Genomic DNA, 55,828 nt, shown 5'->3' with positions numbered 1-55,828 from the left:
GCTTGCCTCGAGGCTCAATACGTGCGCACTCTCGGTTCGAACGGCTCGGCGGTCAGCGGCTTGAGGTGTACGGGCTTGTACTCCAGGCGACAGCCCTCCTTGAACCACAACGTGTGCTTCAGCCACTGCCTGTCGTCGCGGCCGTTCGGGAACTCGGGCCTATCCGGGCAATCGGCGCGGTCGTGTGCGCCGCGGCTTTCCTTGCGTGCCTCGGCCGACACCAGCGAGGCCACCGCCACCTCGACCAGATTGTCCAGTTCGAGCGCTTCGACCCGTGCCGTGTTGAACACCCTGCTCCTGTCCTGGATCGCGCTGCGCTGCGCGCGGCGCTCCACCTCCTTGATCTTGCGCACGCCCTCGGCGAGCAGGTCGGGAAAACGGAACACTCCGCAGTGCGCCTGCATCGTGCGGCGCAGCTCGGCCGCGATCTCGGGCACTCTCTCTCCATCCTTCTGGCTGTCCAGCCGCGCCAGCCGTGCCAGCGTGCGGTCGGCAGCATCCCTGGGCAAGTCCTTGTGCAGCGGGTTCTCGCGCAGGAACCGGATCATCGAGTCTCCCGCCGCGCGCCCGAACACCAGCAGATCGGTGAGCGAGTTGGTTCCCAGGCGATTGGCACCGTGCACCGAAGCACAGGCGCATTCACCCGCCGCGTAGAAGCCCGGCACGACGCTCTCCGGGTTGCCATTGGCCGGCACGACGACTTCTCCGCGATAGTTGGTCGGGATGCCGCCCATCATGTAGTGGCAGGTCGGCACCACGGGAATGGGCTCCTTGACCGGATCGACGTTGGCGAACTTGCGCGCGATCTCGCGGATACCGGGCAGGCGGCTGTCGATAACTTGCGGCCCCAGATGATCGAGTTTGAGCAGGAGGTAGTCGCCGTCGGGGCCGCAGCCACGGCCTTCCTTGATCTCGGTGGCCATGGCGCGCGAGACCACGTCGCGCGACGCAAGGTCCTTCATGGTCGGGGCGTAGCGCTCCATGAAGCGCTCGCCCTTGCTGTTGAGCAAATAACCGCCCTCGCCGCGCACCCCTTCGGTGATCAGCACGCCGGCGCCGGCCACCCCGGTTGGATGAAACTGCCAGAACTCCATGTCCTCGAGCGGGATGCCGGCGCGGGCGGCCATGCCCAGGCCATCGCCGGTGTTGATGAACGCGTTGGTACTGGAAGCGAACACACGCCCGGCGCCGCCGGTGGCGAACAGCACCGCTCGCCCGCGCAGGATGTAGACCTCGCCGGTCTCCATTTCCAGCGCCGTCACGCCCAGCACCTGTCCGGACGCCTCGCGGATGAGGTCGAGCGCCATCCACTCCACCAGAAACAGGGTGTTCGCCCGCAGGTTGCGCTGATACAGCGTGTGCAGCATCGCGTGCCCGGTCCGGTCCGCGGCGCAGCAACTGCGCTGCACCGGGCGCTCGCCGAAGTTGCGCGAATGCCCGCCGAAGGGCCGCTGATACACCGTGCCGTCCGGATTGCGATCAAACGGCATGCCGAAGTGCTCCAGCTCGATCACGACCTGGGGCGCTTCGCGGCACATGAATTCGATCGCGTCCTGGTCGCCGAGGTAATCGGATCCCTTGACCGTGTCGTACATGTGCCAGAGCCAGTTGTCCTCGCCCATGTTGCCGAGCGCCGCCCCGATACCGCCCTGCGCCGCTACCGTGTGCGAACGCGTGGGAAACACCTTAGACAGCACCGCCACCTTGAATCCCGCCTCCGCGAGCTGCAGCGAGGCGCGCATCCCCGCGCCACCGGCGCCGACGATCACCGCATCGAACGACTTGACCGGAAGTGCCATTCAGATGCTCCAGAGGATCTGGATCGCCCATCCCGCATAGGCAACCAGGAGCAGCAGCACCAGGACATGGCACGCGAGCCGAAGCCCGGCGGGCTTGATGTAATCCATGAAGATGTCGCGCATGCCGATCCAGGCGTGCCAGAACAAGCTCAGCAGGAAGACCAGGCTGGCGAGCCGCATCCACTGCCAAGAAAAGATCGCGTGCCAGTCTTCATAGCCGGCCGGAGCACAGATTGCGAGCGTGGCCACGAACAGAATCGAGTAAACCGCCATGACCACAGCCGTCACGCGCTGCGCGAGCCAGTCGCGCAGCCCGTAGTGAGCGCCGACGACGAGCCGCTTCACCACAGCGCCACTCCGATCGCAGCGGTGAGCAGGAGGCTCAGCGCCAGCACCGCCCAGCTCGACGCGCGCGCCGATGCGAGCCCGACTCCCACGTGCAGATCCAGAAGCAGGAAGCGAACGCCGGCGAAGAAATGATGCAGGAAAGCCCACAGCAGGCTGGTCGCAAGCAGTTTTACGAGCCAGTGATCGAGCAGCGACACGACGCGATCAAAGCCCGCGGGCGACTGCAACAGCGTCTGCAGCGCCCACGGCAATGCCCAGGCGAAAAGGAACAGCAGCGCGCCGCTCACCCGGTGCAGAATCGACACCACGGCGGGCACCGGCTGGCGGATCTCGAACAGATTCAGGTATTTCGGTCTTGGCGCGGCGGTCATTGTCTTGTTGATCCTCGGGGCAGCGCCCCGCGGCGATCAGGCGGCTCTTACACGATGCGGTTGCGGTAGTGATGCTCCCGCGTATCGCAGTAGCTGCGCCGCAGCTCGGCCGGTTTGTCGGCGTAAGTATAGGCAACGCGGTCGATCAAGAGCAGCGGCGCTCCCGGCTCCACGTTCAAGCGGGCAGCCACCTCCCCTTCTGCCGACACGGCCTTGAGCTGCTCGTCGACGTGCAGGATACGCACCTGAAACGCCGACTCGTACATGCTGTAGAGCATGCAGTGGTACAGATCGATGGTTTCGGCGCTCAGCCCGTCGAACATCGCGGCGGGTAGCCGAATTTCTTCATAGACGACGCTGCTGCCTGCCGGAGCGAGCAGGCGTCTGACAAGATAGGCGCTGGCCGACTCCCTGGTTCCAAGCTTGCGGGCCGACTCCGCATCCAGTTTGATGCGCCAAAAATCGATCAGGCTGGCCGAGACCGATTCCAGCCTTCCCCGGTCGGGCGTTATCCTGAGAAACGGGAAGCTCTTGCGCTCTTCCGAGTGGGAGGCCACGAATGTTCCCCGGCCCTGCTGGCGGATGAGCAGTTTCTGCTCCGCCAGTTCGCTGATCGCCTTGCGCACCGTGCCCTGGCTCACGCTGTAGCGCTGCGCGAGTTCGATCTCGCTGGGGATGGGCTGACCGGGCTTCCACTCGCCGGACACTAGAGACTCGGTGATCAAGTGCTTGATCTGCCGGTAAAGCGGCTGATACGCCGGCGGGCTGGAAGCAGGCGACTTCATGTCGAAAACGATTCTAAGCCCAAAGAATGCGTGCCGTCCAACTCAGACCTGTGTCTTATATAAGATATCCGAGTTCGTTGACACCGCAATCCCCGGATCGCTAACATTCCGTGCGAAAAAAAGCGGGCACTCAAACTCCGTCGCGCGAATTCACGTTCCCACCCACTGCGCTGACCCCCACACGCAGCCAGGACTACTCCAAGGAACTCCGCATGAAGGCCCCCGTTCGTGTCGCAGTCACCGGCGCCGCCGGCCAGATCGGCTACAGCCTGCTGTTTCGCATCGCCAGCGGCGAGATGCTCGGGAAGGACCAGCCGGTCATCCTGCAACTGCTGGAGATCACACCGGCGTTGACGGCCCTGCGAGGGGTCGTCATGGAGCTGGAGGACTGCGCCTTCCCGCTGCTGGCGGGTCTGGTCGTCACCGATGACCCCAAGGTCGCTTTCAGGGACTGCGACATCGCGCTGCTTGTAGGCGCCCGGCCGCGCACCAAGGGCATGGAACGCAAGGACCTGCTGGAAGCCAACGGCGCGATCTTCACGGTCCAGGGCAAGGCGCTGGAGGAAGTCGCCAAGCGCACCGTGAAGGTGCTGGTGGTCGGCAACCCCGCCAACACCAATGCCTACATCGCCATGAAGAGCGCGCCGGGCCTGGCGCGCGAAAACTTCACGGCGATGCTGCGGTTGGATCACAATCGGGCCCTCTCCCAGCTCGCCGCGAAAAGCGGCAAGCCCGTGCAGTCGATCGAGCGGATGATCGTCTGGGGGAATCATTCACCGACCATGTACCCGGACTATCGCTTCTGCACCATCGACGGACGGCCGGCACCCAGTGTGATCGGCGACGAAAGGTGGTATCGGGAAGTGTTCATTCCCACCGTGGCCAAACGCGGTGCTGCGATCATCGAGGCACGCGGCCTGTCTTCCGCGGCCTCAGCCGCCAGTGCCGCCATCGACCATGTGCACGACTGGGTGCTAGGTACCCGCGGCAAGTGGACTACCATGGGTGTCCCGTCCGATGGTTCGTATGCGATCCCGCAAGACCTCATCTTCGGCTATCCGGTGATCTGCGGCGACGGCGGCTACCAGATCGTCCAGGGCCTGGAGATCGACGCCTTCAGCCGCGAGAAGATGGAGGCCACGCTCAGGGAGCTGGAAGAAGAACGCAATGCAATCGAGCACCTGCTGGACTGAGTGCGCTCGCCGAAGCCTTAGTTCACCCCAGCGCCGCCAAGCAATGAGACCCCACCGCGCCGATCCCCGCTTGCGGTTCGCGCCCCGCGGGCTCGTCGCAGCAGAACGGGCCTCGGGTAGCCCTTGATCCCTGCGGCTCGAACAGGAGGATGCATCCGCAATGATCGAAGCGACTCCAGGCAAGAGATTCCGCGATGCGCTCGCGGCTGAAAGACCGCTGCAGGTCATCGGCGCGATCAATGCCTACCATGCGCGTCTGGCGCAGCGGGTCGGATACCGTGCGATCTACCTGTCGGGCGGTGGGGTGGCAGCCGGATCGCTCGGCCTGCCCGACTTGGGGATATCGACGCTGGACGACGTGCTGACCGATGTGCGCCGCATTACCGACGCGTGCACGCTGCCGCTGCTGGTCGACGTGGACACCGGTTTCGGCGCGAGCGCCTTCAACGTCGCGCGCACGGTGAAGTCCCTGATCAAGTTCGGCGCCGCCGCCATGCATATCGAAGACCAGGTGGGTGCCAAGCGCTGCGGCCATCGGCCGGGCAAGGAAATCGTCTCCGCAGATGAAATGTGCGACCGGCTCAAGGCCGCGGTCGACGCGCGTACCGATCCGTCCTTCGTGGTGATGGCGCGCACCGACGCGCTCGCGGCCGAGGGTCTCGAGCGCGCCATCGAGCGCGCCGCGCGTTACGTGGAGGCCGGTGCCGACATGATTTTTCCCGAGGCGGTCACGGAACTCGCCATGTACCGCAAGTTCGCCGGTGCGGTGAAGGTACCGATATTGGCCAACATCACAGAGTTCGGGAAAACGCCGCTGTTCACCGTGGAGGAACTGCGTTCGGCCGACGTCGCCCTCGCGCTCTACCCGCTCTCCGCGTTTCGCGCCATGAACAAGGCGGCGTTGCGGGTCTACGAGACGGTACGCCGCGAAGGCACGCAGAGGGGCGTGCTGGACACCATGCAGACCCGCGACGAGCTCTACGACTATCTGGACTATCACCAGTACGAACGCAAGCTCGACGAACTTTTCGCCAGGCGCAGGTGAGCGCGAGGCGCTTGGCGTCTGGACTGAGCAACGACAGGAGGAGATCATGAGCGACGACGTGGCGGCGGGCGTACTGAAACCCAAGAAGTCGGTGGCGCTCTCGGGTGTGACCGCCGGCAATACGGCGCTGTGCACCGTCGGACGCACGGGGAACGACCTGCATTATCGGGGCTATGACATTCTGGATTTCGCCGACCAGGCGCAATTCGAGGAAATCGCCTATCTGCTGGTGCACGAGAAGCTGCCGACCCGGACCGAACTCGCCGCTTACAAGAGCCGCCTGAAATCCCTGCGCGGCATCCCGGCCAACGTCAAGGCCGTGCTCGAGTGGCTACCCGCCTCGGCCCACCCGATGGACGTGCTGCGCACGGCCTGTTCCGCGCTCGGCGCGGTGCTGCCCGAGAGCCATGACCACAACGCGCCGGGCGCGCGCGCCATCGCCGACCGGCTGATGGCCTCCTTCGGCTCCATGCTGCTCTACTGGTACCACTGGAGCCACAACGGCCGGCGCATCGAGACCGAGACCGACGACGATTCGATCGGCGCGCATTTCCTGCACTTGCTGCACGGCAAGCCGCCGCCGGAGAGCTGGGAGCGCGCCATGCACACCTCGCTCATTCTCTACGCCGAGCACGAATTCAATGCGTCGACGTTTGCCGCGAGAGTCGTGGCTGGTACCTCCTCGGATTTCTATTCCTGCATCGCCGCCGCCATCGGGGCGCTGCGCGGACCCAAGCACGGGGGCGCAAACGAGGTCGCCTTCGAGACCCAGAACCGCTACCCCACTGCAGACGAGGCCGAAGAGGACATCAAGCGGCGCATCGCCGCCAAGGAGATCATCATCGGCTTCGGCCATCCGGTCTACACCGTCTCCGATCCCCGCAACAAGGTCATCAAGGAGGTCGCGCGGCGGCTCTCCGAGGAGGCCGGCGACAAGCGGCTGTTCGCGATCGCCGAGCGCATCGAAAGCGTCATGTGGCGCGAGAAGAAGATGTTCGCCAACCTCGACTGGTTCTCGGCCGTTAGCTACCACATGATGCGCATTCCCACCGCGCTGTTCACGCCGATCTTCGTGATCAGCCGCACCTCCGGCTGGTCGGCGCATGTCATCGAGCAACGCATCGACGGCAAGATCATCCGGCCGGGCGCCAACTATGTCGGCCCGGAGAATCTGAAGTGGATTCCGATCGAAAAGCGCAGCTAAAGGCGAACATTGAAGCGCCGACTTCACTCCGTGTTCCGGAGAAACGACATCATGCCCAGACCGATTCTTGCCGAACAACGGATGCTCATCACGCGGCTTGCCGTGCTGGCCGCGCTCGCCTACGCAACCCTTGCCCGCCCGCCGGCCTATCTGCCGGAATTCCTGGAGCTTGCCTCTGAGCTGGCTGGTTACGTCCTTCTGGTGATCGCCACGCTTGGGCGAGTGTGGTGCTTGATCTTCATCGGGGGTAACAAGAACAAGGAGCTGGTTACCACGGGCCCTTATTCCGTGGTTCGCAACCCTCTGTATGTTTTCAACTTCGTGGGATTGATCGGTCTGGGACTCGCCGTCGAGCAGCCCACGCTGGCCGCTGTGCTCGCTGTGATGTTCTGGATCCATTACCCAGCCGTGGTCGCTCGCGAGGAAGCCGAGCTTCTGCGCCGATTCGGGCCCGCGTACGCCATCTACCGGGAAAAGACTCCGCGCTGGATGCCGCGATTTGCCCAGTACCACGAGCCTCCGGAAGTATCCGTCAGTCCCTTGCGTGTGCGCCGTGGGATCTTCGGGGCGATGTGGCTGCTGTGGGCCTTCCTGCTCTGGGAAGTCGTCGAACGCCTTCACTACTGGCATGTAATCCCGCAGCTGTTCTGATGTTCATAAACTTGATCGATCGAGCCAACAGATGACTTCGGCTATCTCGAGTATCCGCCCCAAACCGGACAAGGTCCTGGTCGACATCGCCGATTACGTCATCGGCTACGAAATCACCCGCAAGGAGGCCTACGACACGGCGCGCTACTGCCTGATGGACACGCTGGGCTGCGGGCTCCAGGCGCTGGAATATCCCGCCTGCACCAAACTGCTCGGGCCAATCGTGCCCGGCACGATCGTGCCCAACGGCGCAAAGGTGCCAGGCACCCAGTTTCAGCTCGACCCGGTGCAGGCCGCGTTCAACATCGGCACGATGATCCGCTGGCTGGATTTCAACGACACCTGGCTCGCGGCCGAATGGGGACATCCCTCGGACAACCTGGGCGGCATTCTGGCCACCGCCGATTGGCTCTCGCGCGTCGCGGTCGCGGGCGGCAAGAAGCCGCTCACGATGCAGGAGGTGCTCACCGCCATGATCAAGGCGCACGAGATCCAGGGCTGCATCGCGCTGGAGAACAGTTTCAACAAGGTCGGGCTCGATCACGTGGTGCTGGTCAAGGTGGCGTCCACGGCCGTGGTGGCGTGGCTGCTGGGGCTGACCAGGGAAGAGATCATCAACGCGCTATCGCAGGCCTGGGTCGACGGGCAAAGCCTTCGCACCTACCGCCACGCGCCCAACACCGGCTCGCGCAAGAGCTGGGCGGCCGGCGATGCCACCAGCCGGGCGGTTCGCCTGGCACTCATCGCCCGCACCGGGGAGATGGGCTATCCCTCGGTGCTCACGGCCAAGACCTGGGGTTTCTACGACGTACTGTTCAAAGGCAAGGAATTCAAGTTCCAGCGCCCTTATGGCAGCTACGTGATGGAGAACGTGCTCTTCAAGATCTCGTTCCCTGCAGAATTCCATGCCCAGACCGCGGTCGAATGCGCCATGGACATCCATGCGCAGATGAAGAAGAGCGGGCGCAAGCCGGAAGACATCCGCAGGATCACGATCCGGACCCACGAGGCGGCGATCCGTATCATCGACAAGAAGGGGCCGCTCGACAATCCGGCCGACCGCGATCACTGCATCCAGTACATGGTGGCGGTTCCCATTCTCTTCGGGCGATTGACCGCGGAGGACTACGAGGACGACGTGGCTTCAGACCCGCGGATCGACGCGCTGCGCGAGAAGATCGTCTGCGTGGAAGACCCGCAGTTCACCAAGGACTATCACGATCCCGAGAAGCGCTCGATCGCCAATGCGCTCACCGTGGAGTTCAACGACGGCACGCGGCTGGGCGAGTTCGTCTGCGAGTATCCGATCGGCCACAAGCGCCGGCGCCAGGAAGGCATGCCGATCCTGGTCGAGAAGTTCAAGACCAACCTCGCGCGGCGCTTTCCGCCCAAGCAGCAGCAGCGCATTCTCGATCTGTGCATGGACGCCCGGCGGCTGGGGTCCACGCCAGTCAACGAGTTCGTCGATCTCTTCGTCATTTGAGAGGAGTCCAGGGATGACTTTTTCGATCCTGCGTCTGCTGATTGCCGCGGTTTGCGCGCTGTTCGCCGTTGCGGCCCGAGGCGACGAACCGCCGCGCCGCGCCAGCGGCCTGTGGGAGATCAAGATCACGGTGAGCGGCCAGCCCACAGCGAGCGTGGCTCAGTACTGCATTGATTCGCAGGCCGACGATCTGGCCGTGACCGCCGGCGGCGGCGTTGCGCAAAAGGACTGCTCCGAGGCTGTGGCGCAGCACGCTGCCGACGGTTTCTCGATCCAGTCCGTCTGCAAGCTCGGCGCCTCGACGGTGACGACCCACGGTGTGTTCAAGGGGGATCTGCAGTCAGCCTACTCGGGCGAGGTGCAGGCGAAGTACTCGCCGCCGCTGTACGGCCGGCGCGAAGTGAAGTCACTCATCGACGCGCGGATGATCGGACCCTGCGCCCGATAGTCCTGCGAAGGACCAACCGCAAGCACCCCGGTGAATGCCATGCCGCACAATCTGCACGACACCCTGCAAGACTTCGCCATCACCCCCGGCAGGAAAGGCAAGCTCTACTCGTTGCCGGAGCTGGAACGATCCGGCGTCGGACCGATTTCGCGTCTGCCGGTGTCGATCCGCCTCGTGCTCGAATCGGTTCTTCGCAACTGCGACGGCCAGAAGGTGACCGAGGCGCACGTTCGCCAGTTGGCCAACTGGAAACCGAACGCGCCGCGCACCGAGGAGATCCCCTTCGTCGTCGCCCGCATCGTGCTGCAGGACTTCACCGGCGTGCCGCTGCTGGCCGATCTGGCGGCGATGCGCGGCGTCGCCCGGGCGATGGGCAAGAATCCCAAGCTGATCGAACCGCTGGTACCGGTCGATCTGGTGGTCGACCACTCGGTGATGATCGACCACTACGGCGGCAAGGACGCGCTCGACCTGAACATGAAGCTGGAGTTTCAACGCAACCGCGAGCGCTACGAGTTCATGAAGTGGGGCATGCAGGCGTTCGACGCGTTCGGTGTCGTGCCGCCCGGTTTCGGCATCGTGCACCAGGTCAACCTCGAGTACCTGGCACGCGGCGTGCACAGGAAGGACGGCGTGTACTACCCGGACACGCTGGTCGGCACCGACAGCCATACCACGATGATCAACGGCATCGGCGTGGTCGGCTGGGGCGTGGGCGGCATCGAGGCCGAGGCCGGCATGCTCGGCCAACCGGTGTACTTCCTGACACCGGACGTGGTCGGCTTCGAGCTGAAAGGCAAACTGCGCGACGGCGTGACCGCCACCGACCTCGTGCTGACCGTCACCGAGATCCTGCGCAAGGAAAAGGTGGTGGGCAAGTTCGTCGAGTTCTTCGGCCCCGGCACCGAGTCGCTGTCGGTGCCGGATCGCGCCACCATCGCCAACATGGCGCCGGAGTACGGCGCCACGATGGGCTTCTTCCCGGTCGACGGCAAAACGATCGAATACTTCCGCGGCACCGGCCGCACGGCCGACGAGATCGCCGCGTTCGAGGCGTATTTCAAGGCGCAGAAGCTGTTTGGCATCCCGAAGCAGGGGGAGATCGACTACAGCCACGTGGTCTCGCTCGACCTCGGCACGGTGGCGCCGTCGCTGGCGGGGCCGAAGCGGCCGCAGGACCGGATCGAAATCGGCAACGTCAAGAAGACGTTCACGCGTCTGTTCAGCAATCCGGTCACCGCGCCCGGCGCGGAAAGCGGGTTCGGACAGCCTGCCGAACGCCTGACCGAGCGTTTCCCGATCGGTCCGGCCACAACGCCGGCGCAGGACGAACCCGAGGTCGAACCCGGCGCGCCGGTGGACGTCGTCGAAATGGTCAACAACCGCGCCACGCTTGCCGCCGCCCACCCCGCGGTCAAACATGTGCCGGCGCGCGAGCGGCTGACGATCGGCCACGGCGACGTGTTGATCGCCGCGATCACCTCGTGCACGAACACGTCCAACCCCGGCGTGCTGCTGGCGGCCGGTCTGTTGGCGAAAAAGGCGGTCGAGCGCGGCCTGACGGTGAAAAGACACATCAAGACCTCGCTCGCCCCCGGTTCGCGCGTCGTCACCGATTACCTGCAGAAGACCGGCCTGCTGCCGTATCTGGAGCAGCTCGGCTTTGCGGTGGCCGCGTACGGCTGCACCACTTGTATCGGCAACGCCGGCGACTTGGCGCCCGAGATCAACGATGCGATCGTCAAACACGACCTCGTGTGCGCGGCGGTGCTGTCGGGCAACCGCAACTTCGAGGCGCGCATCCACCCGAATCTGAAGGCAAACTTCCTCGCCTCGCCGCCGCTGGTCGTCGCTTACGCGATCGCCGGCACCATGCTGAAGGACCTGATGACCGAGCCGATCGGCCGCGGCAAGGACGGGCGCGACGTATGGATCGGCGACATCTGGCCGTCTTCGGATGAGATCTATGCGCTGCTGAAGAAGGCCATGGACCCGAAGGTCTACGCCGCCAACTACGGCCGCGTGAAGACCGATCCGGGTGAGCTGTGGAAGGGGATCAAAGGCGCGAGCGGCGACGTCTACACGTGGCCGAAGTCGACCTATATCGCCGAGCCGCCGTTCTTCAAGGACTTCACGATGCAGCCGGCGCCGCTGGCGCCGATCCGCGGCGCGCGCGCGCTCGGCATCTTCGGCGACTCGATCACCACCGATCACATCTCGCCGGCCGGTTCGATCAAGGAGACCTCGCCGGCCGGCAAGTGGCTGCTCGAGCACGGCGTGACGAAGGCGGACTTCAACTCGTATGGCGCACGGCGCGGCAACCACGAGGTGATGATGCGCGGCACGTTCGCCAATGTGCGCATCAAGAACCTGATGATCCCGCCCAAGCCCGACGGCTCGCGCGTCGAGGGCGGCCTCACGATCCACCAGCCGTCGGGCGAACAGATGTTCATCTATGACGCCGCGATGCGCTACATCCGGGAAGGCGTGCCGACGGTGGTCTTCGGCGGCGAGGAATACGGCACCGGTTCGTCGCGCGACTGGGCCGCCAAAGGCACACAGCTCCTGGGTATCAGAGCCGTGATCGCGCGCAGCTTCGAGCGCATCCATCGCAGCAACCTGGTCGGCATGGGCGTGCTGCCGTTGCAGTTCAAGGGCGACGACAGTGCGGCATCGCTCGGCATCAGCGGCGAGGAGACGTTCGACATCGTCGGTGTCGACGGCGACCTCAAGCCGCAGCAGGACTGCACGCTGGTGATCCGGCGCAAGGACGGCTCCACGCGCGAGGTGTCGCTGAAGGTACGAATCGACACGCCGATCGAGGTCGACTACTACCGGCACGGAGGCATCCTGCCGTACGTGCTGCGGGAAATACTGGCTGCTGCCTGAAGCTTCGCGGGCCGGCTGGCGCTAGACGATGGTGAATCCTCCGTCCACCAGGAGCGTATGGCCGGTGACGAACCGCCCGGCTTCGCTGGCGAGATAGACCACTGCCGCCGCGACTTCCTCCGGCTCCGCCGGCCGGCCGAGCGGGATGCGTTCGAAGTTCCTCTTGAATTCGGCATTCTGCGCGCCTCTTTCCAGCATCTCGGTACGGGTGAACGTGGGCGAGACGCCGACCACGCGAATGCCGTACGGCGCCCATTCCGCGGCCAGCGAGCGCGTGAGGGAATTCAGGCCTCCCTTGGCCGCGGCGTAGGCCGCACGCAGCGGTCCGCCGACATGGCCGACTTGGGAGCTGATGTTCACGATCGTGCCCTTGAGGCCGCGTTCGATCATGCTCCGGGCCACCGCCACCGAAGCAAAGAACGGCGCTCTGAGATTGACGCTGGAGATCGAGTCGAACTCCTCCTCCGACAGCTCCAGCGCCGGCTTGACGATCGTCAGGCCTACATTGTTCACCAGCGCGTCGATCTTCCCGTAGGCGCCGAGCGCCGCATCGACGAACCGCCGGATGCTGGCCGTGCTGGCGACGTCCAGCGGCCAGGCACTGGCCCGCACGCCCGATGTCCGGCATTGCGCGGCGACGCGCTCGCACTCCTCGACGTGACGACTGCCCACGCCGAGATCCGCGCCGGCCTGCGCGCAGGCCAGCGCGATCGCGCGCCCGATACCGCGCCCCGCGCCGGTGACGAGCACCACTTTGCCCTCGAGATCGAATCCCAGCGGCTCAGGCACTTGACTCCTCCTTCATGGCGGCGCGTTCACCCATGCGACGGCCGCTTCGATCGGCGCACGTTCCGTACGATAGGCGTGAATCGGATGCGCCGCATCCGCGTAGCCGAACGAGATCCCGCACACGAGCTTGCGCTGCGCGGGCAAGCTCAGCTCCCTTCTGATCAGTTCAGGATACGAAGCGAGCGCTGCCTGGGCGATGCAGTCCACGCCGTAGTTCCTTGCCGCCAGCAGGAAGGTCGCCACGTACAGCCCGCAGTCGATCGCGCCGTAGACGCCGAGGTCCTCCTCGGTGGTGATGAGTGCCAGATGCGGCGCGCCGAACAGGCGAAAGTTCTCCAGCGACTGCCTGTGCGCCGCCTCGCCGTCATCGCGCCCGATACCCAGCGAGCGATAGAGCTGCAGCGCGCACACTTTGCGCCGCTCTCGGTAGACTCCCGTGTAGCGCCGGGGGAAGGCAAAATCCGGCGCGGGCGGATTGCCGGATGCGGCATGGGCATACAGCGTCTGGCGCAAGCGCTCGAGCGGCGCTCCGCTCAGCAGCACGACTTGCCAGGGCTGGCAGTTGCACCAGGACGGCGTGTGCTGGGCCAGATCGAGGATGTTCTCGATCGTGGACCTCGGCACGAGCCGATCCAGGAATCGCCTGCAGCTGTAACGGCTGCGCACTACCGATTCGAACTCCATCCCCTGTCCCTCGCCCGCCTCCTTGCAGGTACAAACTCGATGGAGCCTTCGGCGGCTAGGCCCTGCGCGCAGACCGACGGCTCATCCGCTTCGATGAGGCTTTTCGCCGCGGCGCCTTCCACGCAGCCGTCTTCGCCGTTGACTTGAAGACCTCGTCCACTTCTACCTGGAAGCCGTTGGCGAGGCGGTTGCCCGCGTTGGCGAGTGCCACGATCTCGTTCAGCTCGGCGAGCAGGGCGTCGCTCATGCCTTTTCTGCGCGCCGCCGCGATGTGCGAGTTGATGCAGTATTCGCAGTTGTTGGTGATGCTCACGGCAAGGTAGATCAGTTCCTTGGTCAGCGGGTCGAGCAGCGAAGGTCGCACCATGACTTCCTTCAATTGCCCCCAGAAGCGCTGGAGCAACGGGGGATGCACCGCCAGCGCCCGCCAGATGTTGTTCACATAGTCCGTGCCGCGCGTCGCCATGATGTCGTCGAACACCGCACGCGCCGCCGGCGGCGCTTCGGCGTAGTTCACGAGCCTGACCTGTGCCATCTTCTCTCCTTCCAACGGTGATCGAACGCCCCGCATCTTAACATCGGCTCCGAAAGGGCCTGGTTGGACGCTCGCGGAGTCTGCCTGCATAATGCGCGCTTGCCATCGGTCCGGATCATGAAATTCCTGTTCGACATCTTTCCCGTCATCGTCTTCTTCGTGGCGTTCAAGCTCTACGGGATCTACGCAGCGACTGCGGTCGCCATCGCCGCCACCTTTGCCCAGGTAGCCTGGTCCTGGACGCGGCACCGCAAAGTCGACAACATGCTGTGGGCGTCGCTGGCGATCATCGTGGTGTTCGGCGGCGCCACGCTGCTGTTGCACGACGAGACCTTCATCAAGTGGAAGCCCACCGTGCTCTACTGGCTGTTCGGTGCCGTTCTTTTCGGTTCGGAGGTCGTTTTCGGGAAGAACCTGATGCGCGCGATGATGGGCAAACAAATCGCTCTGCCCGAGCCCGTGTGGCGCAAAGTGAACCTGAGCTGGGTCGGCTTTTTCATCGTCATGGGTACCCTGAACCTGTTTGTCGCCTATCGGTTCGCCACCGAGGTCTGGGTCAATTTCAAGCTCTTCGGCGGAATCGGCCTGCTGCTGATCTTCGCCTTCGCGCAAGCGCTGCTGCTGTCGCGCCACATCCACCACGAGGAGAAACGCTAGCGGTGTTCTACGCCATCATCGGCGAGGACGTTGCGGACAGCCTGTCCAGGCGCATGGCGGTTCGCGCGGCGCATTTGAAACGGATCGAGGCGCTGGTGCAAGCGGGCCGATTGCTGCTGGCGGGCTCTTTCCCCGCGATCGACAGCCCCGAACCGGGGCCGGCCGGAATGTCCGGCAGTCTGATCGTCGCGGAGTTCGATTCACTGGAGGCCGCCCGCGCCTGGATCGAGGCCGATCCCTACGTGACCGAAGGCGTGTTCGCCGCCGTGGTCGTAAAGCCCTTCTGCAGGATCTTTCCGGAGTGAGCGTCGAGCAAACCATCCGGGCACGCCTCTCGGCGCTGCAGCCGCTATTCCTCGAGGTCCTCGACGAGAGCCACCGGCACGCCGGCCACGCCGGCGCCAAGGAATCCGGTGGCGGTCATTTCGAGATCGTCGTGGTTTCGGCAAAATTCGAGGGACAGCAACCGCTGGCGCGGCACCGCATGGTCTATGACGCTCTGGCCGGCCTCATGCCCAACCCGATCCATGCGCTGTCGATTCGGGCTTATACTCCCTGGGAAGCCGCCGCCGGAAAGCATTGATTCCGGCACAACCACAGACCAGACGGCGCTTTTCGATGTCCCACCACACAGAGGAACTGCAATGAATCTGCATCCATTTCTCCGATCGGCCTGCTTCGCTGCGCTGATCTTTCCCCTTTCCGCTCTGGCCGCCGACGGTACTTCGACCAAGCCGATCGCCAAGGTCAATGGAGTGTCGATTCCTCAGTCACGCCTGGAACTGGTCGCCAAGAGCCAGCTGGCGCAAGGGCAGGCCGACACTCCCGAATTCCGCGAGGAACTGCGCGACGTCCTGATCACCCGAGAGGTCCTGGCGCAAGAAGCGCTCCGGCGCAAACTCGACAGGGACCCGGCTTACATCGCGCAGATGGACATCGCACGCCAGCAGATTCTGCTCTCGGTGCTGTTCGATGATTTTCTCAAGAAGTACGAGCCGAACGAGGCGGCGATGCGCAAGGAATACGACAAGGTGAAGTCGGAGAACACCGGTTCCGGTCGCAAGGAGTACCTGTCGCGCCACATCCTGGTCAAGGATGAAGCGCAAGCCAGGGCGATCATCGAACAATTGCAGAACGGCGCCGATTTCGCTGCACTGGCGAAGGAGAAATCCACCGACCCGGGCTCGCGCGAAAAAGGCGGCGAACTGGCCTGGAGCGAGCCGGAGCGTTTCGTCGCCCCGTTTGGCGAGGCGCTCAGGCAGCTCAAGAAAGGCGAATACACGAGGCAGCCGGTGCAGACGCAGTTCGGTTACCACGTCGTGCAGGTGCTTGACGAACGCGCGCCGCCGTTTCCCGAATACGAAGCGGTGAAGCCTCAGATCCGCGAGGCGCTCCTCGCCCGGGCGCGCGGCGAGTACATCGACGCGCTGCGCGCCAAGGCCAAGATCGAGAAGGTCGGCTCGGTCAGCGCCGCGGAAGCGGAGAAGAAGTAGCTGCGGCTTTGACCGCGGAAGCACCGAACGCTAACCGACCCAGCGACGGGCGTTGCGAAACATCCGCAGCCAGGGACCGTCCTCTCCCCACTGCGGGGGATGCCAGGAGTTCTGGACGCTGCGGAATACGCGCTCGGGATGCGGCATGAGGATGGTGAAGCGTCCGTCCGGCGTGGTAAGTCCCGTCACGCCTTGCGGGGAGCCGTTGGGATTGAATGGATAGCGCTCGGTGATGCGCCCGTAGTTGTCGACGAAGCGCAAGGCCACCAGGGGCGCCGCCCGCTCGCGCGCGGCTGCCGACGAGAACTCGGCATAGCCCTCGCCGTGCGCGGTCGCCACCGGTATTCGCGAGCCCTCCATGCCGCAGAGAAACAGCGACGGGCTGCGGCAGACCTCCACCGTCACGAAGCGGGCCTCGAACTGCTCGGACTTGTTGCGCACGAAATGCGGCCAGGCGCCCGCCCCCGGGATCAGTTCGCGCAGGTTCGACATCATCTGGCAGCCGTTACACACGCCGAGCGCGAAGCTGTCAGAGCGGTGGAAAAACGCCTCGAACTCCTCGCGCGCCCGCGGATTGAACAGGATCGATTTCGCCCAGCCCTCGCCCGCGCCGAGCACGTCTCCATAGGAGAACCCGCCGCAGGCCACGATCCCCTGAAACCCAGTGAGCCGCACTCTGCCGGCCAGCAGATCGGTCATATGTACGTCGTGCGCCTCGAAACCCGCGCGGTCGAAAGCCGCCGCCATCTCCACGTGGCCGTTGACGCCCTGCTCGCGCAGGATCGCCACCTTGGGGCGGATTCCCCTCACGACGTAGGGTGCGGCGACGTCCTCCGAGGGATCGAAGCTCAGCCAGGGGCGCACCCCGGGATCGGCGGCGTCGAGAATGCGGTCGAATTCCTCTTGAGCGCACTGCGGATTGTCGCGCAGCCGCTGGATGCGAAAGCTCGTCTCCGACCACGCGCGCTGCAGCACCGTGCCCAGCTCGTTGAAGACCTCTCGGCCTCCGACATTGACGACAAGGCGTCCGGCGCGGTTCACCAGCCCGAGAATCGACAGCTCGGCACCCAGACCCGCTCGCTCGAAAGCCTCTCTCACCGCCGCCACGTCCTCGTCGCGCACCTGCAGGACGGCGCCCAGCTCTTCGTTGAACAAAGCGGCGATGACGCCGCGCCGCTGTGCCACCGAGCCCAGCTCGACCGTCACGCCTACGTGGCCGGCAAACATCATTTCGCACAGGGTGGCGAACAGCCCACCGTCCGAACGGTCATGGTAGGCAAGCAGCCGGCCCTGCTCATTCAGAGTCTGCAAGGTTTCGAACAGCGCCTTCAGCTTTCGGGGCTCGTCCAGGTCCGGGGTCTCGGCACCGATCTGATCGAGTACCTGCGCCAGCACGGACCCTCCCAGGCGGCATTTGCCTGCACCCAGGTCGATGAGCAACAGCGCGCTGCCTTCGAGCGCGGCCAGTTGCGGCGTGAGCGTCTTGCGCGCGTCCAAGCAGGGCGCAAACGCCGACACCACGAGCGACAGCGGCGCCACCACTTCCTTCTTCGTGCCGCAATCTTCCCAACTCGTGCGCATCGACATCGAGTCCTTGCCTACCGGAATGCTCAGACCGAGCTCCGGGCACAGTTCCAGGGCGACCGCGCGCACGGTGTCGTAGAGCACCGCGTCTTCTCCGGGGTAACCGGCCGCCGCCATCCAGTTGGCCGACAACTTCACATCAGCGAGCTTTTCCACCCTGGCGGCGGCGAGATTGGTAATCGCTTCGCCCACTGCCATGCGTCCCGAGGCCGGGCCGTCGATAACAGCGAGCGGCGCGCGTTCACCGATGGAAAACGCTTCCCCGCGATAAGTCTCGAATCCCATCAGAGTAACCGCCACATCCGCCACTGGTACCTGCCATGGCCCGACGAACGGATCGCGCGCGCACAGGCCGCCAACACTGCGGTCGCCGATGGCAACGAGAAACGTCTTGTCCGCCACTGCGGGAAAGCGCAATACTCGAAGCGCCACGTCGTACAGGTCCACCCCCGCCAGATCCAGTGGTGGTAGCCGGCGCGCAATCCTGGACGCTTCGCGCAACATCCGTGGCGGCTTGCCGAGAATCACTTCCAAGTCGACGTTGACCGGACTGTTGCCGAACAGCGGATCCTCCACCACCAGGCGGCCATCAGCGGTCGCCTTGCCCAGTATTGCGTACGGACAGCGTTCGCGCGCGCACAGCGCGCGCAACACCTCGAAACGTTCCGGTGCGACGGCGAGCACGTAGCGCTCCTGCGCTTCGTTGCACCAGATCTGCATCGGGGTCATGCCCGGCTCTTCCGATGGAATCTCGCGCAGATTGATACGTGCTCCGCAGCCGGCGGCATGCACCAGCTCGGGCAGCGCGTTGGCGAGTCCGCCCGCGCCCACGTCGTGGATCGAAACGATGGGATTGTCGGCGCCCATCGCGCAGCAGCGGTCGATCACCTCCTGAACGCGGCGCTGCATCTCGGCGTTGCCGCGTTGCACCGAGTCGAAATCGAGGTCCGCAGCATTGACCCCGGTCGTCATGCTCGACGCAGCGCCGCCGCCCATGCCGATCAGCATGCCGGGCCCGCCCAGCTGTACGATCAGCGCGCCAGCGTATACCGGTGCCTTGTGCGCCTGGGATGCCAGGATATTGCCCACACCGCCCGCGAGCATGATGGGCTTGTGATAGCCGCGCGCCACGCCGTCCACCACCTGCTCGTAGGTCCGGAAATAGCCGAGCAGATTCGGACGGCCGAACTCGTTGTTGAACGATGCGGCTCCGATCGGCCCCTCGATCATGATCGCGAGCGGCGAGGCGATCCGATCGGGCTTGCCGATCGAGACCTTTTCCCATGGCTGCTCATAGCCCGGTATGCGCAGATGGGAAACGCTGAAGCCCGTCAAGCCGGCTTTGGGCCTGGCGCCGCGGCCGGTGGCGCCTTCGTCGCGGATCTCTCCGCCCGCGCCGGTGGCCGCTCCAGGAAACGGCGAAATGGCGGTCGGATGATTGTGCGTTTCCACCTTCATCAGGATATGGATGGTTTCCTCGCCGTATCCGTAGACGCCGGAAGCATCCGGGAAGAAGCGGCGCACCCGAGTTCCTTCCATGACCGCCGCGTTGTCGGCATACGCCACCACCGTCCCCTGCGGATTGCGCCTGTGCGTCTCGCGAATCATCGCGAACAACGACCTCGGCTGCCGCTGGCCGTCGATCGCCCAGTCGGCGTTGAAGATCTTGTGCCGGCAATGCTCCGAGTTGGCCTGGGCGAACGTCATCAACTCGACGTCCGTCGGGTTGCGCGCCTCGCACCGGAAGCTCTCGAGCAGGTATTGCATCTCGTCGTCGGACAACGCGAGTCCCATTGCCCGGTTGGCGCGTTCCAATGCGGCCCGCCCCTCGCCCAGGAGATCCACCGTGGACATCGGCCGCGGGGTATGGCGATGAAACAGCTCGCGGGCCGCCTCCAGCGAATCGAGGACCGTCTCCGTCATGCGGTCGTGAATCAGCGGCAAGAGGCGCGCGCGTTCGCAATCCGCGAGCGGCCTGTTGCCCGCCGTGCGCACGTAATACGCCACACCGCGCTCGATGCGCGTGACCAGGTCCAGGCCGCAGGAATGCGCGATATCGGTGGCCTTGGAGGCCCACGGAGAAATCGTGCCGAGCCGCGGCACGACCAGCAGCATCCGTCCTTTGCGATCGACGCGATGGGCGACCGGGCCGTAGCTCAGGATGCGCTCGAGGACGGCCCGCAGCCGGGGGGGCAGAGACGCCTTGAGCTCGACGAAATGCCGGTATTCGGCCGAGATTCCCCGGACCGCCGGGACGGCGTGCTGAAGTGCGGAGAGGAGTTTGCGAAGGCGAAAGTCCGAGAGCGCGTTGCGGCCGCGCAAGCTGAGGAACTCGGGCATCTGAGCTCGCAGGAGTGACTAAAGCGCAATTATACGGTGACGGGTGACGCATGAGAGGTGACGAGTCGCGCGCTTTGACGTACTCCTCGGTCCCCGGTCGGACCATAATTGCTACACTGCCGTCGATGAAAACGGCGCCGGTCTTTCTCGCTGCGCATATTCGCGCGCTGGAGCATTGGGCGCAGGCGCAGTCTGCGCCCCCGCCGCTGATGGAGCGTGCCGGGCTCGCGACCGCCGAGCTGGCTCAGCAGCTCCTGGGAGCGCGCAGCCGGCGCATCCTGGTGCTGGCCGGCCCCGGTAACAATGGCGGCGATGCGTTGGTCGCTGCACGCCACCTGAAGAGCGCGTGGTTCGACGTGCAGGTGGTGTTCACCGGTAACGGCGCGAAGCTGCAGGCCGATGCCCGCGCCGCCTTCGACGCCTGGCGGGAGGCCGGCGGCACGCTGCACGCCACGCTTCCCGAGCATTGGCGCTGGGATTTCGCCCTCGACGGACTGTTCGGGATCGGCCTGTCGCGCCCCGTCGACGCCCGGCACGCGCAACTGATCAACGCGCTCAACGCGGCCGGAAAACCCGTCCTGTCGATCGATCTGCCCAGCGGGCTCGACGCCGATACCGGCCGCGTGCACGGCGCCGCGGTCCGCGCGACGCATACGATCACGTTTCTCGGGCTCAAGGCCGGACTCTACACCCTTGAGGGGCCGGATCATGCCGGTGTGATCCATCTCGACCGCTTGGGCGTGGAACACGCGCCGCTGCCGACAGATCACGGTCTGCTGATCGGAGACGACGTCATCGCCAGCGCGCTGCCGCCGCGCGCGCGCAACAGTCACAAAGGCCTGTTCGGCGACGTCGGCGTTCTCGGTGGTTCCGTGGGAATGGTCGGCGCCGCGCTACTCGCGGCACGCACGGCGCTGCGGCTGGGTGCCGGACGCGTGCTGGTCGGGCTCCTGGCAGACGGGCCCAAGGTCGATCCGCTGCAGCCCGATCTGATGCTGCGGCCGGCCGAAGAAGTGCTCGCCAGACCGAAGCTCGGATGCGCGGTGATCGGGCCCGGACTGGGACAGTCGCCCGTGGCGCGACGGCTGCTCGACAAGGGCCTTTCGCTCGACGCACCGGTGGTCCTCGATGCCGATGCGCTGAATCTGATCGCGGCGGAGCATGCACTGCGCGCGGCCGTGGTCCGCCGCGCCACGCCAACGCTGCTGACGCCGCACCCGGCGGAGGCAAGCCGCCTGCTGGGGACCACGGTCGAGCAGGTGCAAGGCGATCGCATCGCAGCCGCCTGCACGCTGGCCGGACAGTTCAAAGCGTTCGTCGTGCTCAAGGGCGCAGGCAGCGTGTGCGCCACACCCGACGGGCGCTGGCACATCAACACCTCGGGCAATCCCGGCATGTCCTCGGCCGGCATGGGCGACGTGCTGGCGGGCATCCTGGGTGCGCTGCTGGCGCAGGGAGCCTCGCCCGAGCGGGCGCTGCTTGCGGGAGTTCGGGTGCACGGCCTCGCGGCCGACGATCTGGTGGCCGCCGGCATCGGCCCTGTGGGCCTGACTGCCTCCGAAACCATCGACGCCGCCCGCGCTGCCTGGAACCGCCTCGCCTCCAAAGGCTGAAACTACAAACCGCCAAGATTGGTGTTCTTGGTCCCCTTGGTGGTTCGACGTAGTGTGTCTAGCCCGAGCCGTTGAGGGTGCCGAAGTCGACCGGAAATCGCACGTAGAACAGCTTCAGGCCCTCGTCCCGGATCAGCAAGAGCAGTCGGTCGATCTGCTCGTTCGAGGCCACGATCTCCAGCTCCACCGGCAGCTTGCCTGCCAGCTCGAAAAAGGTCTCGGCGTGCACCACGCCATGGCGCCCGTAGCCTTCGATCGCCCGGAAGATCGACGCGCCGGGGATGCCCATCTGCTTGGCGCGCTCGAGCAGCCACTCGACCAGCAGCTTGCCGTCGTGCTTCTGCTCTTCGGTCATGTACAGCTTCAGGCAGGTTCCGATCATGGGTCTCAGTTGTGGAGCGCGCGCACCGTCAGAATGCCGAGTACGGTCATCAGCAGCGATCCGGCCAGATGCGCGCCGATGTGTGCCGCCGCCCAGGCGTACTGCTGGCGTGCGAGCAGCGTGACCGCCTCGGCGGAGAACGTGGAGAACGTCGTCAAGCTGCCGAGAAAGCCGGTAACGACGAACAGCCTGACCTGCGCGTCGAGTACCGTGTGCTGCAAGAACAGCTCAACCGCGACGCCGACCAGGTATCCGCCGATCAGGTTGGCAAACAGGGTACCCAACGGCAGCGTGGGAACCATGGCGTTGAATACGAGGCCGAGCCACCAACGCAGCCAGGCGCCCAGCGCTGCACCCGCACCCACTGCCAGAACTCCGGAAACGGTCATGATCTCCCGCCTGTGTGCGTCTCATCGCCATGATAACGGGGCGCCCCCCGCCCATCGCGCGACTCTCCGGTACCGGGGTTCACTGCGCCGATTCCGGTCGCATGAATCCATACCTCTCGAAGATCTCTCGCGCCGTCGGGCTGCGCAGAAACTCCAAGTACCGCCTTGCGGCCGGGTTACGGCTTCCCGCCAGAGTCAACACCGCTCCCTGCTCGAGCCGGGGATGCATCTGCTCCGGAATCAGCGCGTAATGCCCCTTGCCGCGTTGCGCGGGGGCCGCGGCCAGCGAGAGTGCGACCATCCCGAGGTCCGCATTGCCTGTAACTACGAACTGCATTGCCTGCGCGATGTTTTGTCCATAGACAACCTTCTCCGAGACGTCCTTCCAGACGCCCGCCCGTTCCATCGCCGCCTTCGCCGCCTTGCCGTACGGGGCGTGCTCAGGGTTCGCGATCGCGATACGCACGACTGCGTCGTCGCGCAGCAGTTCCAGCCCCCGCTGCAGGTCGAGATCTTCGCGCGGTGTCCATAGCACGATTCGACCGATCGCGTAAGGAGTCAGGCTGGAGCCGTCGGCAAGTCCCTCGGCCACAAGCCTGAGCGGATAGCTCATGTCCGCAGACAGGTACACGTCGAAGGGGGCTCCATTGGCTATCTGCTTGAAAAACGTGCCGGAAGAACCGGTGCTGACCACAACCTCCACATCGCGATCCTGCCGCTTGAAGTGCGCGTTGAGTTCTTCCATGCAGTAAACAAGGTCGGCGGCCGCGGCCACCGTGACCGTCTGCTTTGCCTGGGCCGGGCCTGCGAAAACCGAGCCAAGAACCAGGCACGCGAGAAGCCGTCGCATTCTATCCTCCCATCGAGCTTCAGAAGTCCAGCTGGGCACGTACGGTGAGCGCCTTCTCCTCGTCCATGGTGTAGCCGTTGGCGACAACCGTCGTGTCGAAGTGGGTCACGATGTAGTTGAGCATCAACCGCGAGTAGGCGTTGGGCATCCATTTCAGGCCAACGGTCCAGGCATCAGCCTCGCGGGTGGGAGTCGAGGCTATCGCGCCGGTGCCGCTGGCAGACAGGCGACCGGTGTTGGCGTTGGCGCTGGTGGCATCGAGGAAATCGCCCGCGTCGAAGAGGCTGTAACGCAGCCCGACTTCGAACGCGCCCCAGCCACCCCCTTCCTCACTCGAGAAGTTGTTTCGCGGCCGGATGCGGGAAAATATTCCGTTGCCGTAGGCGTCGGCGTAGCTCTCCCCGGTGATCAGCCAAAGCACGCTCAGGTAGGCGGAATCGATCCTGCGGTCATAGCCGGTCGCCGGAGCAGTCGATCGTTCTCCTTCGTACTGCGCCTGCCAGTATTCGCCCTGCACCTTCCATGACCGGTGCGCCAGTGCGAACTCGATCGCCGACAATGTGCGATCGACATTCGACCCGGCGACCGTCGCCGAGGCAAACGCCTCCGGATTGAAGAAGACCACCCCGCGCCCCTCGGTCTGTCCGGTGGCAGCGGTGTAGGGATTGGCCTGGCTGTTGGCCGCCTTGCCCGACTTGTAGGACCCGCCAAGGTGGATGACGCCGTCCGCCATCTCCAGGATCCGCGCGAAGTCGGCGGTCAGGCGCGCGGTCAGCATCTTGCCGTCGGCGTCGACGTCCTGCCGCGACAGTTGCCGCTCCTCCAGATTCAGGCCGGTGCCGTTGCTGATCGTGACGCCGTAGTTGACTCCGGTGAAGGGCGCGCCGTGAATCATCACCCCTCGGTCGTAGTTCAGATTCTGGATCAGGTTATGGGTCAGCGCGCGTTCCTGGAAGTCGCTGAAGTTCGCTGACACGGTGTTCTCCAGCCCGAACTGCGGCTTGAACTGCCCGGCCCGCAGCCGTGCCTTGTCGAACCAGTTGAAGTCCAGGTAGGCATTGGTGACCGACGCGCTCTGGGTCGCGGCCCCGGAGGCGCTGCCAGAGGCGTACTCGCCTTCCACCGTAACGCCGTAGCTCTTCTGGAAGCTCATGTTCGCGCCCAGTCTCGCCCGGCGGACGCCGAAGGTGTTGGCCGCGGCTCCCGGATCGAACTGCCGGTAGTCGAGCTGTCCACGGCCGAAGATCCGCAGCGACCAGTCTCCCCGCGGATCGCTGAACTGGACACCCTCGCGCCAACTCAAGGACGGCACCTGGGCTTCAACCTTCTGCTGCATGGCGGTGCTCCTGTCCTTCTGCTCCGCCTGTTCTCTCAGCGAATCCACTTCCCTGCTCAGCGCGTCAACTGCCTCTTTCAGCTCTCTCACGCTGTCGGCGTCATCCTGCGCGGGCGCGGGCATCGCCGAAACCAGCGCCAGCCAGCCGAGCATGGTTATCCATCGTGTCTTCCCGGTACTGGTGTTCTTCATCCGGCCCTCATTGTTGTTGGTGTCCATCGTTTCCGCCATGCGCTGTATATAAACCAGCATAACGAAACAGAAAAAAACTCAACTTGCACCGGGCGCGGCGGCAGTTCCCCCTCCGCCTGCCTCCACCCCGTAGGTTTCCATCAGCAGTTGGCGGATGGCCCCGCGTACCGGGGTACCGAGCGCATCCCGGTAAGGTGGGCCCTTCAGATCGAGCGCCCGCTCCACTCTGCCCCCGCGCAGCACGATCACCTTCTCCGCAAGCGCGGCCACATCCTGCGGATCATGGGTGATCACCAGCATCGGTACCCCGAACAGCCACTGGATGTTCAGCAACTCCTGCCGGGTACGGATGCGCAGCAGCGGGTCGAGCGCCGCAAACGGTTCGTCCAGCAGGAGCACCGCGGGCTTGCGGATCAGCGCGCGCGCGAGCGCCACGCGCTGGCGCTGGCCGCCGGAGAGCTGCGCGGGATAGCTGCGCTCCAGGCCCTTCAGATCGAACAGCTCGAGCGCGTCGGTCACCTGGCGGTTCATGGCAGGCGCGAGGCCGCGCCGCCACCAGGGCCGCAGCGCGAACGCGACGTTCTGCTCCACGGTCAGATGCGGAAACAGCGCGTAGTCTTGGAACAGGTAGCCCACGCCGCGATGGCGCGCCGGGACGTCGATCGCCTTGGCGCTGTCGTAGAGCACCCGGCCGTCGACCACAATGCGCCCGCCTTCCGGCGTCTCGAGCCCGGCAATCGCCTTCAGGGTGAGGCTTTTGCCGGCGCCGGAAGGCCCGAAGATGACGCTGATGTCGTCTTCACAGGTAAAGGCCACCTCGAGACGGAACTCCCTGCCCTGGGAGCGCAGCGTCTTGCGGATGTCGACCTCGATTCTCACCGCGCGCTCAGGCAGGCTGGCGCGGTTTCAGAAGCTTGCCGGAGGCCACCAGGATGACGATGCACACCGTGGAAGTCAGGATCACGAGGAAGTTGGCGACCTCGTCGCGTCCCGCCTCCACCGCGTCGTAGATCGCGATCGACAGCGTCTGGGTCTTGCCCGGCAGATTGCCGGCGATCATCAAAGTGGCGCCGAACTCGCCCATGGCGCGCGCGAATCCGAGCATTGCGCCGGCCAGGATGCCGCGCCAGGCCAGCGGCAGCGTGACGCTCACGAACACCGACCACTCGGATTTTCCGAGGACCCTCGCCGCCTGCTCGAACTGCCGGTCCACGCCCTCGAATGCAGTGAGCGACGCCTTGTAGGCCAGCGGAAAGGCCACCACCGCGGCAGCGATCGCCGCGCCCTGCCAAGTGAAGACCAGCGTGATCCCGAAGTTGGCTTCCAGCCAGGCGCCAACGGGGCCGCGCCGTCCGAGCAGCACCAGGAGGTAATACCCCAGCACCGTCGGCGGAAGCAACATCGGCAGGCTCATCGCCGCATCGAGCACGTCGCGCCCCGTGAAGCGCGCGCGCGCAAGCGCATAGCCGACGCCGATACCCATGACGGACGCAAACAGCGTGGCCCAGCCCGCTACCTTGAGCGTGAGCAGCAGCGGGACCAGCACTTCGGGAGAGGTGGGCACGGACCGCGCGCGTCGTATACGGAACTATATAACGAGCCGAAGGCTATCGGCTCGCCGGATGCCCGTCAAGAACGCGAACTCTGGCGGGAAGGCGGCTTGCTCATCAGCGCGGCGAATTCGGCCAGCTCGCGGGCGACCGCGGCCGTGGCCTTGCGGTCCATGGCGCGATAGCGCCGGATCACGTCCTGGCCAAGCTCCGTGACACGGGCGCCCCCGCCGCGACTGCCGCCCGTGGCGGTCTGGACCAGCGGCCGCTCGAAGCAGCGGTTCATGGTGTCCACCAGCAGCCAGGCCCTGCGGTAAGACATGCCGAGCTTGCGCGCGGCAGCGGAGATGGATCCGGTGTCGGCGATGGCTTCCAGCAGATCCGCCTTGCCCGGACCCATGGCGATCGCCCGGCGAAACATGATGCGGATCTGCGGCTTGAGCGCCGCCCTGGACGCCGGTGCCGCGCTACGGCCGCGGGACATTACGACCAGCGCGAGGCAGCCGCATCGTCCGACGCGCGCGCATCGACCCAGCGGGTTCCGCCGGGTGTGTGCTCCTTCTTCCAGAACGGCGCGCGGGTCTTCAGGTAGTCCATCAGGAACTCGCAGGCGCGAAAGGCCTCGCTCCGATGCGCGCTCGTCACGACGACCAGCACGATCTGATCGGTCGGTTTGAGCCGGCCTACGCGATGGACCACCAAAACATCGTAGAGGTCCCAGCGCGACCTGGCCTCGTCGACGATCTTCTGCAGCGCCCTTTCCGTCATGCCGGGATAGTGCTCGAGCGTGAGTTCCGACACCGAATCCCCGTCGTTCACATCGCGTACCACGCCGATGAAGCTGGCGACCGCACCGATCTTCGGGTTGCCCGCGCGCAGCCGCGCGGCCTCGGCGCCCGCGTCGAAGTCCTCGGTTTGCACGCGCACGGTCATGTCAGCCTCCGGTGACCGGCGGCATGAACGCCACGGTATCTCCGTGGCCAATCGGCCTGTCGGCGTCGGCCATGTCTTCGTTGACCGCGACCAGCACCGGCCTGCCCGCCGCCAGCTCCGCGGCCCAAGCGCCTCCGCGCGTGCGCAGGAAGGCCATGAGGTCGCTCACCGTGCGCACGCCCGCCGGGACGACCAGTTCCTCCTCGCTGCAGTCCAGCGCTTCGCGCAGGCGGGCAAAGTAGCGAAGCCGGACCACGGCAGTCTGCGAGTCTGCGGGTTTCATGGCGTTATTCTAGCGCGCGGCTCAGCGCAGCCGCAGGTGGCCGAGGATGAAATCCGCGATCCGCTGGTATTCTTCGAGGCCGAAACGGGGCAGCGGCGCCCCCGGAATTTCGAGTGCATCGGTAGCCAGTGCCACCACGCTGGCATCGGAGGGAAAGATCCAATCCTTGGCGTTGGCCGTGCGATGCACCTCCAGCTTGGGGATGGGCTCGCGCTTGAACCCTTCGACCAGCACCAGGTCGCAGGGCGAGAGCTTGCAGAGGATCTGGTCCAGCGTCAGCTCGGGTGCGCCGCGCAACTCGGCCATGAGTGCCCAGCGCGCGCGAGACGACACCAGCACTTCCTGCGCGCCGGCCATCCGATGGCGGTAGGAGTCCTTGCCCGGTTGATCGATGTCGAAGCTGTGGTGCGCGTGCTTGACCACGCTGACACGCATCCCGCGCCCGACCAGGACCGGGACCAGATGCTCGAGCAGCGTGGTCTTGCCGCTGCCCGAAAAGCCGGCAAAGCCGAATGCCTTCTGGCCCACCGGCGGATCAGCGACGCTTCTTCTGCTTGTAACGCGCGGCGAGGCGGTCCTGCACCCTTTCCAGGGCTTTCCTGGCCGCCTCTTCTTCCTTGGCTTTCTTCTCCGCGGCCGCCTGCTTCTTCGCCGCTTCTTCCGGCGTGGGCGGGGGCAGACGGCCGAATGCGGCGCCGGCCGACAGCGCGAACAGCGCGGCCAGAGCGACGCCGCTCAATATTGCTCGCATCCGCTTGCCTCTCGTTGCATGCTCAGCCCGGTGCCCCCGCGCGTTGCACGGGCGTGGCGGCGGTCGCCCTCGCACCGGCTTTGACTTCCCGATACCACAGCTCGTGGTGTTCTTTGGCCCAGATCTCATCCACGAAGCCGGTCTTCATTCCCTCGTAGGCGCCTTCGGTGCCGATCGTGCCCATGTAGATATGCCCGAAAGAGGCCAGGACGAACAGCAGCGCACCGATGCCGTGCACGATGTTGGCCACCTGCATCGTATAGCGCGTCTGGTCGAAGTTGGGAAAATCGAGCACCAGGCCCGATGCACCGACGATCAACCCGAGAAACGCCACCCCGCCCCAGAACCAGCCCTTCTCCGCGGCGTTGTACTTGCCCGAAGGCACGTGCGCCTTTCCGGTCAGCACCAGCGGGGCCTTGCGCAGCCATTCCCAGTCGGCTTTGCGCCACAGGTTGTCGCGCAGGTAGGTGAAGAACATGCAGGCCACCGAGAAAATGAACAGCGGGCCCACGAAGTTGTGCAGGGTCTTGGACACCGTGGCCAGCCACGAGAACGCGTTGTAGCCGATCACCGGAATCAGAAAGTGCTTGCCGAAGAGCAGCACAATGCCGGTGACTGCCAGGATCACGAACGTCACGGCCGTGCACCAGTGGACGATCCGCTCCCAGCGGGTAAAGCGCTCGATCTTGCGCCCGCTGGGCGGCTCATGCAGCTTCATCGGCCCGCTCTTGCGGTAGAACAGATAGATCGCGACCGGAACCAGGATCAGCAGCGCGCCGCCGATCAGCGTCACCGGACCGTTGCGGATCTGCCGCCAGGTCTCTCCGCTCGCCTGGATCAGCACGCCGCTCTCGCGGCCCCGCACCTGGGTGGTGTGCGCTGCGCCCGAGCGGACCTCGCGCCATGCCGGCGCGTTGTTCAGCGGCTGCTCGACCTGGCGCTTGGCCTGGTCTTGCGCCGGATCGGCGCCCACCGCTCCGCCCAGCGCACTACACACCGCCAACCAGCAGCCGATGAACACCGCGCGCAGCCGCATGTCAGCCGCTCCCTTTCATTCGCGTGAACTCGCTCTGCTTGAGGTTGCGCGCCTTGATCTCGCGTTCCCACTGCGCGCGGTCGGCACCGAACTGATCGGACAACCACGCCGGGGTGTCCGGCTTGCCGGCGTACTTTCCACCCTGGTAGTGCACCGTCTGCGGCGTTTCCCCGCAACCGGCCAGGAGCACCGCCAGCAACCCCGACAGCAGCAGCCTCACGACTCGGGCTCCTTCTTCGGCTCCGGACGGCCGTAGGCGGTACCCCAACCCCATACTTCCGCACCCTTGCCGCGAATCAGCACACGCTCGCGGTAGATGTCGGCCAGCACGTCGCCGTCGCCGCCCAGCAGCGCTTTGGTCGAGCACATCTCGGCACAGATCGGCAGCTTGCCTTCGGCGAGGCGATTGCGCCCGTACTTCTCGAATTCCGCGTGCGAACCGTTCTCCTCCGGCCCGCCGGCGCAGAACGTGCACTTGTCCATCTTGCCGCGCACGCCGAACGCGCCTGCCTGGGGAAACTGCGGCGCACCGAACGGGCAGGCGTAGAAGCAGTAGCCGCAGCCGATGCACAGGTCCTTGTCGTGCAGCACCACGCCGTCCTCGGTCTTGTAGAAGCAGTCCACCGGGCACACCGCCATGCACGGCGCGTCGGAGCAGTGCATGCAGGCCACCGAGATCGAGCGCTCGCCCGGCACCCCGTCGTTGATCGTGACCACCCGGCGACGGTTGATGCCCCAGGGAACCTCGTGCTCGTTCTTGCACGCAGTCACGCAGGCGTTGCACTCGATGCAGCGTTCCGCGTCGCAGATGAATTTCATTCTCGCCATGGTCCGGCCTCCTCACTCAGGCGCGCGTGAATCTGCACAGCGTCACCTTGGTGGCTTCCTGCATCATGGTCACCGAGTCGTAGCCGTAGGTCGTTGCGGTGTTCACCGCTTCGCCCCGCACCACCGGCGCAGTACCTTCGGGATAGCGCTCTTTCAGGTCCTTGCCCATCCACCAGCCGCCGAAGTGGAACGGCATGAACATCACGCCGGGCGCCACGCGTTCGGTCACCAGGGCCTTGACCTTGATGCGCGCTTTGCCCGGGGTCTCGACCCAGATGTACTCGTTGTGGCGCACACCCTGATCGTTGGCGTCCCTGGGATTGATCTCGGCGAACATTTCCTGCTGCAGTTCGGCCAGCCAGGGATTGGACCGCGTTTCCTCTCCGCCGCCCTCGTACTCCACCAGCCGCCCGCTGGTCAGGATGATCGGATAATCCCGGACGGCGCTGCGGTTCTTTTCCTGCACCGATCGGAACAGCGTGGGCAGCCGCCAGAAGGTCTTCATGTCCTCATGGGTGGGATAGCGTTCGATCAGATCGGGACGCGCCGAGAACAGCGGCTCACGGTGCAGCGGCACCGGATCCGGGAAGTTCCACACCACCGCGCGCGCGCGCGCATTTCCGAAGGGCGCGCAGCCGTGCTTGATCGCCACCCGGATGATCCCGCCCGACAGGTCGGTCTTCCAGTTCTTGCCTTCCGCCGCCTTTTGCTCCTCGGGCGTCAGTTCATTCCACCAGCCCAGCTTCTTGAGCAGGACATGGTCGAATTCCGGATAGCCGCCGTCGAGGTCCGAGTTCTTCGGATGCGAGCCATCGGCCGCGAGCAGGCTCACCCCGTTGCGTTCCACGCCGAAGTTGGCGCGGAAGCACAATCCCCCATCCTTGACTTCCAGCGCCGTGTTGTAGAGCACATGCGTGCCGGGATGCTTGAGCGCGGGCGTACCCCAGCACGGCCACGGCAGGCCGAAGTAGTCGCCGTCGCACGGCCCGCCCCTGGCGCGCAGTGTCACCGGATCAAAGGTATGCATGTGCTTCATGTGCAGCTTGAGCCGCTCGGGCGACTGCCCCGTGTAACCGATCGTCCAGGTGCCGCGGTTGATCTCGCGCAGGATATCCTCGGGTACCGGCTCGTCCCAGCCGTCCTTGTCCTTCACCAGCTTGATGTTTCTGACCAGCTGCTCGGCAAACCCGAACTTCCTGGCGAACGCATACATGATCGTGTGGTCGGGCTTGGACTCGAACAGCGGCTCGATTACCTTCTCGCGCCATTGCAATGAACGGTTCGACGCGGTGCACGAGCCCGAGGTCTCGAACTGGGTGGCCGCCGGCAGCAGATAGACGCCTTCCTTGCGCTCGGGCATGACCGCGGCGGCGGTGGGATAAGGGTCGATGATGACCATCAGATCCAGCTTCTCCATCGCCTGCTTCATCTCGGCGCCACGCGTCTGGCTGTTCGGCGCGTGGCCCCAGTAGATGAGCGCGCGCAGGTTCGGACCCTGGTCGATGTGCTCGTTCGCCTCCAGCACGCCGTCGATCCAGCGCGACACGGTCATGCCGGGCTTCTCCATCATCTCCTTGGAAACATAGCGGCTCTTCACCCATTCGTAGTCCACGCCCCACACCGCGCACCAGTGCTTCCAGGCGCCTTCCGCCAGGCCGTAGTAACCCGGAAGCGACTCGGGGTTGGGACCGACATCGGTCGCGCCCTGCACGTTGTCGTGGCCGCGGAAGATGTTGGCACCGCCCCCGGACACGCCGATGTTGCCCAGCGCCAGCTCCAGGATGCACAGCGTGCGCACGTTGGCGTTGCCCACCGTGTGCTGGGTCACACCCATGCACCACACGACAGTTCCCGGCCGGTTCTCGTGCATGGTCTTGGCGACCAGAAAGACGTCCTTCTCGTCCACGCCGGTGACGTCCTTCACGCGCTCGGGTGTCCACTTCATGACTTCCTTGCGCACTTCTTCCATCCCGTACACGCGATCGGCGATGTACTTGCGGTCTTCCCATCCGTTCCTGAAGATGTGGTAGAGCACGCCCCACACGAACGGAATGTCGGTGCCAGGTCGGATGCGCACGTAATGGTCGGCTTTGGCCGCGGTGCGGGTGAAGCGTGGATCGACCACGATCATCTTCGAGCCCTTCTCCTTGGCGTGCAGGATGTGCAGCAAGGAGACCGGGTGCGCCTCGGCGGCATTGGAGCCGATGAACAACATGCACTTCGAGTTCTGCATGTCGTTGTAGGAGTTGGTCATCGCGCCGTAGCCCCAGGTGTTGGCCACACCCGCGACCGTGGTCGAGTGACAGATGCGCGCCTGGTGGTCGCAGTTGTTCGTGCCCCAGAACGAGACGAACTTGCGCAGCAGGAAGGCCTGCTCGTTGGAGTGCTTGCTGGAGCCCACCCAGAACACCGCGTCGGGGCCGCTCGCCTGGCGGATCTCGAGCAGTTTGTCGCCGATCTCGTTGATCGCCTGATCCCATGAAATGCGCTCGTACTTGCCGTTCACGAGCTTCATCGGGTAGCGCAGCCGCGCGTTGCCGTGACCGTGCTCGCGCACCGAAGCACCCTTCGCGCAATGCGAGCCCATGTTGATCGGGGAGTCGAACACCGGCTCCTGCCGGATCCACACGCCGTTTTCCACGACGGCGTCGATCGCGCAGCCCACCGAACAGTGGGTACAGACCGTGCGCCTGACCTCGACGTTGCCCTCCTGCGCGCTGGAGGCCGCTTGCCCGCGGCCGATCACGTTGAACGGCAACTGGCTGATCGCGGCGCCTGCGCCGACGGTCAGCCCGGCCCGCTTCAGGAAACTCCGCCGGTCCAGGGTAGAGGCGACCGGCCAGGCGGACATGGGTCGTGCGCTCGCCTCACCGCGGCTAGCGCTGATCTTGCGAAGCAACATGACTCTCCTCCTTTACACGCGCGCGGTACGGTAGTAATTGCGCACGTGTGCAGTCAGGCGATAACCCTTGGAGTGCTTCGAGTCGGCGGCGAGCGGCGGCCCCTCGGCTGCAGCAGTCGTATGGCGCTGACCGGAAAGGGCCGCGACCGCGACCCCGGCGCCGCCCAGCCCCAGTGTGGCAAGAAAACGCCTGCGTGCGGGCTTGCTCATCGACTTCCTCCTCGTGCGGCGCGCGTGCCGATGCGCGCCGGCTAGTAATTTTCGAACTGCGCCGACTCGGTGTCGAGGAAGACCCGGGTCAGCGCGACCACGTTCCGGTAGAAGTTCGCCCCTTCGGTCTGCTCCACTCGCGCCGCGAGCTTCGTGTACCACGGCTTCAGATGGCGGAAAAAGAACGCCTTCTGAGTCTCGAAGCCGCCCGCCGGATCGTCTTGCCGCGTGACGATCAGCAGCCGCATCGCCTCCAGCAGCGCCGCGATGTGGTCTTCGGTCTCGACGGCCGATTGTAAGCGAGAAAAGCCTAGACGCGCGAGGTCGTCGCGCAGCTCGGCGAGCGGAACCTCGTTGAGGAAGCCGGTCAGGTACCAGGAGGCGTTGAGCACCACCGGGGGCTCGCCCACGCTGATGAACAGGTCTCTGTACTCCGCTCGCACCGCTTCGGGGTCCGTCACCGCGCATGCCGCCTGCAGGCGGCGCCATTCGCGGGCAAGAGGAGGATCCCCCTCGGCGGCCGCCCCGATGTCGTCCGCCGCCGCCACGGCCTGCAGCAAGGACGGCGCCGGCGCTGAAGCCCACAGGGCAGCCAGCAGGGCGTAGAGGTCCGCGCGCGCGGCGTCTTCTGCCGCCAATGCCTCATTGTCTGGCAAAGCGAGCGTGCTCATGGTTTCAGGTCGAAGATGCTGACCTCGTCGCGACCCTGCATCAGGTCGACGACCCGGCAGTCTGCGCACATGCGAAGGCGCCTGAGCGCTTCGGGTGACGAGAACATCGGATGCTCCACCAGGCGGCCGACCATCCGGTCGATCACGCGGGTGGCCGCGAACTCCTTGCCGCAGCGGATACAGCGGAACGGCGTGTCCTCGTTCAACACGACTTCGCGTTTCGCGTCTGCGCCAAGCGCCACTCGCGGCACGAGCGAGATCGCGTCCTCGGGGCAGGCCCGCTCGCACAGTCCGCACTGCACGCAGTTGGCTTCGACAAACCGCAATTGCGGCCGGTCTCTGCCGTCGAGCAGCGCGTTCTCCGGACAGGTCCCGACGCAGGCCATGCACAGCGTGCAGCTCTCACGGTTCACTCGTACGGCGCCGAAGGGTGCGCCCGCCGGCATCTGCACCGCCTCCCCTGGCGCGGGGGCATGCGCGGCCAGATGGTCGATCGCGAACCACAACGTCGTGCGCTTGCGGTCGAAGAGCCGGAACTTCGCCGGCGGCGGGCAGTGTTCGGCAGGCTCCAGGGCACGCAGCGCATCTTCCAGCGCTGCGGCGTCGGTGGCCACGACCAGCCCCAAGTGGCGCGAGCCGTAACCCAGCGCCTCGAGCAGAAGTCGTCCGTACTCGAGCTGCTGCGAGAGCGCCGTGCGGTAGGCTTCCGGCTCGGTGGCGGCAGACAACACGAGGCACTGGTTCGCACCGAGCACAATGGCACCCAGTGCCAGATCGAGCCCGACCGAAGCGATGTGGTGCACCGGCAGCGCGATGACCCGCTCGGGCACGGCCGCGCGCTGCTCCAGCGCCTCGATCAGCCGCGCGGCGCTCCCGTCGTGCAACAGCAGACAGGCCGCGCGCCCGCCGGCCGCGTGAAATGCCTCCAGCATTGCCCGGATGCGGTCGCCCTGGTAGTCGACTTTCGGAAAGGCGTAGGACATCGCTCCTGAGGGACATACCGTGGCGCAGCCTCCGCAGCCCATGCACAGGTGCGCGTCCACCCCGACGCGATCGCCCGCAGCGGAAATGGCCCGCGTCGAGCACACTTCGATGCAGCGATCGCAGCCTTCAAGGCCGCAGCGGCTGTGCGCGCAGATCGACGCGTCATAGAGAAAGTACTTCGGCTTGTCGAACTCGCCGACCGCCTCGCGGATTTCCTCCAGAGCGGCGCGCACGGCGCGCTCATCGCGTCCCGGGGCGAAGTATCCCTGCGGCGGTTGCGGCATCGTGAACAGCGGCGCCTCGCCCAGATCCAGAATCAGGTCGAAGACCGCGCTGCGCGGGCGCTCGGAGGCTTCCAGCGGGGCGTCCGGTTCCCAGCGCACGGTGAAATTGCCCAGATAGCCGTGCGCTTCCACCGGCCGGCCGCAGAGCACGGTCAACGCCGGCGCTGCGCGACCGGCCGTTCCGTCGGTCACCAGCGCGGTCACCGGCAGGGTGGCGGCCAGTTCGCCGGCCCTTGGCAGCACTTCGTTGGCCGGGCCCACGACCAAGGTCCGCCCCCGGGAACGGTAGACCACGCTCGGCACCGGTTCGGGAGGCGGCAGAGCGGCGGCCGCGGCCAGCGCGGCCAGTGCCGGGCTGATGGGTCCTCCGGGCGTCGCGCTGTTCCTCGCTTCGCCCAGACTCGCGCCGTGCGTCATAGCGCTCGCGGATCTTTGTCCGTCGGCGAGGCTGGATCGGTCTCATCGCCGCGGAGCGGCTGCTCTGGCGCGTGCGCCTCGGGCCGCCCAGCGCCCGCCGAACTCTGCGCTTCCCGGTCCAGCGCGAGTGCGGCGCAGGCATGACGCAGCAGCACCGCTACGCCGGCCGCCAGCGGCTCGGGTTTCGAGTAGTCGCCGACATACACGTCCAGCCCGTCCATCGCCTTGAATCGTTCGGACGAAAACAGTCTCTTCAGCGCCGCACGGCGCAGCTGCGGATCCACTTTCGGGTGCAGAAAGGCGCTGTAATCGGAATCGGGACCCAGTTCCTCGATCGGCGGCAACGGCGGCGGCTCCTCGTCGTCGCGCCCGACAGGTTCGGGCTGCGCCGCTTCGCCTTCGCGCTTGAGTCGCGACCAGCGCCGCAGGAACGATTCCGGCGTGTCGCTCATCGGCTGTCCCGGGACATCGCGCGCTCGCGCTTTCGGCCGCTCCTGACCTCGGGCTTGTAGTGTTCTTGCGCGAATCGCGCGATGGGCTCGACCAGCTCCGGCGGCAGCGCAACCGCATCGACCTGTTCGCCCGCGTCCAGCCAGCGCGCCGCCTCCTCGTAGCTCGCGGTGACGAGCACCGGAATCGCTTCCTCGTCGCGCATGCGCCACAGGACGAATGCGCTCGGACGGGGCGAAGTCACGTTGAGGTAGTAGCCCTGCGCTTCGTCGCGACGCAACTCGATGACATGGCCACCGAACAGAACCTGGCGCTCGCGCCCGGTGTCGACCAGGACGCGGCGCGCCGCCTCCGCCGATCGGCCCACGAGAACGCCCCGCGCCTCCCAGTGCTGCGCCACCCAGCGATTGCCGTCGCGAAGCAGCGACATCACGACCGACACATCGAACTTTCTGACCGCCATCGCGTCTGTGACCATAACCATGAGTGGAGCGCAGGAATGTGGTTTCACCGCGCGGACCTGGCGATTATAGTAAACGGATGCGGGCGCCCGGTCCTTTTTTTCGACCCTGACACCGGAGTCCTAGACAGCCATGAAGTCAGCCCTCTTTGCCTTCGCAGTCTTTCTTGCCGTTCCGATCAGCGCACTGGCACACCACGGCTGGAGCAGCTACGACGCCGGTCACACCTTGGTCCTGACCGGCACGATCGTCGAGGCGAGCTACAGCTATCCGCATGCCACGATCAGGCTCAAGACGGCCGAGAAAACCTGGGAGGCGGTGCTGGCGCCGCCCTCGCGGATGGCCATGCGCGGAATTCCCGGAGATGCGCTCAAGGCCGGCCTGACGGCGACCGTCGAAGGCTATCCCAGCCGTCAGCGCGGCGATGAGATGCGTGCCGAACGCATCACCATCGACGGTAAGACGGTCGAGTTGCGTTGACCCTCGAAACGCCGCTGGAAAGACTGCAGGAGGTCGCCATCGCGGTGGCGATGCGCGAGTCCCTGTGGCTCTATCCAGTAGTGGAAACCGCGCACATTCTCGGTTTCATCGTGCTCGTGGGCGCGGTGGTCATGTTCGACCTGCGCGTGCTGGGACTCTCCGACCGCCTGCCGGTACGCAAGCTGGGCGCGCATCTGCTGCCTTGGTCAGCCGCGAGCCTGATCCTGGTCGTGCCTACCGGGTTGCTCATGTTCCTCGCCGACGCCGCCGCACTGGTGTCCAACCCCGCCTTCATCCTGAAAATGGTGCTGCTGCTGTGCGCCGGCGCCAATGCCGCCGCGTTTCATTTGGGAGCCTACCGTTCGGTCGCGACCTGGGACATGGGAATGCCCTCGCCGCCGGCCGCCAGGCTGCATGCCACCGTATCGCTGCTGCTGTGGATCGCGATCGTGGGTTGCGGCCGCGCGATCGCTTATGTTTGACCGTCCAAGCGCCCCTTCACCAGGTGCAGACGTTCCACGGCGGGCAGCGCGAGCAGCTCGCGGTCGTGGCAGGCGATGAGCAGCGTTCTGCCCTCGCGCGCGATCGCCTCGATCAGGGAAATCACGATGCGCCGGCCCTCTTCGTCGAGGTTCGCGGTCGGCTCGTCGAGCAGGTAGAGTTCCGGGGCGAGCAGATGGGCGCGGGCGAGCGCGAGCCGCTGTTTCTCGCCCGCCGAGAGCAGCTTCGCGTCGCGCTGCGCGAGGTGCCCGATCCCGGCCCACGCCGCGCCATCGGCCACCCTGTCCGCGATCTTGGACGTCCTCATTCCCGCGGCGCGCAGTCCGTAGGCGAGGTTGTCCGCTACGCTGCCGTCGAAGACATAGGGGTGCTGGTGGACGAAAGCGATCCGCCGGCGCAGCGCCTTCGGATAAGGCGCGAGCGCAAACGCCTGCGCATCGAAGACGAAACGGTCGGCTTGCGCGCGTTCGAGCCCGGCCAGGGCGCGCAGCAGCGTCGTCTTTCCCGCTCCATTCTCCCCGCTCACCAGATAGCCGCGCCCGCGCTCCAGCTTCAGCCGTGCGATGGCGACGAGCAACGCCTCGCCCGCCCGCACCTTCAAGCCCTCGACTTCGAGGAGCGCGTTCACCGGCGCAGGGCTCCGGCCCCCTGTGCCCAGGCCATGGCGAAGTTGACGCCGAGCGCCAGCGCCATCAGTACCAGCCCGAGCGCCACACCCTGGGCGAACTCGCCCTTGGTCGTCTCGAGCGCGATCGCGGTGGGAATGTTGCGGGTGAGCCCCGCGATGTTGCCCCCGACCATGAGCGAGCAGCCGACTTCGGAGATCACTCGCCCGAATCCGTTGAACACCGCGGCCATCACGGCGAAACGCATCTCGCGCAGCACCGTCCATGCAACCCGCAGCGCTCCGGCGCCCAGCACGATCGCGGTTTCCCGGGCGCGCGGATCGGCGCCCTGCACCGCCGAGAGCGTGAACGCCACCAGGATCGGCGCGGCGATCACCATCTGGCCGATCACCATCGCGGTCTGCGTAAACAGCAGTTGCATCGAGCCGAAAGGCCCCTGCCGCGACAGCAGCATGTAGAGCAGCAACCCCACGACCACAGTCGGAAAAGCGAACAGCGCCTGAGTCAGAACGATCAGCAAACGGCGTCCCGGAAATCGGCGAACGGCGAGCAGGTAGCCCGCCGCGATCGCCACAGGCGAGATCAGCAGCAGCGCGCCCACCGACACCTTGAGCGACACCCAGACGACGCCCCACAGCACAGGGTCCAGGCTCGCCAGCAGCCGCAGCGCTTCGACGGTGGTTTCGACGATCCCCACTCGCGTCTATCTCGCAGAAGGGAAGAAGACCTGCCGGCCCTGTATCCGGAAATCCGCAATCGCCCGCTGCCCTTGCTCGGAGGTGATCCAGTCGATCAGCGCAATCGCACCCGCGTAGTTCACGCCCGGATGCTTTGCCGGGTTCACCGCGATGATTCCGTACCGGTTGAACAGCTTCGGATCGCCTTCGACCAGCACGGACAGAGCCGTCTTGCCGCGCATGGCAGCGTCGGTGGCCCGGTCGGCCAGCGCGTAGGCTTGCAGCTCGGAGGCTATCATCAGTACCTCGCCCATACCCAGTCCTGCCGAGCGGTAGCTCGGGTTCGACTGCGGGTCGATGCCGAGCGCCCGCCAGCATCCCAGTTCCATCTTGTGCGTGCCGGAGTCGTCGCCGCGCGACACGAACAGGGACTTTGTCTGGGCAATGCGGCGCAAGGCTTCGAGCACGTCGCGCAGGCCCCGCACGCGCGCAGGGTCGGAATCCGGTCCCACCAAGACGAAGTCGTTGTACATCACCTCGCGCCGGTTCACCCCGTAGCCTTCGGCCACGAAACGTTCTTCATCGGGACGGGAGTGCACCAGCAGCGCGTCGACATCGCCGTTCTCGCCCACTTTCAGGGCCTTGCCGGTGCCGACGCTGATCACCCGGACCGGCACACCGTACACGGCCTCGAACTTCGGCAGCACAAAGCGCAGCAGACCGGAGTTGTCGGTGCTGGTGGTGGTCGCCAGCCGGATGTCGCGCTGGGCCAGAGCCGGCGCCCCCGGAAGGGTCATCAGTGACGCGGCGAACAGAGCGCAGAGACGGCGCATGCGCACGAGCCTCGTTGTGTCCAATTGGATATAATGCTCGTCATTCTCGCAGAATAACGATCCTCGAGGAGCGCGCCACGCCGATGTCCGCAGCCTCTGCAACCGTCCCGGATCAGCCGGCGCTGGTCGATGTGCGCGGCCGGCCGCTGCGCGACCTGAGGATCTCGGTTACGGACCGCTGCAACTTCCGCTGCACCTACTGCATGCCCAAGGAGGTCTACGGGCGCGATTTCCAGTTTCTCGAGCGCGCCCAGTTGCTGACCTTCGACGAGATCCACCGGCTCGTCCGCGTGTTCCGCGGGTACGGTATCGAGAAAGTACGCATCACCGGCGGCGAGCCGCTGGTGCGCCGCCAGCTCGAGAAACTGATCGAGCTGCTGGCGCGGGAGGCGGGTCTCGATCTCACCCTGACGACCAACGGTTCTCTGCTCAAGCAGAAGGCGCAAGCCTTGAAGGACGCGGGCCTCAGGCGCGTGACGGTGAGCCTCGACTCCCTGGACGACGCTGTATTCCGCGCCATGAACGACGTCGGCTTCCCGGTCGCGAAGGTGCTGGAAGGCATCGAAGAGGCCGACCGCGTCGGCTTGAAGCCGCTCAAGATCAACATGGTGGTCAAGCGCGGCGTCAATGACCACACGGTGGTGGACATGGCGCGGTTCTTCCGAGGCACCGGGCACATCCTGCGCTTCATCGAATACATGGACGTGGGCTCCACCAATGGCTGGCGCATGGACCACGTCGTGCCTTCGCGCGAACTGGTCGCCCGCATCGACGCGGTGTTCCCGATCGAATCCCTGGAACCGAACTATCGCGGAGAAGTCGCCGAGCGCTGGCGTTATCGGGACGGCCAAGGCGAGATCGGTTTCATCTCTTCCGTGACCCAGGCGTTCTGCCGCGACTGTACCCGAGCGCGCCTGTCGGCCGAGGGCCGGCTCTACACCTGCCTGTTCGCGACCGCCGGTACCGATCTGCGCGAGCCGCTGCGCAGCGGCGCCTCGGATGACGCGCTCGCCGAGATCATCGCCCGCGTCTGGCGCACGCGCGCCGACCGCTATTCCGAGGTCCGCACGGCCGAGACCGCGCGGCTGCGCAAGATCGAGATGTCCTACATCGGCGGGTAAATGGCAAGCGGTTACGGCAAGAAAGGATCGAGAGCGAAACACGAAGACACGAAGAAAAAGGCTGCTGAAAGCGTCCTCTGAACCATGCGCCAGATGCGAATGCCCGGTGTCGCGGCCATGGCCGGATTCCTGCAAGAGAATCCCGATCCGGACTTGCTTCGTGCCTTCGTGTTTCACTCTTCCTCGGTTTGCTTGATGGTGTAATTCAAGAATGCAACTTCCGAAGAGCCTGAGAGAACTGTCCTGCGCGGAGGATTACGACCCGAATTCGATGCCGGTCGACAAGGCGCGCGAGTTCATCCGCTCCGTTCTGGCGCCGGTGTCGACCATCGAGCGCGTGCACATCCGGGCTGCGCTCGGACGCGTGCTCGCCGAAGACGTGATTTCCCCGATCGACGTGCCGCAACACGACAACTCGGCGATGGACGGCTATGCGGTGCGCTTCGCGGATCTCGTGCCCGGCGGCGAAACGACGCTCCAGGTCGTGGGCAGCGCTTTTGCCGGCAGACCGTTCGCGGGGACCGTGGGCCCCGGCCAGGCCGTGCGCATCATGACCGGTGCGGTAATGCCGGCGGGTGCGGACACCGTGATCATGCAGGAGCGTGCGAAACCTTCCGCAGATCGGGTTAGCGTCACCTCCGTAGCGCAGAAGGGGGCCAATACTCGCAGCGCAGGCGAGGATTTGCGCCGGGGCGCGGTTGCGATCGGACGAGGACGACCCGTGCGCGCGGCCGAGCTCGGGTTGCTCGCTTCGCTCGGCATCGGCGAGGTTTGCGTCTATCGCAGGCTGCGGGTGGCTTTCTTCTCTACCGGGGACGAACTGGTGTCGATCGGCCAGCCGCTGGGTGCGGGGCAGATTTACGACAGCAACCGCTACACCCTCTACGGCATGCTCGTGCGGCTGGGCTGCGAAGTGCTGGACATGGGCGTCATTCGCGACACGCCGGAGGCAGTCGAACACGCGTTCGCCGAAGCCTCGCGGGCGGCGGACGTGGTGATCACCAGTGGCGGAGTATCGGTCGGGGAAGCGGATTTCGTGAAGCAGATCCTCGATCGTCTGGGAGAGGTCCTGTTCTGGAAGATCGCCATGAAGCCCGGCCGGCCGCTCGCCTACGGCAGGCTCGGCAATGCCCATTTCTTCGGCCTGCCGGGCAATCCGGTCGCCGTGATGGTGACTTTCTATCAGTTCGTGCGCGATGCGCTGCTGATCCTGCAGGGACAGACCGGAATCAGGCCGCTGCCCACGCTCAAGGTCAGGTGCACCTCGGCGATCAAGAAGGCAGCGGGGCGAACCGAGTTCCAGCGCGGCGTTCTTTCGCGCGGCGCCGACGGACAATGGACGGTGCGCACCACCGGAGACCAGGGATCGGGAATCCTTTCTTCGATGAGTCAGGCCGACTGCTTCATCATCCTGCCCGCAGAGACCGGCAACCTGGACGCCGGTGCCCTCGTCGACGTCCAGCTCCTCGAGGGGTTGATCTAAAGATGATTCGGAGTCCTTTTGAGCTATGAGCACCAGGGTGACGAGGTCGGAAGAGGAATGGAGGAAGCTGCTGACCCCGGAGCAATACCATGTGCTGCGCGAGGAAGGCACCGAACGCCGCTTCACCAGCCCGCTCAACAAGGAATACCGCAAAGGGACCTTCGTGTGCGCCGGCTGCGGCCAGCCGCTGTTCCGCTCGGAGATGAAATTCGACAGCGGCACCGGCTGGCCCAGTTTCTTCACCGCCATTCCCGGCGCGCTGGAGACGCGCCCGGATCACAAGTTCTTCATGGTGCGCACCGAGTACCATTGCTCGCGCTGCGGCGGCCACCAGGGACACGTATTCGACGACGGTCCGCCGCCGACCGGACTGCGCTACTGCAACAACGGTGTGGCGCTTCGCTTCGAACCCGAGGAAGAAGCCTGAGAGACACCTGAACCACGACGGACACGGAGGAGGACGTTCAATTTGCGCTTCTCTTCGTGGCTTCGTGCCTTTGGCTGCGGCTTAGCACCTCGGCTTTGCAAAGGTCGACCCGCCCTTCGGCAAGCCGCCGAACTGTGCGTCGCGTTCATTGCCCTTCTCCTGCTCGGCTCCGCTCGCTCAGGTCAAGAGCGCGGTGCAGCACTGTCCAGGGAATGCGGCGAGAGAGGGTTGGCTGCGCCGCCCGGTCGAGCGATCAGAACCCGAGCCGGGAGTCGCGCAAGGCCGCCTTGACCGGATCCTCCACGATCGCCTGCACCGCCGCTTCGTAGCGCGCCTCGAGTTGCCCCGGCGAGGCCACCGTCATCTGCAGGTCGCGCAGCAGGCCGTCGCGCAGCCCGTAGATCCAGCCGTGAACGCTCACGGCCTGGCCTCTGGCCCAGGCATCCTGCAGCACCGTGCTGCGGGCCACGTTGAACACCTGCTCGACGACGTTGAGCTCGCACAAGCGCTGCAGGCGCTGCTCCCGGTCGCTCAGCAAGGCGAGCTGACCGTGGTGCTTCTGCGCGATGTCCTGCACGTGCCGCAGCCAGTTGTCGATGAGGCCGAGCTTCAAGCGATCGTGCGCCGCGATCACACCACCGCAACCGTAGTGGCCGCAAACAATGACGTGTTTCACCTTCAGCACGTCCACCGCATACTGCAGCACCGAGAGACAGTTCAGATCCGAATGCACCACCACGTTGGCGACATTGCGATGCACGAAGACCTCGCCAGGAGCAAGCCCGGTGATCTGGTTGGCGGGCACGCGGCTGTCGGAACAGCCGATCCACAGGTAGTCGGGCGTCTGGATGCGCGAGAGCCGGTCGAAGAAGTCCGGCTCCGCGCGCCGTATGCCTTCGGCCCAGGCTCGGTTGTTTTTCAGCAGATGACTGAGATCGTCCATTCTCGTTCAATCGCAAAGTCGAATCACTCTCTATCTCCCTCGCCCACTTCCCGGATCAGCGCGAAGCGACAGCGCTGCCGCCGTAAAGTCGGGTGGCGGGCAACTGCCCGCCTTTGTCCACGCGCACTGCACAGTACTTGAATTCAGGAATCTTGCCGAAGGGATCGAGCACCGGGTTGGTCAGCAGATTGGCCGCCGCTTCGTAGAAGCAGAACGGAATGAACACCGCGCCGGGCGGTGTGGCTTCATCGGCGCGCGCGTAGAGCGCGATCTTCCCGCGCCGCGACGCCACCGTGATCGGCTCGCCCGGTCGGATCTCCATGCGGGCGAGATCGGACGGATTTAGCGAAGCGGTCGGCTCCGGTTCGATCGCGTCCAGAACCGAGGAGCGGCGGGTCATCGCGCCGGTGTGCCAGTGCTCCAGCTGCCGGCCGGTGATCAGCACCAGCGGATAATCGCCGTCGGGCTGCTCGGCCGCGGGAATGATGCTCACCGGGACGAAGCGGCCCTTGCCGGTCGGCGTGGGAAACCGTTCGCCGAACACCACGGGCTGTCCGGGATCGCGCTCATGCGCACAGGGATAGGTCACGCACGATTCGCGTTCCAGCCGTTGCCACGTGATCCCCGCGATCGAAGGCATGGCGCGGCGCATCTCGTCGAAAACCTCGGCCACACCGCTCTCCGGGCCCCGGTAACGCCAGTCCAGGCCGAGGCGGCGCGCCATCTCCTGGATGATCCACAGGTCGGGCCTGGCCTCGCCCGGAGGCTCGATTGCCCCGCGTCCGAGCTGGACCATGCGATCGGTATTGGTCACGGTACCCGTCTTCTCGGGCCAGGCGCTGGCCGGCAGCACTACGTCGGCCAGATAGGCGGTCTCGGTGAGGAAAATGTCCTGCACGACCAGCCAGTCGAGACCAGCCAGCGCCTGGCGCGCGTGATTCAGATCGGGGTCGGACATGGCGGGGTTTTCCCCCATGATGTACATGCCGCGGATGTCGCGCTCGAGCGCGGCCTTCATGACTTCCACCACGGTCAATCCGGGCTTGGGATCCAGTGCGGTGCCCCACAGCTGTTCGTAGCGCGCGCGCAACCGTTCGTCATCCACGCGGTGATAATCGGGCAGCATCATCGGGATCAGCCCCGCGTCGGAGGCGCCCTGCACGTTGTTCTGTCCGCGCAGCGGGTGCAGACCGGTGCCCGGACGACCGATCTGGCCGGTCATCAAGGCCAGCGCGATCAGGCAGCGGGCGTTGTCGGTGCCGTGCACGTGCTGGGAGATTCCCATGCCCCAGAAGATCATGGAGGCCCGCGAAGTCGCATAGGCGCGCGCCACGGTCCTGATCGTCGCGGGAGGGATCCCGCACACCGGCGCCATCGCTTCCGGGCCATAGCCCTCGACGTTGGCTTTCAGGTCCTCGAAGCCGATGGTGCGGCTGGCGATGAACGCCCGATCGATCAATCCCTCGTGCACGATGACGTGCATCATCGCGTTGAGCAGCGCGACGTCCGTATCGGGCCGGAACTGCAGGAACCAGGTCGCGTGCCGGGCAAGTTCGGTGTGACGCGGGTCGGCGACGATCAGCTTCGCGCCCTTCTTGGCCGCATTCTTGAACCACGTAGCGGCCACCGGATGGTTGCCGGCCGGATTCGCCCCGATCACGAAGATCACCTCGGCGTTGCGGCAATCGTTCACCGGGTTGGACACCGCGCCCGAGCCGATTCCTTCAAGCAGCGCCGCCACCGAGGAAGCGTGGCACAGCCGGGTGCAGTGATCGACGTTGTTCGAGCCGAACCCGGTGCGCACCAGCTTCTGGAACAGGTACGCTTCCTCGTTGCTGCCCTTGGCGGAGCCGAACCCGGCCAGCGCGTACCTGCCGTGGCTGTCGCGGATTTCCCTCAGCCGGCCCGCCGCCAGGTCGAGCGCCTCCTCCCAGCTCGCTTCGCGGAACACCTCCTGCCAGCGCGCCGGGTCGACCACGAAGTCCCGGCTTTTCGGCACGCCAGGCTTGCGGATGAGCGGCTTGAGGAGCCGCTGCGGGTTGTGCACGTAGTCGAAGCCGTAGCGACCCTTGACGCAAAGGCGCCCGCGGTTGGCCGGACCGTCCTTGCCTGTGACGTAGAGGATCCGGTTGTCCTTGACGTGATAGGCGAGCCGGCAGCCCACGCCGCAGTACGGGCACACCGACTCCACCGTCTTGTCGATCGGCTGCATGCCGACGTTGTTCGCCGGCATCAGTGCACCGGTCGGGCAGGCCTGAACGCACTCTCCGCAAGCCACGCATGTGGAGTTTCCCATCGGATCGCCGAAATCGAACACGATCTTCGAGCGCCCGCCACGATAAGCGTAGCCGATGACGTCGTTGACCTGCTCTTCCCGGCAGGCGCGCACGCAACGCGTGCACTGGATGCAGGCGTCGAGGTTGACCGCGATCGCCGGGTGCGAGAGGTCCGCCGCCGGCTGTTCGCGCGGCGCGAATCGCGGCCGACCGATACCCAGTTTGCGTTTCCAGCGAATGAGCTCGGAGTCGAGCCGATACTGCGCGTCCGGCATGTCGGCAAGCAGCAGCTCGAGCACCATCTTCTGCGACGCCAGCACCCGCGGGCTGGCGGTCTCGACTTCCATTCCCGCGGCCGGATGGCGGCAGCACGAAGGCGCCAGCACGCGCTCGCCCTTGATCTCGACCACACAGGCGCGGCAGTTGCCGTCGGGACGGTAGCCCGGCTTGTAGCACAGAGAGGGAATCTCCATGCCGTGGCACCTCGCGACCTCGATGATGGTCTGTCCGGCAACCGCATGAACCTCGGTGCCGTTGAGCTTGAATGAGATCGACCCATGCATCGTACCGCTCACCGGCATGGCGTGCTCCTTTGCCTTCAGTGCCTTTGTCGTGACGTTGCGTTCCGACGATTCACTCGAGCTCGTGCGAAAAGTATTTCATCACACTGAGCAGCGGATTGGGTGCCGCCTGTCCCAGACCACAGATCGACGCGTCTGCCATCGCCTGCGACAACTCGTTCAACAGCGACCGGTCCCAGGCGCTGGTCCGGATCAGCGCCAGCGCCTTCTCGGTCCCCACCCGGCACGGCGTGCATCGGCCGCAGGACTCGTCGCGGAAGAACTTCATCAGGTTGCGCGCCGCGAGCCAGGCCTTGTCGTGGTCGGAGAGCACGATGATCGCCGCCGAGCCGATGAAACAACCGTAGGGCGCGAGCGTGTCGAAATCGAGCGCAACGTCGCCCAGCGCGGCGGGCAGAATCCCTCCGGAGGCGCCGCCCGGAAGGTAGGCGTAGAAGCTGTGCCCGTCCAGCATGCCGCCGCAATACTCGTCGATCAGCTCTTTGACGGTGATCCCGGCCGGCGCGAGATGCACCCCGGGTCTCTTGACACGGCCCGACACCGAAAAAGAGCGCAGCCCGCTGCGCCCGCGCCGTCCCTGCGAGGCGAACCATTCCGCGCCCCGCTCGACGATCTCGCGCACCCAGTAGCAGGTTTCCAGGTTGTGCTCGAGGGTGGGCCGCCCGAAAAGGCCGACCTGCGCGACGTAAGGCGGTCGCAGCCGTGGCATGCCGCGCTTGCCTTCGATCGACTCGATCATCGCCGACTCCTCGCCGCAGATATACGCGCCCGCCCCGCGCCGCAAGTGCATGGGCGGCACCGCGCACGGCGGGTCAGCCTGCAATGCCGCCAGCTCCTTCTCCAGGATCAGCCGGCAGCCCGCATATTCGTCGCGCAGATAGAGATAGACCGCGCTGCAGCCCGTGGCCCAGGCCGCCACCAGGATTCCTTCCAGGCAGCGGTGCGGATCGCGTTCCAGATAGTGGCGATCCTTGAACGTGCCGGGCTCGCCCTCGTCGATGTTGACCGCCATGAGGCGCGGCGCCGGCTCGTTCCAGACGATGCGCCATTTGCGCGCGGCCGGAAAGCCGGCGCCGCCCAGTCCGCGCAAACCCGAACGCTCGATGATGCCGAAGAGCTTCTCCCGGTCCATGGCGCCGTCCAGACAATCTCGAAGCAGCCGGTAGCCGCCCTCCTTGCGGTATCGACCATAGCTCAGGTACGGCGCCACTGGACAGTTGCGCAGTCGGTTTCTGACCGCGTGCGCGACCTTTTCGACGGTCGCGCGCTCGACCGGATGCTGATGCACGACGACGACGGGCGCCGCGGCGCAGCGTCCGACACAGGGCGCACCCAGCACGCGCACCTCGCGACCGAGCACGGCGGGAAGGCGCTCGAGCAGCGCGCCGGCGCCCGCGATCTCGCACGAGAGCGAATCGCACACTCTGACCGTGAGCGGCGGCGGGCGCGGTTCGCCCTCCCTGACCACGTCGAAGTGGTGATAGAACGTGGCCACTTCATAGACCTCGGCCAGCGACAGCCGCAGCTCTTCGGCCAGCGCCGCCAGATGCGCGGCCGACAGGCAGCCGTAGCGGTCCTGGATCCCGTGCAGGAACTCGATCAGCAGGTCGTGCCGGCGCGGTGCTTCGCCCAGCACGGCACGGACCTCGCGCAGCGCCACGGGATCCACCGGACGGCCTTTGCGCCGGCCGGGGTCGCGCCGTGCCGGCGCGGGGAATGGGATGCGCTGAATCGGTGTGCTCACCTGGAAGCTGCCCGCTACCTGCTGGAACGCGTTGCACCCCGTGCCGCGCAGGGGCTCTGAGCGTTGCGTCCCGGATTCATCATACCCGAGCGGCGGCGCAGACCCCTCCGCACAGCGACGAATTGGGATAACGTATCCTGTCCCGCCCACACGTACACGAGCGCTCATTCGTTCATGCCCATGCACTCCTCGCCTCCGCGCCCGGTGCTGACCCAGGCCAGACGGGCGCTGACCCACACCGTGCCGGCGCGCAACGAACGGGGCGAGACCGTTCCCACCGACATCGCCGGCGAGCTGCCGTTGACGCTCTATGTGGACAAGCGCGAGATCGTCACCCTGATGACGCTGGGCCAGGCCCCGGAAGCCCTGGCGATCGGCTACCTGCGCAACCAGCGGCTGGTGCGCTCGCTCGAGGAGATCGCTTCGGTTCAGGTCGACTGGGATACCAACGCCTGCGCGATCGTCACCCGCGGGGGCATCGCCGACCTGCCCTCGAAACTGGACCGGCGCACGGTCACCACCGGCTGCGGACAGGGCACGGTGTTTGGTGACCTGATGGGTGAAATCGCGGCCGTGCAGCTGTCGCGCAGCGCGAAACTGAGCGAAGCGTCGCTTTATGCGCTGCTCGACGAAGTGCGCAAGCGGGAAACGATCTACAAGCAGGCGGGCGCGGTGCACGGCTGCGCACTCGCCCGGCAGAGCGAGATCCTCTACTTCGTAGAGGACGTCGGCCGGCACAACGCAGTGGACGCGATCGCCGGGATGATGTGGCTCGACGGGGTGAGCGGTGAGGACAAGGTGTTCTATACCACCGGCCGGCTCACCTCCGAGATGGTGATCAAGTGCGCCCAGATGCGAGTGCCGATCCTGGTATCGCGCTCCGGATTAACCCGGATGGGCTACGAGATCGCTGCCAAGGTCGATCTCACGATGATCGGGCGCGCAACCGGCAAGCATTACTTGCTGTTCACGGGGGTACAACGGTTTGAAAAGCCGTGATGGGTGACCAGTGACGGGAACAGGTCCAACCGCATCTTCTCGCTCGTCGCACGCCACCCTTTACTGCGGCGCCGCGCCGTCGGTCACCGGGGTCATCCTCGCGGGCGGGCTGGGACGGCGCATGGGCGGAGCCGACAAAGGGCTGCAGCCCTTTGGCGGCCGGCCGATGATCGAATGGGTACTGGAACGTCTCGCGCCCCAGGTTGACGAAATCCTCGTCAACGCCAACCAGAACCTGGAGCGTTACGCCGTCTACGGCCATCGCGTCGTTGCCGACGAGATCGGCGGCTTTGCAGGGCCTCTGGCGGGACTGCACCGGGGAATGAAGGAAGCGCGCTCGCCGCTGGTGGCTACGGTGCCTTGCGACTCGCCTTTTCTGCCGCCGGATCTCGTGGCGCGCCTCACCCACCCGGTTCGCTCGGGGCAGGCACAGCTCGCCGTGGCGAAAACAGGCAGCCAGCCGCACCCGGTGTTCTGCGTGGCGCGTCGCGACCTGCTTGCACATCTCGAGCGCTTTCTGGCGGAAGGTGGCAGGAAAATCGATGCCTGGTACGCGACGCTGCGGGTGGCCGAAGTCGCCTTCGACGATCAGCCGAAGGCTTTCGGCAACTTCAACACGCTCGAGGAGCTGCGCGCCGCGGAACTGTTGCACAGCGCAGCACGACCACCCGGGAACACGGAGTAACCACCCGGACGAAAAAAGCTCGGATGGCAAGACGCAACGCCACACGAGTGGATCAGCGACCGACACCTCAGCCCAGAAGGAAAACGGTGAAAGACCGGGATCGACTCCTGATCTTTCTCGCTGCCTTGGTGGTAAGTCCTCCCGCTAGCGCGAAGAGGGTGCAGAGGGCTTGGGATCGAGGAGCTGAAAGAAGATCTCGTCCTTCCGGATCATCCCCAGCTCAGCCCGCGCCCGCTCCTCGATCGCCTCGAACCCCTCTTTCAGATCGCGCACTTCGGCCGCCAGTGCCTGGTTGCGCACGGCCATGGCACGGTTGCTCTCGCGCTGCGCCTCGATCTGACGGTCCAGACGCCACACGGTGAGCCAGCCGCCCTTGCCCAGCCACAGCGGATACTGGAGCGCCGCGATCAGCACGAGCAGCACGACGGCCAGGAGGCGCATCAGCGGATGTCGCGGAACGCGCCGCGCCCTGCATAGCTGGCCGAATCGCCCAGGTCTTCCTCGATGCGCAGAAGCTGGTTGTACTTGGCCAGGCGGTCCGAGCGCGAGAGCGATCCCGTCTTGATCTGCAAGGCGTTGGTGCCCACCGCGAGATCGGCGATGAAAGTGTCCTCGGTTTCTCCCGAGCGATGCGACACCACCGCGCCATAGCCGGCGCGCTTGGCCATTTCGATCGCGGCAAGGGTCTCGGTCAGCGTGCCGATCTGGTTGATCTTGATGAGAACGGCGTTGGCTACGCCCTGGCTGATCCCCTGCGCAAGGATCTTGGTGTTGGTCACGAAGAGGTCGTCGCCGACCAGCTGCACTTTCCCGCCCAGCTTTCTGGTCAAGAGCTTCCAGCCTTCCCAGTCGCTCTCCGCCATGCCGTCCTCGATCGAAACGATCGGATACTTCGCGACCCAGTCCTCCAGATAGTCTGCCAGCTCCGCAGCCGTGAGCTTCCTGCCGTCCGACGCCAGTTCGTACTTGCCGTTGGCGAAAAACTCCGAGCTCGCGCAATCGAGCCCGATCGACACCTGCGAGCCAGGCGCATAGCCCGCCGCCTCGATCGCCTCCAGGATCAGTTTCAGCGCGGCCTCGTTGTTCGGCAGATTCGGGGCAAATCCGCCCTCGTCGCCGACCGTGGTGGGCATGCCGCGCTTGTCGATCAGCTTGCGCAAGGCATGGAAAATCTCCGCCCCCCAGCGAAGCGCTTCACGAAAGCTCGCGGCGCCCAGGGGAATGATCATGAACTCCTGCAAGTCGAGGCTGTTGTTGGCGTGCGCCCCGCCGTTGATCACGTTCATCATGGGCACTGGCAGCTGCATGCGGCCGGCGCCGCCCAGATAGCGGTACAGCGGCAGCCCGGATTCTTCCGCCGCCGCCTTGGCCACGGCCAGCGAAACCGCGAGCAGTGCGTTGGCGCCCAGTCGCGATTTGTTTTCCGTCCCGTCCAGTTCTATCAACGTCTGGTCGATGAACGCCTGTTCGATCGCGTCCAGCCCGACAATCGCTTCGCAGACCTCGGTGTTGATGTGTTCCACCGCCTTGAGCACGCCCTTGCCGAGGTAGCGCCCCTGATCGCCGTCGCGCAGCTCGATGGCTTCGCGACTTCCGGTCGAGGCGCCCGAGGGCACGGCAGCGCGGCCGCTCACGCCCGATTCGAGCAGCACGTCCGCTTCCACGGTCGGATTGCCGCGCGAGTCCAGGATTTCGCGGGCGACGACATCGACGATCGAACTCATGCGTTTTCCTTGTTCTCCAGATCGATCACTTCAGCAGAGCTTCGGCGAAGCCTTGGCGTTTGACCAGTTCGTCCAGGCTTTTCAGCGTTTCGAGCAAAGGTCGCATCAGCGGCAAGGGCCAGGCGTTGGGGCCGTCGGACAGCGCCTTTTCCGGATTCGGATGCGTCTCCATGAACACGCCCGAGACGCCGCTCGCCACTGCCGCCCGGGCCAGTACCGGCACGAACTCGCGCTGGCCGCCGCTCGAAGACCCCTGTCCGCCCGGAAGCTGCACCGAGTGCGTGGCATCGAACACAACCGGACAGCCGGTGTCGCGCATGATCGCGAGCGAGCGCATGTCGGAGATCAGGTTGTTGTAGCCGAACGAGGCGCCGCGCTCGCACACCAGGATGTTGTCCTGCCCGCTGGCTTCACGCGCCTTCTCCACCACGTTCTTCATCTCGTGCGGCGCGAGGAACTGGCCTTTCTTGATGTTGACCGGTTTGCCGGCCGAGGCCACGGCGTGAATGAAATCGGTCTGGCGGCACAAGAACGCCGGTGTCTGGAGAACGTCGACCGCGGCGGCAACCTCGGCCACCTCGGCTTCACTGTGCACGTCGGTCAGGACCGGCACGCCGATCTGGCGGCGCACGTCGGCCAGTACTTGCAGGCCGCGTTGCATGCCCGGCCCGCGAAACGACTTGCCGGAGCTACGGTTGGCCTTGTCGTAGGAGGCCTTGAAGATGAACGGCATCCCGAGCGCTGCGGTGATTTCCTTGAGCTTGCCCGCGACGTCGAACGCCAGCTCGCGCGACTCGATCACACAGGGGCCGGCGATCAGGAAAATCGGCCGGTCCAGCCCCACATCGAAGCCGCAGAGCTTCATGGCCGCACCCGTGCCCCCGGCCCCAAGAGCGCCTTCACGGTCGCATCCCCGAACACCGCTTCGGGACCCCTGCTCCGCGCTGCGGCGCTCCCGGCGATCAGGAAAATCGGCCGATCCAGCCCCACATCGAAGCCGCAGAGCTTCTTGCGGCTGCCGCCAACCGCGCTGCAGCGATCAACGCCGGGTAATGCGGGACCGGCCGGATGGTCCCGGCCGGCGTGGCGCTCGATCTTCATGGCACCCGGCTTCAGGCGAGGCTTTGCACGCGCGATTCGCGTGCGGTCGAGGTCAGGTGGCGCCGTTGCTGGTGCTCCAGCGCGGCGCGAATGAACGCCTTGAACAGCGCATGACCGGCGCGCGGCGTGGAGGTGAATTCCGGATGAAACTGGCAACCGATAAACCACGGATGGTCCGGCAGCTCGATCATTTCGCACAGACCTTCGCGCGGCGACATGGCCGAAACCTTCAGTCCGGCCTCCTTGAGCACCGGCAGGAACTGGTTGTTGACTTCGTAGCGGTGGCGGTGCCGCTCTGTGATCCGTTCCGCACCATAGATCTCCCGCGCCCTGGTTCCGGGAAGCAGGATCGCTTCCTGGCCGCCCAGCCGCATGGTGCCGCCGAGGTCGGAGCGCTCATCGCGCACTTCGCGCCGGCCCTCGCGCGTCATCCACTCGGTAATGAGCGCGATCACCGGATAAGGCGTATCGGGCTCGAACTCCGTGCTGTGGGCGCCGGGCAGGCTGGCCACGTTGCGGGCGAATTCGATCACGGCGAGCTGCATGCCCAGGCAGATCCCCAGATACGGAATTTTGTTCTCGCGCGCATGGCGAATCGCCTTGATCTTGCCTTCCACGCCGCGCTTGCCGAAGCCGCCCGGCACCAAGACCGCATCCATGCCGGAAAGGGAAGCCACACCGTCGCGCTCGATGTCTTCGGAATCGACGTAATGGATGTTGATTCGTGAACCCGTGTGGATGCCGGCGTGCACCAGGGCTTCGGACAGCGATTTGTAGGACTCGGTGAGATCGACGTATTTGCCCACCAGCGCGATATCGACAGAATGGCCGGGGTGCTCCAGCTGGTAGACCAGCCGGTCCCAGGACGACAGATCGGCCGGAGGGGCCTGGATGTCGAGCTTCTTGAGCACGATGTCGTCCAGACCCTGGCTGTGCAGCAGGCCGGGAATCTTGTAGATGCAATCGACGTCCACCGCGGAGATGACCGCCGCTTCCTCCACGTTGGTGAACAGCGCGATCTTGCGCTTCTCGTTCTCCGGGATCTCGCGGTCGGCGCGGCACAGCAGCACGTCGGGCTGAATGCCGATCTCGCGCAGTTCCTTGACCGAGTGCTGGGTCGGCTTGGTCTTGATCTCCCCGGCCGACGGGATGTAGGGCAGCAGCGTGAGATGAATGAAGCACGTGTTGTGCTTGCCCAGCTGGATGCTCATCTGCCGGGCGGCTTCCAGGAACGGCAGCGACTCGATGTCGCCTACGGTCCCGCCGATCTCGACCAGGGCCACGTGCGCGTCGCCCGCGCCCATGCGAATGAAGTGCTTGATCTCGTCGGTGATATGCGGGATCACCTGCACCGTGCCGCCGAGGTAATCGCCGCGACGCTCCTTGCGGATCACGCTTTCGTAGATCTGGCCGGTGGTGAAGTTGTTGCGCTTCGACATCCTGACGTTGACGAAGCGCTCGTAGTGGCCCAGATCGAGATCGGTCTCCGCGCCGTCCTCGGTGACGAACACCTCCCCGTGCTGGAAGGGGCTCATCGTCCCGGGATCGACGTTGATGTAGGGATCGAGCTTGAGGAGGGTGAGCTTGATGCCGCGCGACTCGAGGATTGCCGCCAGCGACGCGGAGGCGATGCCTTTGCCCAGCGAGGAGACGACGCCGCCGGTGACAAAGATGAATTTGGTCATGCCGTGCCGGACACGCAACGCATGCGGAATGATAGCGCATTCCGCAACGCCGCAACAGGCGGCGCGCGCGTCACGCCGCTGCTTGCGCCGCTCGATGCTTGCCCAGGTAGAGCCACGTATCGACCACCGTATCCGGGTTCAGGGAAATGGTTTCGATGCCCTCGCTCATCAGCCACTGCGCGAAGTCCGGATGGTCGGAGGGCCCCTGGCCGCAGATGCCCGCGTACTTTCCGGCACGGCGGCAGGCCTGGATGGCGAGATGCAGCAGCTGCTTCACCGCCGGGTCGCGCTCGTCGAACTGTCCGGCGACGATGCCGGAATCGCGGTCCAGCCCGAGCGTGAGCTGTGTCATGTCGTTCGAGCCGATCGAGAAGCCGTCGAAGTACTGCAGAAACTGATCGGCCAGCACCGCATTGGACGGGATTTCGCACATCATGATGATTCGCAGACCGTTGTGGCCGCGCTGCAGGCCGTTTGCGGCGAGCAGGTCGACCACCTGCCGCGCCTCCTCGACGGTGCGCACGAAGGGCACCATGACTTCGATGTTGGTCAGCCCCATCTCGTCGCGAGCCTTCTTCAGCGCGCGGCACTCGAGCTCGAAGCAGTCGCGAAAACTCTCCGCGATGTAGCGCGAGGCGCCACGGAAGCCGAGCATCGGATTCTCCTCCACCGGCTCGTAGAGCTTGCCGCCGATCAGGCTGGAGTATTCGTTGGACTTGAAGTCCGACAGCCGGACGATCACGGGCTTGGGAAAGAACGCGGCACCCAGGGTTGCGATGCCCTCGGTCAGCTTTTCCACGTAGAAGCCGGCTGGATTCGCGTAGCCGGAGGATTGCGCCTCGACCTGCGCCTTGATCTGCTCCGGCAGGTCGGGATACGTCAGGGCCGCCTTGGGGTGAATGCCGATCATGCGGGCGATGATGAACTCCAGCCGGGCCAGACCGACGCCCGCGTTGGGCAGGCGTTGGAAATCGAAGGCGAGTTCCGGATTGCCGACGTTCATCGCGATCTTCACCGGTATCGCCGGCAGCTGGTCCAGCTTGATCCGCATCACCTCGACGTCGAGGATGCCCTGGTAGACATAACCGGTGTCACCTTCGGCGCAGGACACGGTGACGTGGG

The 55,828-nt window shown here is 65.6% G+C and carries 59 protein-coding genes; 19 read left to right on the top strand and 40 right to left on the bottom strand.

From position 1 onward, the window contains the following. Positions 1–14 precede the first annotated feature (14 nt). Genes sdhA through VNM24_14285 form a run of 4 tightly spaced genes read right to left on the bottom strand, consistent with a single transcriptional unit; the run spans position 15 to position 3,303 of the window. A complete protein-coding gene (gene sdhA / locus VNM24_14300; GenBank protein HWQ39755.1) occupies positions 15–1,799 on the bottom strand; it encodes a succinate dehydrogenase flavoprotein subunit in 1,785 nt (594 codons plus the stop codon). Next, positions 1,800–2,144, bottom strand: coding sequence for a succinate dehydrogenase, hydrophobic membrane anchor protein (gene sdhD / locus VNM24_14295; protein ID HWQ39754.1), 345 nt, complete (start codon positions 2,142–2,144; stop codon positions 1,800–1,802). Then, a complete protein-coding gene (gene sdhC, locus VNM24_14290) occupies positions 2,141–2,518 on the bottom strand; it encodes a succinate dehydrogenase, cytochrome b556 subunit (protein ID HWQ39753.1) in 378 nt (125 codons plus the stop codon). The genes sdhD and sdhC overlap by 4 nt, the downstream gene beginning before the upstream one ends. 47 nt (positions 2,519–2,565) lie before the next feature. Next, complete coding sequence (locus VNM24_14285; GenBank protein HWQ39752.1) at positions 2,566–3,303, bottom strand: GntR family transcriptional regulator; 738 nt, start codon at positions 3,301–3,303, stop codon at positions 2,566–2,568. 212 nt (positions 3,304–3,515) lie between these two features. Here VNM24_14285 and VNM24_14280 point away from each other — a divergent pair, with 212 nt between their 5' ends. The 7 genes from VNM24_14280 (at position 3,516) to VNM24_14250 (ending at position 12,216) form a co-directional block, all read left to right on the top strand. Continuing rightward, the gene (locus tag VNM24_14280; GenBank protein ID HWQ39751.1) at positions 3,516–4,496 is read left to right on the top strand and encodes a malate dehydrogenase; all 981 of its coding nucleotides are present in this window, start codon (positions 3,516–3,518) and stop codon (positions 4,494–4,496) included. A gap of 160 nt (positions 4,497–4,656) precedes the next feature. Further along, positions 4,657–5,541 carry a methylisocitrate lyase gene (gene prpB / locus VNM24_14275; GenBank protein ID HWQ39750.1) on the top strand — a complete coding sequence of 295 codons (885 nt, stop codon included), beginning with the start codon at positions 4,657–4,659 and terminating at the stop codon, positions 5,539–5,541. A 46-nt stretch (positions 5,542–5,587) separates the two neighbouring features. Further along, complete coding sequence (gene prpC, locus VNM24_14270; protein HWQ39749.1) at positions 5,588–6,745, top strand: 2-methylcitrate synthase; 1,158 nt, start codon at positions 5,588–5,590, stop codon at positions 6,743–6,745. 51 nt (positions 6,746–6,796) lie between these two features. After that, complete coding sequence (locus tag VNM24_14265; protein ID HWQ39748.1) at positions 6,797–7,396, top strand: isoprenylcysteine carboxylmethyltransferase family protein; 600 nt, start codon at positions 6,797–6,799, stop codon at positions 7,394–7,396. Between the two features lie 31 nt (positions 7,397–7,427). After that, on the top strand, positions 7,428–8,879 hold the full coding sequence (locus VNM24_14260; protein ID HWQ39747.1) for a bifunctional 2-methylcitrate dehydratase/aconitate hydratase: 1,452 nt from the start codon (positions 7,428–7,430) through the stop codon (positions 8,877–8,879). Between the two features lie 13 nt (positions 8,880–8,892). After that, the gene (locus VNM24_14255) at positions 8,893–9,327 is read left to right on the top strand and encodes a DUF3617 family protein (GenBank protein HWQ39746.1); all 435 of its coding nucleotides are present in this window, start codon (positions 8,893–8,895) and stop codon (positions 9,325–9,327) included. A gap of 39 nt (positions 9,328–9,366) precedes the next feature. Further along, entirely contained in the window at positions 9,367–12,216 is a 2,850-nt protein-coding gene (locus tag VNM24_14250) for an aconitate hydratase (GenBank protein HWQ39745.1), read from the top strand. A 21-nt stretch (positions 12,217–12,237) separates the two neighbouring features. Here VNM24_14250 and VNM24_14245 read toward each other — a convergent pair whose 3' ends face one another. The 3 genes from VNM24_14245 to VNM24_14235 are packed head-to-tail and all read right to left on the bottom strand — an operon-like array spanning position 12,238 to position 14,224. After that, on the bottom strand, positions 12,238–13,005 hold the full coding sequence (locus VNM24_14245) for a glucose 1-dehydrogenase (GenBank protein HWQ39744.1): 768 nt from the start codon (positions 13,003–13,005) through the stop codon (positions 12,238–12,240). 12 nt (positions 13,006–13,017) lie between these two features. Further along, entirely contained in the window at positions 13,018–13,689 is a 672-nt protein-coding gene (locus VNM24_14240; GenBank protein ID HWQ39743.1) for a nitroreductase, read from the bottom strand. A gap of 55 nt (positions 13,690–13,744) precedes the next feature. Beyond that, positions 13,745–14,224: a carboxymuconolactone decarboxylase family protein gene (locus tag VNM24_14235; protein ID HWQ39742.1), complete on the bottom strand. Its 480-nt coding sequence runs from the start codon at positions 14,222–14,224 to the stop codon at positions 13,745–13,747. Positions 14,225–14,341: 117 nt separating this feature from the next. Between VNM24_14235 and VNM24_14230 the strand changes: the two genes are divergently transcribed. The 4 genes from VNM24_14230 (at position 14,342) to VNM24_14215 (ending at position 16,374) form a co-directional block, all read left to right on the top strand. Next, entirely contained in the window at positions 14,342–14,881 is a 540-nt protein-coding gene (locus VNM24_14230; GenBank protein ID HWQ39741.1) for a septation protein A, read from the top strand. Between the two features lie 2 nt (positions 14,882–14,883). Continuing rightward, positions 14,884–15,186 carry a YciI family protein gene (locus tag VNM24_14225; GenBank protein ID HWQ39740.1) on the top strand — a complete coding sequence of 101 codons (303 nt, stop codon included), beginning with the start codon at positions 14,884–14,886 and terminating at the stop codon, positions 15,184–15,186. Then, on the top strand, positions 15,183–15,464 hold the full coding sequence (locus VNM24_14220; GenBank protein ID HWQ39739.1) for a BolA family protein: 282 nt from the start codon (positions 15,183–15,185) through the stop codon (positions 15,462–15,464). The genes VNM24_14225 and VNM24_14220 overlap by 4 nt, the downstream gene beginning before the upstream one ends. Before the next feature lie 61 nt (positions 15,465–15,525). Next, complete coding sequence (locus VNM24_14215; protein ID HWQ39738.1) at positions 15,526–16,374, top strand: peptidylprolyl isomerase; 849 nt, start codon at positions 15,526–15,528, stop codon at positions 16,372–16,374. Between the two features lie 30 nt (positions 16,375–16,404). Here VNM24_14215 and purL read toward each other — a convergent pair whose 3' ends face one another. Beyond that, entirely contained in the window at positions 16,405–20,298 is a 3,894-nt protein-coding gene (purL, locus tag VNM24_14210) for a phosphoribosylformylglycinamidine synthase (protein HWQ39737.1), read from the bottom strand. Between the two features lie 125 nt (positions 20,299–20,423). Here purL and VNM24_14205 point away from each other — a divergent pair, with 125 nt between their 5' ends. Beyond that, on the top strand, positions 20,424–21,911 hold the full coding sequence (locus VNM24_14205; protein HWQ39736.1) for an NAD(P)H-hydrate dehydratase: 1,488 nt from the start codon (positions 20,424–20,426) through the stop codon (positions 21,909–21,911). Between the two features lie 58 nt (positions 21,912–21,969). Here the strand turns inward: VNM24_14205 and VNM24_14200 are convergent, their stop codons facing one another. The 20 genes from VNM24_14200 to VNM24_14105 form a co-directional block, all read right to left on the bottom strand. Further along, positions 21,970–22,293, bottom strand: coding sequence for a DUF190 domain-containing protein (locus VNM24_14200; protein HWQ39735.1), 324 nt, complete (start codon positions 22,291–22,293; stop codon positions 21,970–21,972). Positions 22,294–22,298: 5 nt separating this feature from the next. Then, positions 22,299–22,682, bottom strand: a complete 384-nt coding sequence (gene crcB, locus VNM24_14195; protein HWQ39734.1) for a fluoride efflux transporter CrcB — start codon at positions 22,680–22,682, stop codon at positions 22,299–22,301. A gap of 79 nt (positions 22,683–22,761) precedes the next feature. Next, on the bottom strand, positions 22,762–23,532 hold the full coding sequence (modA, locus tag VNM24_14190; GenBank protein ID HWQ39733.1) for a molybdate ABC transporter substrate-binding protein: 771 nt from the start codon (positions 23,530–23,532) through the stop codon (positions 22,762–22,764). A gap of 19 nt (positions 23,533–23,551) precedes the next feature. Next, positions 23,552–25,099, bottom strand: a complete 1,548-nt coding sequence (locus VNM24_14185) for a porin (GenBank protein ID HWQ39732.1) — start codon at positions 25,097–25,099, stop codon at positions 23,552–23,554. 39 nt (positions 25,100–25,138) lie between these two features. Further along, positions 25,139–25,939, bottom strand: a complete 801-nt coding sequence (locus VNM24_14180) for an ATP-binding cassette domain-containing protein (GenBank protein ID HWQ39731.1) — start codon at positions 25,937–25,939, stop codon at positions 25,139–25,141. Positions 25,940–25,946: 7 nt separating this feature from the next. After that, entirely contained in the window at positions 25,947–26,624 is a 678-nt protein-coding gene (gene modB / locus VNM24_14175) for a molybdate ABC transporter permease subunit (protein HWQ39730.1), read from the bottom strand. Positions 26,625–26,689: 65 nt separating this feature from the next. Beyond that, positions 26,690–27,094, bottom strand: a complete 405-nt coding sequence (locus VNM24_14170) for a winged helix-turn-helix domain-containing protein (GenBank protein HWQ39729.1) — start codon at positions 27,092–27,094, stop codon at positions 26,690–26,692. Beyond that, complete coding sequence (gene moaE, locus VNM24_14165) at positions 27,094–27,543, bottom strand: molybdopterin synthase catalytic subunit MoaE (protein ID HWQ39728.1); 450 nt, start codon at positions 27,541–27,543, stop codon at positions 27,094–27,096. Before moaE ends, VNM24_14170 begins: the two co-directional genes overlap by 1 nt. Before the next feature lies 1 nt (position 27,544). Continuing rightward, entirely contained in the window at positions 27,545–27,826 is a 282-nt protein-coding gene (gene moaD / locus VNM24_14160) for a molybdopterin converting factor subunit 1 (GenBank protein HWQ39727.1), read from the bottom strand. A 21-nt stretch (positions 27,827–27,847) separates the two neighbouring features. Next, the gene (mobB, locus tag VNM24_14155) at positions 27,848–28,354 is read right to left on the bottom strand and encodes a molybdopterin-guanine dinucleotide biosynthesis protein B (GenBank protein HWQ39726.1); all 507 of its coding nucleotides are present in this window, start codon (positions 28,352–28,354) and stop codon (positions 27,848–27,850) included. Positions 28,355–28,361: 7 nt separating this feature from the next. Then, complete coding sequence (locus VNM24_14150; protein HWQ39725.1) at positions 28,362–28,577, bottom strand: hypothetical protein; 216 nt, start codon at positions 28,575–28,577, stop codon at positions 28,362–28,364. 22 nt (positions 28,578–28,599) lie between these two features. Continuing rightward, positions 28,600–29,613 carry a formate dehydrogenase subunit gamma gene (locus tag VNM24_14145; GenBank protein ID HWQ39724.1) on the bottom strand — a complete coding sequence of 338 codons (1,014 nt, stop codon included), beginning with the start codon at positions 29,611–29,613 and terminating at the stop codon, positions 28,600–28,602. A gap of 1 nt (position 29,614) precedes the next feature. Beyond that, complete coding sequence (locus VNM24_14140) at positions 29,615–29,833, bottom strand: hypothetical protein (GenBank protein ID HWQ39723.1); 219 nt, start codon at positions 29,831–29,833, stop codon at positions 29,615–29,617. After that, positions 29,830–30,441 carry a formate dehydrogenase FDH3 subunit beta gene (gene fdh3B / locus VNM24_14135; protein HWQ39722.1) on the bottom strand — a complete coding sequence of 204 codons (612 nt, stop codon included), beginning with the start codon at positions 30,439–30,441 and terminating at the stop codon, positions 29,830–29,832. The genes VNM24_14140 and fdh3B overlap by 4 nt, the downstream gene beginning before the upstream one ends. Before the next feature lie 16 nt (positions 30,442–30,457). Beyond that, positions 30,458–33,292 (bottom strand): formate dehydrogenase subunit alpha, encoded by a 2,835-nt coding sequence (locus VNM24_14130; protein HWQ39721.1) that lies wholly within the window; start codon positions 33,290–33,292, stop codon positions 30,458–30,460. A gap of 63 nt (positions 33,293–33,355) precedes the next feature. Beyond that, entirely contained in the window at positions 33,356–33,553 is a 198-nt protein-coding gene (locus VNM24_14125) for a formate dehydrogenase (GenBank protein ID HWQ39720.1), read from the bottom strand. A gap of 41 nt (positions 33,554–33,594) precedes the next feature. Beyond that, on the bottom strand, positions 33,595–34,224 hold the full coding sequence (locus VNM24_14120) for a molecular chaperone TorD family protein (GenBank protein ID HWQ39719.1): 630 nt from the start codon (positions 34,222–34,224) through the stop codon (positions 33,595–33,597). Continuing rightward, on the bottom strand, positions 34,221–35,909 hold the full coding sequence (locus VNM24_14115) for a 4Fe-4S binding protein (protein ID HWQ39718.1): 1,689 nt from the start codon (positions 35,907–35,909) through the stop codon (positions 34,221–34,223). The genes VNM24_14120 and VNM24_14115 overlap by 4 nt, the downstream gene beginning before the upstream one ends. Next, entirely contained in the window at positions 35,906–36,361 is a 456-nt protein-coding gene (locus tag VNM24_14110; GenBank protein ID HWQ39717.1) for a DUF3306 domain-containing protein, read from the bottom strand. The genes VNM24_14115 and VNM24_14110 overlap by 4 nt, the downstream gene beginning before the upstream one ends. Then, a complete protein-coding gene (locus tag VNM24_14105; protein HWQ39716.1) occupies positions 36,358–36,843 on the bottom strand; it encodes a DUF3305 domain-containing protein in 486 nt (161 codons plus the stop codon). The genes VNM24_14110 and VNM24_14105 overlap by 4 nt, the downstream gene beginning before the upstream one ends. A 109-nt stretch (positions 36,844–36,952) precedes the next feature. Between VNM24_14105 and VNM24_14100 the strand changes: the two genes are divergently transcribed. Beyond that, positions 36,953–37,300: a DUF6152 family protein gene (locus tag VNM24_14100; GenBank protein ID HWQ39715.1), complete on the top strand. Its 348-nt coding sequence runs from the start codon at positions 36,953–36,955 to the stop codon at positions 37,298–37,300. Beyond that, entirely contained in the window at positions 37,297–37,782 is a 486-nt protein-coding gene (locus VNM24_14095) for a hypothetical protein (protein ID HWQ39714.1), read from the top strand. The genes VNM24_14100 and VNM24_14095 overlap by 4 nt, the downstream gene beginning before the upstream one ends. Here VNM24_14095 and VNM24_14090 read toward each other — a convergent pair. Genes VNM24_14090 through VNM24_14080 form a run of 3 tightly spaced genes read right to left on the bottom strand, consistent with a single transcriptional unit; the run spans position 37,773 to position 39,901 of the window. Next, on the bottom strand, positions 37,773–38,429 hold the full coding sequence (locus tag VNM24_14090) for an energy-coupling factor ABC transporter ATP-binding protein (protein HWQ39713.1): 657 nt from the start codon (positions 38,427–38,429) through the stop codon (positions 37,773–37,775). The two genes, VNM24_14095 and VNM24_14090, sit on opposite strands and share 10 nt — an antisense overlap. Continuing rightward, complete coding sequence (locus VNM24_14085; GenBank protein ID HWQ39712.1) at positions 38,426–39,124, bottom strand: ABC transporter permease; 699 nt, start codon at positions 39,122–39,124, stop codon at positions 38,426–38,428. The genes VNM24_14090 and VNM24_14085 overlap by 4 nt, the downstream gene beginning before the upstream one ends. 6 nt (positions 39,125–39,130) lie before the next feature. Continuing rightward, positions 39,131–39,901 carry a substrate-binding domain-containing protein gene (locus tag VNM24_14080; protein ID HWQ39711.1) on the bottom strand — a complete coding sequence of 257 codons (771 nt, stop codon included), beginning with the start codon at positions 39,899–39,901 and terminating at the stop codon, positions 39,131–39,133. A gap of 119 nt (positions 39,902–40,020) precedes the next feature. Here VNM24_14080 and moaA point away from each other — a divergent pair, with 119 nt between their 5' ends. The 3 genes from moaA (at position 40,021) to msrB (ending at position 42,968) form a co-directional block, all read left to right on the top strand. Then, positions 40,021–41,058, top strand: coding sequence for a GTP 3',8-cyclase MoaA (moaA, locus tag VNM24_14075; protein ID HWQ39710.1), 1,038 nt, complete (start codon positions 40,021–40,023; stop codon positions 41,056–41,058). Positions 41,059–41,269: 211 nt separating this feature from the next. Next, positions 41,270–42,541 (top strand): gephyrin-like molybdotransferase Glp, encoded by a 1,272-nt coding sequence (gene glp, locus VNM24_14070; GenBank protein HWQ39709.1) that lies wholly within the window; start codon positions 41,270–41,272, stop codon positions 42,539–42,541. 25 nt (positions 42,542–42,566) lie between these two features. Then, positions 42,567–42,968 carry a peptide-methionine (R)-S-oxide reductase MsrB gene (gene msrB, locus VNM24_14065; GenBank protein ID HWQ39708.1) on the top strand — a complete coding sequence of 134 codons (402 nt, stop codon included), beginning with the start codon at positions 42,567–42,569 and terminating at the stop codon, positions 42,966–42,968. A 253-nt stretch (positions 42,969–43,221) separates the two neighbouring features. On the opposite strand, the gene can is transcribed toward msrB, so the two are convergent. From can to VNM24_14050, 3 genes are read right to left on the bottom strand one after another with little or no spacing between them, the layout of a single operon-like run. Continuing rightward, positions 43,222–43,911 (bottom strand): carbonate dehydratase, encoded by a 690-nt coding sequence (gene can / locus VNM24_14060; protein ID HWQ39707.1) that lies wholly within the window; start codon positions 43,909–43,911, stop codon positions 43,222–43,224. Positions 43,912–43,966: 55 nt separating this feature from the next. Beyond that, on the bottom strand, positions 43,967–46,768 hold the full coding sequence (gene fdhF, locus VNM24_14055) for a formate dehydrogenase subunit alpha (GenBank protein ID HWQ39706.1): 2,802 nt from the start codon (positions 46,766–46,768) through the stop codon (positions 43,967–43,969). Between the two features lie 52 nt (positions 46,769–46,820). After that, a complete protein-coding gene (locus VNM24_14050) occupies positions 46,821–48,500 on the bottom strand; it encodes an NAD(P)H-dependent oxidoreductase subunit E (protein HWQ39705.1) in 1,680 nt (559 codons plus the stop codon). Between the two features lie 192 nt (positions 48,501–48,692). Here VNM24_14050 and VNM24_14045 point away from each other — a divergent pair, with 192 nt between their 5' ends. After that, the gene (locus VNM24_14045) at positions 48,693–49,511 is read left to right on the top strand and encodes a formate dehydrogenase accessory sulfurtransferase FdhD (protein ID HWQ39704.1); all 819 of its coding nucleotides are present in this window, start codon (positions 48,693–48,695) and stop codon (positions 49,509–49,511) included. A 94-nt stretch (positions 49,512–49,605) separates the two neighbouring features. Beyond that, positions 49,606–50,196, top strand: coding sequence for a molybdenum cofactor guanylyltransferase MobA (mobA, locus tag VNM24_14040; GenBank protein HWQ39703.1), 591 nt, complete (start codon positions 49,606–49,608; stop codon positions 50,194–50,196). A gap of 144 nt (positions 50,197–50,340) precedes the next feature. Here the strand turns inward: mobA and ftsB are convergent, their stop codons facing one another. The 6 genes from ftsB to VNM24_14010 all read right to left on the bottom strand — a co-directional run. Further along, on the bottom strand, positions 50,341–50,637 hold the full coding sequence (ftsB, locus tag VNM24_14035) for a cell division protein FtsB (GenBank protein HWQ39702.1): 297 nt from the start codon (positions 50,635–50,637) through the stop codon (positions 50,341–50,343). Next, the gene (eno, locus tag VNM24_14030; GenBank protein HWQ39701.1) at positions 50,637–51,920 is read right to left on the bottom strand and encodes a phosphopyruvate hydratase; all 1,284 of its coding nucleotides are present in this window, start codon (positions 51,918–51,920) and stop codon (positions 50,637–50,639) included. Before eno ends, ftsB begins: the two co-directional genes overlap by 1 nt. Positions 51,921–51,945: 25 nt before the next feature. Continuing rightward, positions 51,946–52,785: a 3-deoxy-8-phosphooctulonate synthase gene (gene kdsA / locus VNM24_14025; GenBank protein HWQ39700.1), complete on the bottom strand. Its 840-nt coding sequence runs from the start codon at positions 52,783–52,785 to the stop codon at positions 51,946–51,948. Beyond that, entirely contained in the window at positions 52,782–53,021 is a 240-nt protein-coding gene (locus VNM24_14020; GenBank protein HWQ39699.1) for a hypothetical protein, read from the bottom strand. Before VNM24_14020 ends, kdsA begins: the two co-directional genes overlap by 4 nt. A gap of 11 nt (positions 53,022–53,032) precedes the next feature. After that, positions 53,033–54,706 (bottom strand): CTP synthase, encoded by a 1,674-nt coding sequence (locus tag VNM24_14015; GenBank protein HWQ39698.1) that lies wholly within the window; start codon positions 54,704–54,706, stop codon positions 53,033–53,035. A 70-nt stretch (positions 54,707–54,776) separates the two neighbouring features. Further along, positions 54,777–55,828: putative PEP-binding protein (locus tag VNM24_14010; protein ID HWQ39697.1), on the bottom strand; the 1,052-nt coding region annotated here is incomplete at its 5' end.

Source organism: Burkholderiales bacterium, from assembly GCA_035560005.1.
Lineage (GTDB): Bacteria > Pseudomonadota > Gammaproteobacteria > Burkholderiales > Eutrophovitaceae > DASRFY01.
This window is presented reverse-complemented; position numbering and strand designations above follow the sequence as displayed.

Coding starts and splice junctions, on each gene's coding strand:
- sdhA (HWQ39755.1), bottom strand. CDS start 1,799: ATGGCACTTCCGGTCAAGTCGTTCGATGCGGTGATCGTCGGCGCCGGT.
- sdhC (HWQ39753.1), bottom strand. CDS start 2,518: ATGACCGCCGCGCCAAGACCGAAATACCTGAATCTGTTCGAGATCCGC.
- VNM24_14285 (HWQ39752.1), bottom strand. CDS start 3,303: ATGAAGTCGCCTGCTTCCAGCCCGCCGGCGTATCAGCCGCTTTACCGG.
- VNM24_14280 (HWQ39751.1), top strand. CDS start 3,516: ATGAAGGCCCCCGTTCGTGTCGCAGTCACCGGCGCCGCCGGCCAGATC.
- prpB (HWQ39750.1), top strand. CDS start 4,657: ATGATCGAAGCGACTCCAGGCAAGAGATTCCGCGATGCGCTCGCGGCT.
- prpC (HWQ39749.1), top strand. CDS start 5,588: ATGAGCGACGACGTGGCGGCGGGCGTACTGAAACCCAAGAAGTCGGTG.
- VNM24_14265 (HWQ39748.1), top strand. CDS start 6,797: ATGCCCAGACCGATTCTTGCCGAACAACGGATGCTCATCACGCGGCTT.
- VNM24_14260 (HWQ39747.1), top strand. CDS start 7,428: ATGACTTCGGCTATCTCGAGTATCCGCCCCAAACCGGACAAGGTCCTG.
- VNM24_14255 (HWQ39746.1), top strand. CDS start 8,893: ATGACTTTTTCGATCCTGCGTCTGCTGATTGCCGCGGTTTGCGCGCTG.
- VNM24_14250 (HWQ39745.1), top strand. CDS start 9,367: ATGCCGCACAATCTGCACGACACCCTGCAAGACTTCGCCATCACCCCC.
- VNM24_14240 (HWQ39743.1), bottom strand. CDS start 13,689: ATGGAGTTCGAATCGGTAGTGCGCAGCCGTTACAGCTGCAGGCGATTC.
- VNM24_14235 (HWQ39742.1), bottom strand. CDS start 14,224: ATGGCACAGGTCAGGCTCGTGAACTACGCCGAAGCGCCGCCGGCGGCG.
- VNM24_14230 (HWQ39741.1), top strand. CDS start 14,342: ATGAAATTCCTGTTCGACATCTTTCCCGTCATCGTCTTCTTCGTGGCG.
- VNM24_14215 (HWQ39738.1), top strand. CDS start 15,526: ATGAATCTGCATCCATTTCTCCGATCGGCCTGCTTCGCTGCGCTGATC.
- purL (HWQ39737.1), bottom strand. CDS start 20,298: ATGCCCGAGTTCCTCAGCTTGCGCGGCCGCAACGCGCTCTCGGACTTT.
- VNM24_14205 (HWQ39736.1), top strand. CDS start 20,424: ATGAAAACGGCGCCGGTCTTTCTCGCTGCGCATATTCGCGCGCTGGAG.
- VNM24_14200 (HWQ39735.1), bottom strand. CDS start 22,293: ATGATCGGAACCTGCCTGAAGCTGTACATGACCGAAGAGCAGAAGCAC.
- crcB (HWQ39734.1), bottom strand. CDS start 22,682: ATGACCGTTTCCGGAGTTCTGGCAGTGGGTGCGGGTGCAGCGCTGGGC.
- modA (HWQ39733.1), bottom strand. CDS start 23,532: ATGCGACGGCTTCTCGCGTGCCTGGTTCTTGGCTCGGTTTTCGCAGGC.
- VNM24_14185 (HWQ39732.1), bottom strand. CDS start 25,099: ATGGCGGAAACGATGGACACCAACAACAATGAGGGCCGGATGAAGAAC.
- VNM24_14170 (HWQ39729.1), bottom strand. CDS start 27,094: ATGTCCCGCGGCCGTAGCGCGGCACCGGCGTCCAGGGCGGCGCTCAAG.
- moaE (HWQ39728.1), bottom strand. CDS start 27,543: ATGACCGTGCGCGTGCAAACCGAGGACTTCGACGCGGGCGCCGAGGCC.
- moaD (HWQ39727.1), bottom strand. CDS start 27,826: ATGAAACCCGCAGACTCGCAGACTGCCGTGGTCCGGCTTCGCTACTTT.
- VNM24_14150 (HWQ39725.1), bottom strand. CDS start 28,577: ATGCGAGCAATATTGAGCGGCGTCGCTCTGGCCGCGCTGTTCGCGCTG.
- VNM24_14145 (HWQ39724.1), bottom strand. CDS start 29,613: ATGCGGCTGCGCGCGGTGTTCATCGGCTGCTGGTTGGCGGTGTGTAGT.
- fdh3B (HWQ39722.1), bottom strand. CDS start 30,441: ATGGCGAGAATGAAATTCATCTGCGACGCGGAACGCTGCATCGAGTGC.
- VNM24_14130 (HWQ39721.1), bottom strand. CDS start 33,292: ATGTCCGCCTGGCCGGTCGCCTCTACCCTGGACCGGCGGAGTTTCCTG.
- VNM24_14125 (HWQ39720.1), bottom strand. CDS start 33,553: ATGAGCAAGCCCGCACGCAGGCGTTTTCTTGCCACACTGGGGCTGGGC.
- VNM24_14120 (HWQ39719.1), bottom strand. CDS start 34,224: ATGAGCACGCTCGCTTTGCCAGACAATGAGGCATTGGCGGCAGAAGAC.
- VNM24_14115 (HWQ39718.1), bottom strand. CDS start 35,909: ATGACGCACGGCGCGAGTCTGGGCGAAGCGAGGAACAGCGCGACGCCC.
- VNM24_14110 (HWQ39717.1), bottom strand. CDS start 36,361: ATGAGCGACACGCCGGAATCGTTCCTGCGGCGCTGGTCGCGACTCAAG.
- VNM24_14105 (HWQ39716.1), bottom strand. CDS start 36,843: ATGGTTATGGTCACAGACGCGATGGCGGTCAGAAAGTTCGATGTGTCG.
- VNM24_14100 (HWQ39715.1), top strand. CDS start 36,953: ATGAAGTCAGCCCTCTTTGCCTTCGCAGTCTTTCTTGCCGTTCCGATC.
- VNM24_14080 (HWQ39711.1), bottom strand. CDS start 39,901: ATGACCCTTCCGGGGGCGCCGGCTCTGGCCCAGCGCGACATCCGGCTG.
- moaA (HWQ39710.1), top strand. CDS start 40,021: ATGTCCGCAGCCTCTGCAACCGTCCCGGATCAGCCGGCGCTGGTCGAT.
- glp (HWQ39709.1), top strand. CDS start 41,270: ATGCAACTTCCGAAGAGCCTGAGAGAACTGTCCTGCGCGGAGGATTAC.
- msrB (HWQ39708.1), top strand. CDS start 42,567: ATGAGCACCAGGGTGACGAGGTCGGAAGAGGAATGGAGGAAGCTGCTG.
- can (HWQ39707.1), bottom strand. CDS start 43,911: ATGGACGATCTCAGTCATCTGCTGAAAAACAACCGAGCCTGGGCCGAA.
- fdhF (HWQ39706.1), bottom strand. CDS start 46,768: ATGCCGGTGAGCGGTACGATGCATGGGTCGATCTCATTCAAGCTCAAC.
- VNM24_14045 (HWQ39704.1), top strand. CDS start 48,693: ATGCACTCCTCGCCTCCGCGCCCGGTGCTGACCCAGGCCAGACGGGCG.
- ftsB (HWQ39702.1), bottom strand. CDS start 50,637: ATGCGCCTCCTGGCCGTCGTGCTGCTCGTGCTGATCGCGGCGCTCCAG.
- eno (HWQ39701.1), bottom strand. CDS start 51,920: ATGAGTTCGATCGTCGATGTCGTCGCCCGCGAAATCCTGGACTCGCGC.
- kdsA (HWQ39700.1), bottom strand. CDS start 52,785: ATGAAGCTCTGCGGCTTCGATGTGGGGCTGGACCGGCCGATTTTCCTG.
- VNM24_14020 (HWQ39699.1), bottom strand. CDS start 53,021: ATGAAGATCGAGCGCCACGCCGGCCGGGACCATCCGGCCGGTCCCGCA.
- VNM24_14015 (HWQ39698.1), bottom strand. CDS start 54,706: ATGACCAAATTCATCTTTGTCACCGGCGGCGTCGTCTCCTCGCTGGGC.